General features: G+C 62.4%; 40 protein-coding genes (1 of these 40 only partly in view). 11 read left to right on the forward strand and 29 right to left on the reverse strand.

The window, feature by feature from the left end:
• The 11 genes from JWR51_RS16755 to aspS all read right to left on the reverse strand — a co-directional run.
• Positions 1-193: the 5' end (the start) of a hypothetical protein gene (locus tag JWR51_RS16755; RefSeq protein ID WP_299749993.1), read on the reverse strand. The gene continues 317 nt to the left of window position 1, outside the view; 193 of the gene's 510 nt are visible here — the first part of the coding sequence; it begins with the start codon at positions 191-193; the stop codon falls past the left edge of the window.
• Positions 194-195: 2 nt separating this feature from the next.
• Positions 196-1,575, reverse strand: coding sequence for a pyruvate dehydrogenase complex dihydrolipoamide acetyltransferase (locus JWR51_RS16760; protein WP_299749996.1), 1,380 nt, complete (start codon positions 1,573-1,575; stop codon positions 196-198).
• A 2-nt stretch (positions 1,576-1,577) separates the two neighbouring features.
• Positions 1,578-1,916, reverse strand: coding sequence for a hypothetical protein (locus JWR51_RS16765; protein ID WP_299749999.1), 339 nt, complete (start codon positions 1,914-1,916; stop codon positions 1,578-1,580).
• A 5-nt stretch (positions 1,917-1,921) separates the two neighbouring features.
• Complete coding sequence (locus JWR51_RS16770; RefSeq protein WP_299750001.1) at positions 1,922-3,310, reverse strand: pyruvate dehydrogenase complex E1 component subunit beta; 1,389 nt, start codon at positions 3,308-3,310, stop codon at positions 1,922-1,924.
• Positions 3,311-3,718 carry a hypothetical protein gene (locus JWR51_RS16775; protein WP_299750004.1) on the reverse strand — a complete coding sequence of 136 codons (408 nt, stop codon included), beginning with the start codon at positions 3,716-3,718 and terminating at the stop codon, positions 3,311-3,313. It abuts the gene before it with no gap.
• Between the two features lie 4 nt (positions 3,719-3,722).
• The gene (gene pdhA, locus JWR51_RS16780; RefSeq protein WP_299750007.1) at positions 3,723-4,742 is read right to left on the reverse strand and encodes a pyruvate dehydrogenase (acetyl-transferring) E1 component subunit alpha; all 1,020 of its coding nucleotides are present in this window, start codon (positions 4,740-4,742) and stop codon (positions 3,723-3,725) included.
• A 113-nt stretch (positions 4,743-4,855) separates the two neighbouring features.
• Positions 4,856-5,254, reverse strand: a complete 399-nt coding sequence (locus tag JWR51_RS16785; protein WP_299750009.1) for a septum formation initiator family protein — start codon at positions 5,252-5,254, stop codon at positions 4,856-4,858.
• Positions 5,255-5,518: 264 nt separating this feature from the next.
• The gene (locus JWR51_RS16790; protein WP_299750012.1) at positions 5,519-5,809 is read right to left on the reverse strand and encodes a Dabb family protein; all 291 of its coding nucleotides are present in this window, start codon (positions 5,807-5,809) and stop codon (positions 5,519-5,521) included.
• 2 nt (positions 5,810-5,811) lie between these two features.
• Positions 5,812-8,097, reverse strand: a complete 2,286-nt coding sequence (locus tag JWR51_RS16795; RefSeq protein ID WP_299750015.1) for an NADP-dependent malic enzyme — start codon at positions 8,095-8,097, stop codon at positions 5,812-5,814.
• A 131-nt stretch (positions 8,098-8,228) separates the two neighbouring features.
• Positions 8,229-9,830, reverse strand: a complete 1,602-nt coding sequence (locus JWR51_RS16800) for an EAL domain-containing protein (protein ID WP_299750018.1) — start codon at positions 9,828-9,830, stop codon at positions 8,229-8,231.
• Positions 9,831-10,004: 174 nt separating this feature from the next.
• Positions 10,005-11,897 (reverse strand): aspartate--tRNA ligase, encoded by a 1,893-nt coding sequence (aspS, locus tag JWR51_RS16805; protein ID WP_366525610.1) that lies wholly within the window; start codon positions 11,895-11,897, stop codon positions 10,005-10,007.
• Between the two features lie 200 nt (positions 11,898-12,097).
• Between aspS and rnd the strand changes: the two genes are divergently transcribed.
• Positions 12,098-13,267 (forward strand): ribonuclease D, encoded by a 1,170-nt coding sequence (rnd, locus tag JWR51_RS16810; protein WP_299730623.1) that lies wholly within the window; start codon positions 12,098-12,100, stop codon positions 13,265-13,267.
• A gap of 18 nt (positions 13,268-13,285) precedes the next feature.
• Here rnd and JWR51_RS16815 read toward each other — a convergent pair whose 3' ends face one another.
• The 4 genes from JWR51_RS16815 to JWR51_RS16830 are packed head-to-tail and all read right to left on the reverse strand — an operon-like array spanning position 13,286 to position 18,806.
• Positions 13,286-14,824, reverse strand: a complete 1,539-nt coding sequence (locus JWR51_RS16815; protein ID WP_299750020.1) for a Ppx/GppA phosphatase family protein — start codon at positions 14,822-14,824, stop codon at positions 13,286-13,288.
• The gene (locus JWR51_RS16820; RefSeq protein WP_299750023.1) at positions 14,821-16,992 is read right to left on the reverse strand and encodes an RNA degradosome polyphosphate kinase; all 2,172 of its coding nucleotides are present in this window, start codon (positions 16,990-16,992) and stop codon (positions 14,821-14,823) included. The genes JWR51_RS16815 and JWR51_RS16820 overlap by 4 nt, the downstream gene beginning before the upstream one ends.
• Complete coding sequence (locus tag JWR51_RS16825) at positions 16,985-17,740, reverse strand: hypothetical protein (RefSeq protein ID WP_299750026.1); 756 nt, start codon at positions 17,738-17,740, stop codon at positions 16,985-16,987. Before JWR51_RS16825 ends, JWR51_RS16820 begins: the two co-directional genes overlap by 8 nt.
• Positions 17,718-18,806, reverse strand: coding sequence for an AI-2E family transporter (locus JWR51_RS16830; protein WP_299750029.1), 1,089 nt, complete (start codon positions 18,804-18,806; stop codon positions 17,718-17,720). The genes JWR51_RS16825 and JWR51_RS16830 overlap by 23 nt, the downstream gene beginning before the upstream one ends.
• A gap of 133 nt (positions 18,807-18,939) precedes the next feature.
• Between JWR51_RS16830 and purM the strand changes: the two genes are divergently transcribed.
• The 3 genes from purM to JWR51_RS16845 all read left to right on the forward strand — a co-directional run bounded on the left by purM (position 18,940) and on the right by JWR51_RS16845 (position 21,730).
• Positions 18,940-20,016, forward strand: a complete 1,077-nt coding sequence (purM, locus tag JWR51_RS16835) for a phosphoribosylformylglycinamidine cyclo-ligase (RefSeq protein WP_299750032.1) — start codon at positions 18,940-18,942, stop codon at positions 20,014-20,016.
• Positions 20,013-20,600: a phosphoribosylglycinamide formyltransferase gene (gene purN, locus JWR51_RS16840; RefSeq protein ID WP_299750034.1), complete on the forward strand. Its 588-nt coding sequence runs from the start codon at positions 20,013-20,015 to the stop codon at positions 20,598-20,600. The genes purM and purN overlap by 4 nt, the downstream gene beginning before the upstream one ends.
• A 239-nt stretch (positions 20,601-20,839) precedes the next feature.
• Positions 20,840-21,730 (forward strand): DMT family transporter, encoded by an 891-nt coding sequence (locus JWR51_RS16845; RefSeq protein ID WP_299750037.1) that lies wholly within the window; start codon positions 20,840-20,842, stop codon positions 21,728-21,730.
• Positions 21,731-21,763: 33 nt separating this feature from the next.
• On the opposite strand, the gene JWR51_RS16850 is transcribed toward JWR51_RS16845, so the two are convergent.
• The 5 genes from JWR51_RS16850 to JWR51_RS16870 all read right to left on the reverse strand — a co-directional run bounded on the left by JWR51_RS16850 (position 21,764) and on the right by JWR51_RS16870 (position 25,348).
• A complete protein-coding gene (locus JWR51_RS16850; protein WP_299750040.1) occupies positions 21,764-22,432 on the reverse strand; it encodes a hypothetical protein in 669 nt (222 codons plus the stop codon).
• A gap of 63 nt (positions 22,433-22,495) precedes the next feature.
• Positions 22,496-22,702 carry a hypothetical protein gene (locus JWR51_RS16855; RefSeq protein ID WP_299750042.1) on the reverse strand — a complete coding sequence of 69 codons (207 nt, stop codon included), beginning with the start codon at positions 22,700-22,702 and terminating at the stop codon, positions 22,496-22,498.
• An 89-nt stretch (positions 22,703-22,791) separates the two neighbouring features.
• A complete protein-coding gene (gene gatB, locus JWR51_RS16860) occupies positions 22,792-24,294 on the reverse strand; it encodes an Asp-tRNA(Asn)/Glu-tRNA(Gln) amidotransferase subunit GatB (protein WP_299750045.1) in 1,503 nt (500 codons plus the stop codon).
• A gap of 213 nt (positions 24,295-24,507) precedes the next feature.
• Positions 24,508-25,020: a GNAT family N-acetyltransferase gene (locus JWR51_RS16865; RefSeq protein WP_299750049.1), complete on the reverse strand. Its 513-nt coding sequence runs from the start codon at positions 25,018-25,020 to the stop codon at positions 24,508-24,510.
• A gap of 13 nt (positions 25,021-25,033) precedes the next feature.
• Positions 25,034-25,348, reverse strand: coding sequence for a chorismate mutase (locus tag JWR51_RS16870; protein WP_299750052.1), 315 nt, complete (start codon positions 25,346-25,348; stop codon positions 25,034-25,036).
• 288 nt (positions 25,349-25,636) lie between these two features.
• Between JWR51_RS16870 and JWR51_RS16875 the strand changes: the two genes are divergently transcribed.
• Positions 25,637-25,894 (forward strand): YjhX family toxin, encoded by a 258-nt coding sequence (locus tag JWR51_RS16875; RefSeq protein ID WP_299750055.1) that lies wholly within the window; start codon positions 25,637-25,639, stop codon positions 25,892-25,894.
• A gap of 153 nt (positions 25,895-26,047) precedes the next feature.
• Here JWR51_RS16875 and JWR51_RS16880 read toward each other — a convergent pair whose 3' ends face one another.
• From JWR51_RS16880 to JWR51_RS16915, 8 genes are all read right to left on the reverse strand, one after another.
• Complete coding sequence (locus JWR51_RS16880) at positions 26,048-26,365, reverse strand: hypothetical protein (RefSeq protein WP_299750058.1); 318 nt, start codon at positions 26,363-26,365, stop codon at positions 26,048-26,050.
• Between the two features lie 98 nt (positions 26,366-26,463).
• Complete coding sequence (locus JWR51_RS16885) at positions 26,464-27,225, reverse strand: pentapeptide repeat-containing protein (protein WP_299750060.1); 762 nt, start codon at positions 27,223-27,225, stop codon at positions 26,464-26,466.
• The gene (gene gatA, locus JWR51_RS16890) at positions 27,219-28,730 is read right to left on the reverse strand and encodes an Asp-tRNA(Asn)/Glu-tRNA(Gln) amidotransferase subunit GatA (RefSeq protein WP_299750107.1); all 1,512 of its coding nucleotides are present in this window, start codon (positions 28,728-28,730) and stop codon (positions 27,219-27,221) included. Before gatA ends, JWR51_RS16885 begins: the two co-directional genes overlap by 7 nt.
• Entirely contained in the window at positions 28,700-29,158 is a 459-nt protein-coding gene (locus JWR51_RS16895) for a hypothetical protein (protein ID WP_299750063.1), read from the reverse strand. The genes gatA and JWR51_RS16895 overlap by 31 nt, the downstream gene beginning before the upstream one ends.
• Positions 29,155-29,643: a hypothetical protein gene (locus tag JWR51_RS16900; RefSeq protein WP_299750065.1), complete on the reverse strand. Its 489-nt coding sequence runs from the start codon at positions 29,641-29,643 to the stop codon at positions 29,155-29,157. Before JWR51_RS16900 ends, JWR51_RS16895 begins: the two co-directional genes overlap by 4 nt.
• Complete coding sequence (locus JWR51_RS16905; protein ID WP_299750068.1) at positions 29,640-30,122, reverse strand: GNAT family N-acetyltransferase; 483 nt, start codon at positions 30,120-30,122, stop codon at positions 29,640-29,642. Before JWR51_RS16905 ends, JWR51_RS16900 begins: the two co-directional genes overlap by 4 nt.
• 3 nt (positions 30,123-30,125) lie before the next feature.
• Positions 30,126-30,413, reverse strand: a complete 288-nt coding sequence (gene gatC / locus JWR51_RS16910) for an Asp-tRNA(Asn)/Glu-tRNA(Gln) amidotransferase subunit GatC (RefSeq protein WP_299750071.1) — start codon at positions 30,411-30,413, stop codon at positions 30,126-30,128.
• 212 nt (positions 30,414-30,625) lie between these two features.
• A complete protein-coding gene (locus tag JWR51_RS16915; protein WP_299750074.1) occupies positions 30,626-31,159 on the reverse strand; it encodes a hypothetical protein in 534 nt (177 codons plus the stop codon).
• Between the two features lie 70 nt (positions 31,160-31,229).
• On the opposite strand from JWR51_RS16915, the gene ruvX reads away from it, so the two are divergent.
• From ruvX to topA, 6 genes are all read left to right on the forward strand, one after another.
• Positions 31,230-31,691: a Holliday junction resolvase RuvX gene (ruvX, locus tag JWR51_RS16920; RefSeq protein ID WP_299750077.1), complete on the forward strand. Its 462-nt coding sequence runs from the start codon at positions 31,230-31,232 to the stop codon at positions 31,689-31,691.
• A 922-nt stretch (positions 31,692-32,613) separates the two neighbouring features.
• Positions 32,614-33,603 carry an aspartate carbamoyltransferase catalytic subunit gene (locus JWR51_RS16925; protein ID WP_299750080.1) on the forward strand — a complete coding sequence of 330 codons (990 nt, stop codon included), beginning with the start codon at positions 32,614-32,616 and terminating at the stop codon, positions 33,601-33,603.
• Positions 33,600-34,901, forward strand: a complete 1,302-nt coding sequence (gene pyrC, locus JWR51_RS16930; RefSeq protein ID WP_299750083.1) for a dihydroorotase — start codon at positions 33,600-33,602, stop codon at positions 34,899-34,901. The genes JWR51_RS16925 and pyrC overlap by 4 nt, the downstream gene beginning before the upstream one ends.
• The gene (gene plsY / locus JWR51_RS16935) at positions 34,898-35,503 is read left to right on the forward strand and encodes a glycerol-3-phosphate 1-O-acyltransferase PlsY (RefSeq protein ID WP_299750086.1); all 606 of its coding nucleotides are present in this window, start codon (positions 34,898-34,900) and stop codon (positions 35,501-35,503) included. The genes pyrC and plsY overlap by 4 nt, the downstream gene beginning before the upstream one ends.
• Positions 35,500-36,630, forward strand: coding sequence for a DNA-processing protein DprA (gene dprA, locus JWR51_RS16940; RefSeq protein ID WP_299750089.1), 1,131 nt, complete (start codon positions 35,500-35,502; stop codon positions 36,628-36,630). Before plsY ends, dprA begins: the two co-directional genes overlap by 4 nt.
• Positions 36,631-36,753: 123 nt before the next feature.
• Positions 36,754-39,384 carry a type I DNA topoisomerase gene (gene topA, locus JWR51_RS16945; protein WP_299750092.1) on the forward strand — a complete coding sequence of 877 codons (2,631 nt, stop codon included), beginning with the start codon at positions 36,754-36,756 and terminating at the stop codon, positions 39,382-39,384.
• Between the two features lie 150 nt (positions 39,385-39,534).
• Here the strand turns inward: topA and JWR51_RS16950 are convergent, their stop codons facing one another.
• Positions 39,535-40,575 carry a dipeptidase gene (locus JWR51_RS16950; RefSeq protein ID WP_299750095.1) on the reverse strand — a complete coding sequence of 347 codons (1,041 nt, stop codon included), beginning with the start codon at positions 40,573-40,575 and terminating at the stop codon, positions 39,535-39,537.
• Positions 40,576-40,888 lie beyond the last annotated feature (313 nt).

A 40,888-nucleotide genomic window follows, 5' to 3' on the forward strand; every position in this document is an offset into this window, starting at 1 on the left:
AACCAACGGCCCGTGAAGTAACGTCGATATGGATCGTTTTGTCGGCAAGCGTCGCACGTAACTCCCTCGCAGGCATACCCACCCAGTGATCGACGTCGTGATAATCCATACGAACAATATCGAGCGCCTGAGCACTGCCGACGACAAACATACTCGCCGCCAAAAGGCCGATGATCCTAAGAATTTTGCTCATGCTTATGCCAGCATCATCACGGGATTTTCGATCAATCCCTTGAATACGCCGAGCACTTCGGCGCCCAGCGCGCCATCGACCGAGCGGTGGTCGCAGGAGAGCGTGACGGTCATGAAATTGGCGATCTTGACCTGGCCGGCATCGGCATAGACGCGCTCTTCGCCGACGCCGACGGCCAGGATCGTGCCATGCGGCGGGTTGATGACGGCCGAGAAGCTCTTGATGCCGAACATGCCAAGGTTGGACACCGACGAGGCGCCGCCCTGGTATTCGTGGGGCGCCAGCTTCTTGTTGCGGGCGCGGGTGGCGAGGTCCTTGACCTCTTCGGAAATCTGGCGGAGCGACTTGGTATCGCAGGACTTGACCACGGGGGTGAAGAGCCCCCCGGGCACCGCGACCGCCACGGCCACGTCGGATCGCTTGTGGTAGAGGATCGAGTCGCCGGCCCAGGTGGCATTGGCTGTAGGGACGCGCTGCAGGGCGACGGCCCAGGCCTTCATCACGAAGTCATTGACCGAAAGCTTGAATTCCGGCTTGCCGTCCTTGCCCTTGGGGGCGGTGGCGTTGATCTGCTCGCGCGCGGCCAGCAGCGCATCGATCTTGCAATCGAGCGTCAGGTAGAAATGCGGAATGGTCTGCTTGGACTCGGTGAGGCGCGCGGCCACGATCTTGCGCATGCCATCGTTCGGCACCAGCTCGTAGCTGCCCTCGGGATAGAGCGCGAGGACCTGGGCCTTGGTCATGCCGGTCGGCGCAGCACCACCAGCGGCGGGTGCGGAGGCGGTTGCGGCAGCCTTCAGCGGGGTCTTGCCGGACTTGGCGGCTTCGACGTCGGACTTGACCACGCGGCCATGCGGGCCGGAGCCTGAAATGGCCGAAACATCGATGCCAGCTTCCTTGGCGAGACGGCGGGCGAGTGGCGAGGCGAAGACTTTGCCGTTTGGCGCATTCGAATTGGCAACTTTGCCGCGAGCTTCTTCAGTCCCTTTGGCAACGAGGGCACCGATGTCGGGCTTCGCCTGAGTCGCGGTATTTTCGCGCATCGTCGCGCCGGCGTCGGCCTGCGGGGCCGGTTCGGCCTTGGCTTCGGGCTTCGGCGCCGGCGCAGCCTTGGGCGCGCCGATTGCGTCAGCACTTTCGCCCTCTTGCAGCAGAATGGCTATCACTGCGTTAACTTTGACGTTGTCGGTGCCCTCGGCAACGAGGATCTTGCCGATTGTGCCTTCATCGACGGCTTCGACTTCCATCGTCGCCTTGTCGGTCTCGATTTCGGCGATCACGTCGCCCGAGGAAACGCTATCGCCCTCCTTGACGTGCCACTTGGCAAGCTTGCCCTCTTCCATGGTCGGGGAGAGCGCCGGCATAGTAATTTCAATCGGCATCTTTACTCCTCCCAGAGAAGGTTGAATTGCTCAAGCTTGGATGGGTCCGTCATTATCTCGCTATGCTGGTCGTCCGACAGTTCGACGTACCCTGCGACGCCTACAACCCACTCGTCATAGTCGGTGCCCAACACACCAATATCCGTAGCCAGCAGCCCTACAACTATCTCATTGTCAGCCGGCTCATACTGCCGAGTTTCGGGGTTCAGCCACTTTACTTTGGCTACCGCCCACAAAACCACACGATCTAGCTCGGGAGCATCTGGAGTACCCTTGACTCGATACCAATTTCCAACGGCAGAGGTGATCGATCCTATCGAGGCGATGTCATAGTTGGACATACCGGCTAGCTCCGATACGTCACGGCGTTGACCGCCGCGATCACTTCATCGACGTTCGGCAGCGCCAGCTTTTCGAGATTGGCAGCGTAGGGCATCGGGACGTCCTTGCCGGTGACGCGCAGGATCGGCGCATCGAGATAATCGAAGGCCTGCTCCATGACGCGGGCCGAAATATCGGCGCCGATACCGCCCTGCGGCCAGCCCTCTTCCACCGTCACCAAGCGACCGGTCTTCTTGACCGAAGCAATGACAGTATCGATGTCCAGCGGGCGCAGCGTGCGCAGGTCGATCAGTTCGACATCCAGCCCGGCGGCGACCAGCTTTTCGGTGGCCTGGGTGGCGTAGCGCATGCCCATCGAGAACGAGACGATGGTGACATCCTTGCCCGAGCGGGCGATGCGCGCCTTGCCGATCGGCAGCACGAAATCGTCGACCTTGGGGACCAGACCCGTCGAGCCGTAGAGGATTTCGTTTTCGAGGAACACGACCGGGTTGGGCGAACGGATCGCCGCTTTCAGCAGGCCCTTGGCATCGGCGGCGCTATAGGGCGCGATGACGGTGAGGCCGGGGACATGGGAGTACCATGCCGAATAATCCTGGCTGTGCTGGGCGCCGACGCGCGAGGCGACGCCATTAGGACCGCGGAACACGATGGGCGCCTTGACCTGGCCGCCCGACATATAGAGCTGCTTGGCGGCGGAGTTGATGATCTGGTCGATTGCCTGCATGGCAAAGTTCCAGGTCATGAATTCCACGATGGGGCGCAGGCCGGCAAAGGCCGCACCGACCGCCAGACCGGCAAAGCCATGCTCGGTGATCGGCGTATCGATGATGCGCTCGGGCCCGAATTCCTGCAACAGGTTCTGGGTGATCTTGTAGGCGCCCTGATATTCGGCGACTTCCTCGCCGATGATGAAGACGTCCTTGTCGCGGCGCAGCTCTTCGGCCATGGCCTCGTTCAGCGCCTGGCGGACGGTCATTTCGACCATTTCCACGCCGGCCGGCAGATCGGGATCGCCCTGCGCTTCGAACTTGGGGGCAGCGGGAGCCGCCGCAACCGTTGGCGCGGGAGCAGGCGCTTCGGCCTCGATCATGCTCGGAGCCGCTTCGGCGGCGGGCGCAGCGGCGGGAGCGGGAGCAGCCTCGGCCGTTTCGCCTTCGCCCAGAATCAGCGCGATGGGCGTATTGACCTTCACATTGTCGGTGCCCTCGGCGATCAGCAGCGCCTTGACCACGCCTTCGTCGACCGACTCGACTTCCATGGTCGCCTTGTCGGTTTCGATCTCGGCCAGCACGTCGCCGGACTTGACGGTGTCACCAACCTTGACCAGCCACTTGGCGAGCTTGCCTTCTTCCATGGTGGGCGACAGCGCGGGCATCAGAATATTGGGCATTTAGCTCTCCTGCCGCGCGAGCTGGGGCATTGCTGCCGCCCGGGACGCGGGAAACGGGATTAGATTCGCAAATTGCGCCGGAATGACGCGTGGATCGTTGATGAGGGCCGGCTGTTCGGCGACGGTAGTATTAGCGGGCGCCGTCCGGGAGCCAAGGCCACCGAGCACCACGCCGATGACCACCAGCACGACGAACACGATGACCGAGCGTTGGTAAATCGCCAGGTGCGGCTTGGCCTCGGGGCCGCTCTTGGCCGCGAGGTCCTTGAATTTCCACCAGCCGAGCAGGAAAAAACCGCCCAGCCCCTGCCCCTTGGGCGACAGCCGGACAACGGACATCGCCTCACGCACGGCAACTGCCAGCGTGAGGAGAGCCAGAACTGCGACGACGCCGGCCAGGATGGTCATGACGTTATGCGCTGACCGTGATGTCGGTCCACAGCTCGGCCGCATCCGGCTCGGGCGCGGTGGTGGCGAAATCGGCGGCCTCAGTGACGATGGCGCGAATATCGGCCTCGATCTTCTTGAGGCTCTCTTCGGTTTCGTAACCGGCCTCCAGGAGGCGCACCTTGACCTGTTCGATCGGGTCGCGCTCCTGGCGGTACTTGGTCACTTCGTCCTTGGTGCGATACTTCGCCGGATCGGACATGGAGTGACCACGATAACGGTAGGTCAGCATTTCAAGGATGTACGGGCCCTTGCCGGAGCGAGCATGCTCGATAGCGCGCTCGGCGGCATCGTGCACCAGGCGCACATCCATGCCATCGACCTGCTCGCCGGGGATATTGAACGAAGCGCCGCGCGTGGACAGATCGGTGGTCGCCGCAGCGCGCTCGATCGAGGTGCCCATGGCATATTTATTGTTTTCGATGATGAAAACGACCGGCAGGCTCCAGAGCTTGGCCATGTTGAAGCTCTCATAGACCTGGCCCTGATTGGCCGCGCCGTCGCCGAAATAAGCCAGGCTGACCGAACCGTCGCCACGATATTTGGCGGCGAAGGCCAGCCCGGTGCCTAGAGAAACCTGGGCGCCGACGATGCCGTTGCCGCCATAGAAGCGGTGCTCATTGGAGAACATATGCATGGAGCCACCCTTGCCGCGCGACAGCCCGGCTTCGCGGCCGGTCAGTTCGGCCATGACGCCCTTGGGGTCGAGCCCCATGACCAGCATGTGGCCGTGATCGCGATAGCCGGTGATCTGGGCATCAACGCCCTTTTTGGAGGCCATGGTGACGCCGGTGACGACCGCTTCCTGGCCGATATAGAGATGGCAGAACCCGCCGATGAGGCCCATGCCATACATCTGGCCAGCCTTTTCCTCAAAACGCCGGATCAGCAGCATTTCGCGATACGCCTCGGTCTCCTGCTCCCGCGAAAATTCGGGAACATTGGACTGTGCCTTGGCCTTGGTGGCCACCGCCTTACGCGCCATGACATACGCTCCGCATCGATTTGGATTTCTGTGTAGCCGAGTTGGCCATAGATCGGCACAATAGCGCAAGTCGCCCTGCCCTAGCAAGGACAGCACGGGTCACACAATCGTCGCTAATGGTCTATAACATCAGTCAAATTCGGGTTTAACTGAGTTTCAGATAATTCCGAATATGAACTGGAAGTCGGTTTACCGGTTACTGGATCGACCATGACGATGATGTCGTCGGCATTGGCCATATTGAGCAGCGCCCGCGCCCGCTCGGTCACCAGATCCGGATCGAGCCGCCGCGTATCCATCAGGCTGGCGCGGTGCTTATAGGCATCGATTTCGGCCTGCAGCGCCGATGATCGCGATTTCAGAACTTCGATATCGGCGATGATCTGCTTGCGGTTCTCGATGCCGAATTGCCCGCCAATAGCGGAAAAACCGAGATAACCCTGAAAACACAACAGCGCCGCGCTCAACGCGAGCGGACGCCAGATTGCACGTTTCTTGAGACGGGTGGGCATGGGCGAACCGAATTGGACAAGCCATTATGCCTGCCAAGGGTTTAACGAGGGGTTGCCAATACGATGGGATCGCAATCATATGCCTGCAATCTGATCCCCAATCTCACACCCCCCACCGGCCTTCCCGCGGACTTGATCCGCGGGCCTCTATCAACTCGGCACAAGCGGCGAGTGGCCCGCGGATCAAGTCCGCGGGAAGGCGGTGGCGGGGAGGGTTCGGGGACCTCTCCGGCAACCGTCAGTATCTCGAGCGCTGGTTGCGCCTCAAACCAGCACGTAATCGATCTCCAGAAACTTCGCGACTTCCGGCACCCAGCGATCGCGCACAAACGCCACGTGGTCCGGGTGCCCGTCATAGCCCGAATAGGCGGCCTGGTCGGCGAACTCCATCGAGAAGCCGAAGGCATAATCGTTCTTGGCGCTGACCTGGCGGAGTTGCTCGAACTTGGTTACGCCGGGAATGGCGGCGAGGATTTTCGCATCGCGCAGGAAGGCCGCCTCCTGGGTGGAGCCGGAAGCATGCTTGAGGGTGAAGATGACGCTATGACGGATCATGATTATCCTACTGTTCCCAAAGACTCGGTGGCGGCGATGGCCGCCATGTTGACGATGCCGCGGCTGGTGACCGACGGCGCCAGGATATGGGCGGCCGATTTCGGCCCCATCAGGATCGGGCCGACCGACAGCGCATTGTTCATTTCCTTGAGCAGCGTCATCGACAGGTTGGCCGCGTCAAGATTGGGGAAAATCAGCAGGTTGGCTTCGCCCTTGAGCACGCTGTCGGGGATATAGCGCTCGCGCAATTCCTGGCTGAGCGCCAAGTCGCCCTGCATTTCCCCTTCAACCAAAAGGTCCGGGGCGACCGCCTTGAGCTTCTGATAGGCCTCACGCATCTTGTAGGCGCTGTCGCCATCGCGCGAGCCGAAGTTGGAATAACTGAGCAATGCCGCCCGCGCCTCGATATTGAAGCGCTTGAGATGGTCGCGCGCCTGCAAGGTGATGCTGACGATCTCGTCCGGCGTCGGGTCCTGATTGACATAGGTGTCGGCCAGGAAGAACGCGCCACGCGGCATGATCAGCATGGAGAGTGCTGAAATATCGCTGACGCCATCCTGCATGCCGATGATCGAGCGAATGTCGCGCACGTGGCGGATGAAGCGTCCCTGCAGTCCGCAGATCAGTGCATCGGCATCGCCGCGCTTGACGCCGAGCGCGCCGATCACCGTGGTATTGGTGCGCACAACCTGTCGGGCGGTGTCCGGCGTGACGCCGCTGCGGCCGACCAGCGAGTGGAATAGCGAGACATAGTCGCGATAGCGCGGATCGTCCTCGGGATTGATGATCTCGAAATCCCTGCCGGGCTTGAGATTGAGCCCGAAGCGCTCGATGCGCTGCTCGATCACTGAAGGGCGGCCGATCAGGATTGGCCGGCCGATCTTCTCTTCGAGAATGACCTGCGCCGCCCGCAGCACGCGCTCGTCCTCGCCATCGGCGAAGGCGATGCGTTTTTCCTGGCCCTGGGCCCGGTCGATGATCGGCTTCATGACGAGGCCGGAGCGGAACACGAAGCGGTTGAGGCTGTCGCGATAGGCGTCGAAATCGGCGATCGGCTTCTTGGCCACGCCCGAATCCATCGCCGCACGGGCTACGGCCGGCGCGATGCGCAGGATCAGGCGCTGGTCGAACGGATTGGGAATGATGTGCTCGGGCCCGAACACCGCTGGTGCGCCGGAGGGCGACACTTCCAACCCCGGCTCGTGGGCCAGCTTGGCGATGGCTCGCACAGCGGCCAGCTTCATTTCCTCATTGATTGTGGAGGCGCTGACGTCGAGCGCGCCGCGGAAAATGAACGGGAAGCAGAGGACGTTGTTGACCTGGTTCGGATAGTCCGACCGGCCGGTGCACACCATGGCGTCGGGACGCAGCTCCTTGGCGACCTCAGGCATGATTTCCGGGTTGGGATTGGCGAGCGCTAGGATGAGCGGCTTGGGGCCCATCTTCATCACCATTTCAGGCTTCAGCGCCCCGGCGGCCGACAGGCCGAGGAAGATATCGGCGCCGTCGATGACTTCGGCGAGCGACGTAGCCTCGCTCTCGCGGCGGAATTGGCCGCGCCACTTGTCGTTGACGTCGTTGCGCTTGTGAGTGACCAGCCCGTCCTTGTCGGCCACCCAGATGTTTTCGTATTTGGCGCCCAGCGCCACCAGCACGTTGAGGCAGGCAATGGCCGCGGCCCCTGCCCCGGAGGTGCAAATCTTGACGTCTTCGATGCGCTTCCCGGCCAGCTCCAGCCCGTTCAGCACCGCCGCGCCGACGATGATCGCCGTGCCGTGCTGGTCGTCGTGGAACACCGGGATGCTCATGCGCTCGCGCAAAGCTTCCTCGATCTCAAAGCAATCCGGCGCGCGGATGTCTTCCAGGTTGATGCCACCAAACGTCGGCCAGAGTGGCGCCACGGCCTCGATGAACTTCTTGGGATCGATCTCGTCGATCTCGATATCGAACACGTCGATGCCGGCGAACTTCTTGAACAGGACCGCCTTGCCCTCCATCACCGGCTTGGATGCCAGCGCGCCGATATTGCCCAGGCCGAGCACGGCAGTGCCGTTGGAAATGACGCCAACGAGGTTCTGCCGCGAGGTATAGCGCGACACCGCTTCGGGATCGGCGGCGATTTCCTCGCAGGGAGCCGCGACGCCGGGCGAATAGGCCAGCGCCAGGTCGCGCTGGTTGCCCAGTGGCTTGGTTGGCTGGATTTCGAGTTTACCGGGCTTGGGGAATTCGTGGAAATGCAGGGCCGCCTCACGCAGGGCCTTGTGCTGTTCATTGACGTCAGTCGACACCGAATTCCTCCCAATGCACGATTCCGTGGCGGGCGTTATCCACCGTCACCCGAAGGGTTCGTGCCACCAATCCACCGGCAATGAAAGGGCATATGCTCGCAAAAGGGTTCGACTAAAGTCGGCACCGGCCATCAGGCGGCGGTGGCGATCACGTCCTGAACGCTGCGGCGCGGCTGCTTGCTGGAGTGCAAAGCAAGCGCCAGTTCCTTATAGGCGGCGGCCTTGAGCGCCGGCGCGAAGATGTAGCCCTGTGCATGCAACACGCCGCGCGCCCGCAAATAAAGCGCCTGCGCCTCGGTCTCGACGCCCTCGGCGATGATTTCGCAATTCAGGTCGCGCGACATGGCGATCAGCCCGTCGAGCACCGGCACCTGCGTGGTATCCGGCTTGATCATGTCGACGAACACCCGGTCGATCTTGATGATGTCGAGGCCCAACGTCTGCAGATAGGCTAGGTTTGAGTGGCCGGTGCCGGCGTCGTCCATGGCCAGGCGGCAACCCAGCGCGTGAAAGCCGGCGATGACGCTATTGGCCTGCATCGAATTGCCCAACGGCCGGCGCTCGGTGATTTCGAACACCAATTGGCGGAAATTGATGCTGGAGCCGCCAAAAATCGCCTGCACGTCTTCCACGATCGAACTGTCGCGGAAATGCCCTTCGAACAGATTGATCGAGATTTTCATGTCCGGCATGGTCTTGCACAGCACGCCGAGGTCGACCTTGACCTGCTCCATCAGCGACAGCGTCATGGGGATGGCAAGGCCGGTGACCTCAGCATAGTCGATGAAGGCGCCCGGCGGCACGACGTCGCCGTTCTTCTTCTCCCAGCGACACAGCACTTCGCAGCCGACCAGATCGCCGGTCTTGAGGTTGATCACCGGCTGGTAATACGGCTTGATCTCGCCATTGGCGACGGCGCGCTCGAGGTCGAAGGCCGGAACGCGCGAACGCCGCACGTATTGCAGCGACATGAGCAGGAAGCCGCCGCTCATCAGGCAGGCGATAATGGTGAAGCTGGCATCGAGGTCGGCATAGCTCGCCCGCACCATGGCGAACGGCACGGCGCTTTCGGCCAAGAGCGGCAACTCGCCGGCAAAGGCCTGGGCATAAACGAAGTCGGTGCTGGAACTGCGCCGGTCGAACGCCGTCGGATCGCCCACCGTCAGGATGGCGGTGCCATCGGTCAGCATGAACCGCAGCAATGCCGCGGGGCTCAGCCCGTTCGCCAAGGCTCCGGTGGTCTGGCCGATCAGCGGTACGAAGGCCGAAACCCGGCGCGTATCGCCGAACGCCTGGGTGATCTTGAGCACCGGCATGGCCATGTCGGCCAGCTTGACCACGGTCATGGTCTCAGTATGCCCCGGCACCGGCAGGCTCGCCGAAATCGGCGAATAGGCCACGGTGCGCCCGAAGGCATCGCAATATTGTACACCATCACGATTTTCGACCAGCACCTGCTTCATCATCAGGCTGGATTCGATCTCGTGCTGCACATTGGCCACGAACGTGGGCGTGCACAGCGACGGACTATCGATCATGATCCGGCGGAGAGCCGAAATTGCGTCATTGGTGTTGATTTCGATTTGCGAGGTGATGGCGCTGATCGACTGCTGCGTCACGTCTTTTTCGCGGACCCGCACATAGGCGTCCAGCAGATAATCGACAGCGACGATGGGGATAAACGCCAGAATGGCGCCCAGCAGCATCAGAATGTGGTTGTAGCGGGATTTCAACGCACGAATCCACCGGGCTCAATTTGTATTCAATTGAGTATCAATCAGCGTTTAACGGACCGCTAATGATGATGGAATGAAGGGGCGAAAAGTGGCCCGGGTAGGAGAGATGGATCACCGGGACAAGCCCGGTGATGACGGTGGTGGGGAATGCAGGGGGAAAGCCGGACGGGCCTACTTGTCCTGCACGTTCAGGCGGATGCTCAATTCGCGCAACTGGCTTGGCGAGGCCGGGCTCGGCGCGCCCATCAGCAGGTCTTCGGCCTGCTGGTTCATCGGGAAGGCGGTGATTTCGCGCAGGTTCTGACGGCCGCAGATCAGCATGACGATGCGGTCGATACCGAAGGCAGCGCCACCATGCGGCGGAGCGCCGAACTGGAACGCGCGGTAAAGCCCGCCGAACTGCTCCTCGACCTCGTCGCGCGACTTGCCGGTCAGTTCGAACGCCTTGACCATGGTCTCGGGCAACTGGTTGCGGATCGAGCCGGATGCGATTTCGAAGCCGTTGCAGACGGCGTCGTACTGGTACGCCTTGATGGTCAGCGGGTCTTCGTTGTTCAGCGCATCGATCCCGCCCTTGGGCATCGAGAACGGGTTGTGGGCGAAATCGATCTTGTTCTCGTCATCCAGCTCGTAGAACGGGAAGTCGACGATCCAGCACAGCGCGAACTGCTCGGTATCGACCAGATTCAACTCGGTGCCGATCCGCGTGCGGGCCTCGCCGGCAAATTTGTACATCTTCTCCGGGCGGCCCAGCACGAAGAATACCGCATCGCCGGCATTCAACCCCATCTGCTTGCGAATAGCTTCCGTACGCTCTGTGCCAATATTCTTAGCCACCGGTCCCGCGCCGACAACACTGTCGGACCAGAGACCCAACTCTCTGACGACGCGTTCGCGATACTGGTCGTCGTTCTCACCCTTATTTTTCGGGTTCGCCACCGCGTCAAAGACGTAGTTGTCCGGAACACCTTGAACTCTAAAGAAGATGTAACCCAGGCCGGGCTGGCCTTCGCCCTGCGCCCAGGCGTTCATGCGATCGCAGAAAGCGCGCGAGCCGCCGGTCGGCGCGGGAATGGCCCAAACTTCAACCTTCGAATCAGCCTCGATCTGGCCGGCGAAGACCTTGAAGCCGGAACCGGCAAAATGCTCGGTGACCTGTTGAATCTCGATCGGGTTGCGCAGGTCCGGCTTGTCCGAACCATATTTGCGGATCGCCGTGTCATAGGGAATGCGCGGCCATTCCTTGGTGACGCGCTTGCCGTCGGCAAACTCCTCGAACAGGTTCGTGATCACCGGCGCCATGGTGTCCCAGACTTCTTCCTGGGTGACAAAGCTCATTTCCAGGTCGAGTTGGTAGAACTCGCCCGGCAGGCGATCGGCACGCGGGTCTTCGTCGCGGAAGCACGGCGCGATCTGGAAATAGCGGTCGAACCCGGCCACCATCAGCAATTGCTTATACTGCTGCGGCGCCTGCGGCAGCGCAAAGAACTTGCCGGGATGAATGCGGCTCGGCACCAGGAAGTCACGCGCGCCTTCAGGCGACGACGCGGTCAGGATCGGCGTCGAATATTCGGCAAAACCAATGCCTTCCATGCGGCGGCGCATCGAAGAAATCACCTTGGTGCGCTTGACGATATTGGCGTGCAGCGTCTCGCGGCGCAGGTCGAGGAACCGATAGCGCAAGCGGATGTCTTCGGGATAATCGGGCTCGCCGAACACCGGCATCGGCAATTCCTTGGCCACCGACAGCACTTCGATTTCGCGGATGAATACTTCAATCGTGCCCGTCGGCAGGTTCACGTTCACCGCCGTTGCGTCGCGCAACTTCACTTCGCCATCGATGCGCACGACCCACTCGGAGCGAATCTGTTCGGCCGCGGCAAAAGCCGGCGAATCCGGATCGATGACGCACTGGGTCAGGCCGTAATGATCGCGCAGATCGAAAAACAGCAGCCCGCCATGATCGCGAACGCGATGAACCCAGCCGCTGAGCCGGACGGTCTGGCCCGCATCCTGCGCAGTCAGGGCGCCACAGGTGTGGGAGCGATAGCGATGCATTGTCATGTCGTAACCACCGAAAAAGGCCGGAATCTTGGCGGGAAAAGCGCATGGGACTCCGCACTTGTCAAGCAGCGCGGCGGCGCCGAAGGTACGGTTCGTACCCTTCGCGGCTAACCAATTCTCATAGCTTAACAAATCCCTTCTGGAGTGGGACTGCCGCACCTGCTAGGAAGAAATACGACTATATTGAGACGGAAGCCGGTATGGACCTTGTAATATCCACAGACGTACTCGCGGGTTTCTGCGAGCGCGCCGCACAGTTCGATTTTGTAACGGTCGATACCGAGTTCCTGCGTGAAACCACGTACTGGCCCAAGCTCTGTCTGATTCAGGCGGCAACGCCCGATGAGGCGATCCTGATCGACCCGCTTGCCCCGGGTCTCGATCTGGCGCCGTTCTTCGTGCTGCTGGCCAATCCCGCGGTCACCAAGGTGTTCCACGCCGCCCGGCAGGATATCGAGATTTTCGTCAAGCTGACCGGCAAGGTGCCGGTCAATATCTTCGACACCCAGATCGCCGCCAGTGTCTGCGGCTTTGGCGACAGCGTGTCCTACGACAACCTCGTCCGCGCCATCACCAATGTCGAACTCGACAAATCCTCGCGCTTTACCGACTGGTCGGCCCGTCCCCTCAGCGAAAAGCAGCGCCTTTACGCCGCCGCCGACGTTACCCATCTGCGCGATATCTATCTCGAGCTGCGCAAGCAGGTCGACGCCACCAAGCGATGGGACTGGGTTGAGGACGAGCTGGGCGTGCTGCGCAGCATCGACACCTACGTGGTCCAGCCCGACCAGGCCTGGGAACGCCTGAAGATGAAAATCAACCGCCCCCGCGACCTGGCGGCGCTCAAGCGCCTCGCCGGCTGGCGCGAAAAGCGCGCCCAGGACGGCGACCAGCCGCGCAGTCGCGTGCTCAAGGACGATGTGCTGTTCGAACTGGCCATGCAGCGCCCACTCACCCCCGACGCCTTCGACAAGCTGCGCGCCGTGCCGCGCGGCTTTGGCCGCAGCAGCGCCGCCGCCGAAATTATGGTCATGCTCAAGGAAGTCGAAGCGCTCGACAAATCCGAGCTGCCGCACATGCCCGACCGCTATCGCGGGCCCTCACCCAAGGGCGCCGTTGGCGACTTGATTCGCGTCCTGCTGAAATCGGTTGCAGAGCAACACGGCGTCGCCGCCCGCATCATCGCCACCTCCGACGAAATCGACGCCCTGGTGCTCGACGACGAAGCCGACGTCCCCGCCCTCAAGGGCTGGCGCCGCAAGCTGTTCGGCGACAAAGCGCTGGACATCAAACACGGCCGTGTCGGCCTGGTGGCGACCCGCAAGGGTGTGGTGGAATTTGCCGTCAAGGACACGACGCCGGCGGAGTAGCCAGCGCACTCGCCCGCTCTAGACGATCCGCACTTTCGCGTTCTTGTGGCCAGCAACCCCGGCGAATTGGTCAAGCCGGCCCTGCAGGTGTTCGCCGTCGAGGAAGGCAAAGTCCTGGGGGAGGACGAGGACCAGGGTGTTGCCTTCGACGAGGAAGCGGATGCGTGGCAGGACGCCGGGCATGGCGGCGGTCATCGGATAGGCGACGCGGAATAGCGCGCCGATCAGCTTGGCGCGGACGGAGGCGACAGGCCCCGCCAGTCCCACCAGCGGTTGCGGCACGCCCTTGAGCTTGAGCCCGTTGTAGCGCACGGCGATGACGTGGGCGAGGAAGGCGCGGCCGGGATGATCGACGCCGGTCAGCGAGCCATAGGCCACCGCATCGACGCTCTGCGCCCCGCGATAGTCGGGATGCGCGCGCCAGCCGATATCGGCCAGGAGGCACGACACCTGGCGCAACCGCGTTTCCTCCGACGTCTCGCTGACGCCAGCGGCTGTCAGATATTGGGTGCTGAACTCGATCAGGTCGTTGGCGTGTGCCGGCGAGCGCGAGCGCAGTACGGAAAGCTCCTCCGAACCCTGGATTAGGGGATCGATCGCTTGTTCGCGGCTATCGAGCAGGCCGTAGAGATAGCCTTCGCGGACGCCCAGGGCCGAGAACACCACGGTGTCAAAGCGCCCCGCCCGCAGCACTTCGGCCAATGCGACCGCGCCGAACGGCACCAGGTCGCGGCGCGACGAGCTGACGCTGCCCGAGCCCGGATAATCCTTGAGCGAACCCGAGGCGACGATCTCGTCGCAGAGCGCAATCATGTCGGCCGCGGGCACGACGTAGTGCTGCACCATCTGCAGCGGATAATGCCGGCGGACCTGATGCAGCTTGGCCAGCGACCGCCACGTACCGCCGATAGCGGCGAATGCGCCGCCGCCCGGGCCGCGTGCCAGCGACGAGTGCTGCAGCCGCTCGCGCGCGATCTCGCCGGCCTTGACCGCCGAGCCGCCGCTGTCGTCCTGCAGCCGGATCACGCCCAGCTCGAACGTCTCGCCATTGGCATCGGCGCCGCTGGTGATGGTGGACAGCTCGAGACTGCCGCCGCCAAGATCGCCAACCATCCCGCTGAAATCGGGAATGCCCGCGACCACGCCGAGCGCGGCGAAATGGGCTTCCTGCTCGCCGCTCAGCACCTGCACCTTGGAATCGATAATGGCCTCGACCGCGGCGACGAACTCGCCGCGATTGGCGGCGTCTCGCACCGCCGAAGTGGCCAGCACATGGATTTTGCCAACCCGCATCATCCGCGCCACCAGCGCGAACCGTTTGATGGCGACCAGCGCCCGCGCCACGTTGCTGTCGGCCAGCCGTCCGGTCAGGGCGATGCCCCGACCCAGCGCGCAGGCCGATTTCTCGTTATAGAGCGGCGTCAGCGCCCTGGCATGACGCTCATAGACAACCAGACGGACCGAATTGGAGCCGATATCGAGCACCGCCACCGGCTTGGCGCCCTTGATGCGCCCCTGCGCGGTCGGATCGGCGTCGACGCCCCAGAATGAATTCAATCGAAGCCCTCGTCGCCCTCGTGCAATCCGGCGCTGCCGCGTCCCGAAAGCGATGGATTGGTCATGAAGTAGTCGTGCGCGTTGAAGGCTTCTTCGCCTTCTCCTAGCCTGATCCGGTGTGAACTGCCGTCTGGAAGCACTTCCCAGCTCTGCTGATTATCCCTGAGATAGGCAACCAAAATCCGGTCGAGGATCTGCTTATGCACGGTCTTGTTGAGGATGGGAACCATCACTTCAACCCGTCCATCCAGGTTCCGCCCCATCAGGTCGGCCGAGGAAATATAGACGGTGGCGCGCGGGTTGGGCATGGCCTCGCCATTGCCGAAGCAGTAGATTCTGGAGTGTTCGAGGAAGCGGCCGACGATGGATTTGACCCGGATATTCTCGGAAAATCCGGGGATACCGGGACGCAGGCAGCAGATGCCGCGCACGATCAAATCGACCTTCACGCCAGCCTGGCTGGCATCGTAAAGCCCGTCGATGATCTGCGGGTCGACCAGCGAATTCATCTTGAGCAGAATGCTGGCCGGCTGGCCGTTCTTCGCGAATTCGATTTCGCGGTTGATGCTGTCCATCAGCGTCTCGCGCAGGTTGACCGGGGAGACCGCGATGGTCTCCAGTTCGGTCGGCCGCGCATAGCCGGTGATGAAGTTGAACACCCGCGCCACGTCCCGCGTGATCGCCGGATCGATGGTGAAATAGCTGAGGTCGGTATAAACCTTGGCGGTGATCGGGTGATAATTGCCCGTCCCGATATGGCAATAGCTCACCAGCTTGCCCTTTTCGCGCCGCACCACCTGGCTCAACTTGGCGTGGGTCTTGAGCTCGATGAAGCCGAACACCACCTGCGCGCCGGCCCGCTCCAGATCGCGCGCCCAGCGGATATTGGCCTCTTCATCGAAGCGCGCCTTCAGCTCGACCAGACACGTCACCGACTTGCCAGCCTCCGCCGCCAGCACCAGCGCCTTGATGATCGGGCTGTCGGCCGAGGTGCGGTAGAGCGTCTGCTTGATGGCTACTACGTCCGGGTCACGCGCCGCCTGGATCAGGAATTGCGCCACCACGTCGAAGCTTTCGAAGGGATGATGGACCAGGATGTCCTTGGCCCGGATGGCGGCGAAATTGTCGCCGCTATAGTCGCGGATGCGTTCGGGGAAGCGCGCGTGATAGGGCGTGAACTTAAGGTCCGGCCGGTCGATATCGCAAATCTTGGCGGCATCGGCGAGGCCGAGGAACCCGTGCACCTCGAAGATATCGCCGTCCTTGACGCGCAATTGCTCGCTGATCTGGCGCTTGAGCGCGCGCGGCATGGTGCTTTCGACTTCCAGCCGGATCACTTGCCCGCGCCGGCGCTGGCGCAAGGCCGTCTCGAACTCGATGACGAGGTCTGCCGCTTCATCATCGATTTCGATTTCGCTGTCGCGGATCAGCCGGAACGCGCCCGAGCCGACCACTTCGTGACCGGGAAACATCTTATGGAAGAACAGCTTGACCAGCGTGTCGATGGTCACAACCTCGCTGCGCCCTTCCGAAACCAATCCGCCAGGCAGGTTGATGAACCGGTCGAGATTGGACGGAATGCGCACTAGCGCCGTCAGCGGCTGGTCATGATTGGGCCGGTTGAGTTCGAACGCCAACGCCAGTCCGAGATTGGGGATGAACGGAAACGGATGCGCCGGGTCGACCGCGATCGGCGTCAGCACCGGGAAGATTTCCTCACGGAACAGCTTGCTGAGGTAATTGATCTGGTCCGGCGTCAAATCGTCGGCTTCGTGGATCACTACGTTCTGCGCGAACAATTCTTCGCGCACCGTTTGCCAGTGGTCCTGCTGCTCCAGTTGCAGATGCTGGGCCAGCGTGCCGATTTCCTCGAGTTGCTCGGTCGGCGTCAGCCCGTCGGCGCTCTGCTTGGACAGGCCGGCGCGGGTTTGGCCCTTGAGTCCCGCCACACGCACCATGAAGAATTCATCGAGATTGTTGGCCGAAATCGAGACGAACCGCAGCCGCTCCAGCAGCGGGTGGTGCACATTGGCGGCCTCTTCGAGCACCCGCATATTGAACTGCAGCCAGCTGACCTCGCGATTGACGAAGCGGGCCGGGCTTTTGCGCAGCTCCTCGATATCGGGGACGGATGCGTCGGTCTCGGTGAATTCGCTCATCTCATTCATCGTCTTGCTCGTCCCGGTCATGTTCATATTGGGCCGCCCCAAGCGCCACGCGGCGACGATCAAGCGCATCGGCGGCAATGCTGCGGGTAATGGCGCTTCCCTTGGCCAGCGCCAACCGGTCCATCAAATCCGCAAGAATCACTGCTTCCTCGGTGGAGCGCTCCATCCGCGCGACCAGATAGGCGATGATTTTCGGATCGACAGCGATCTGCCGGTCCCCGAACAATTTCACGAACATCTGTGACAATTGGATGTCATCGCTCATCGCCATGCTGAACGCCGTCGCCCGGCGCACTCGCGAGCGCACATCATCGGTCGCCAGCGGCCATTGCGCAACATCTTCTCGCGCCGTCATCAGGATCGCGCGGTTGTCCCGCATCGCCTGGTTGAGCAGGTGGAACAGCCCGGCCTCGTCATAGGCGGCCCGGTCGACGTCCTCGATCACCAATGGCTGCCGTCCGCCATCGCGCGCCAGTCGTTCCAACTCGTCCACCGCGGCGAAATGGGCCGCGCTGCGGTCGGCGAAAATCCGCGCCAGATGCGACTTGCCCGATTTGGCCGGCCCCAGGATCAGCGTCAGCGGATCGCCCCAATGCGGGAAGGCCTGGACGCGCCCATAGGCCAGCTCATTGCCCTCGCCGACCAGGAAATCGCCTTCACCATGCGCCGGCACATGCCCGAGTTCGAGCGGGAGCTGCCCAGAAACCTGGTTTTCCGCCTCTGTGTCAAACCGGCCCAGGATCGCCACCGGTACCACCAGAACCCAGGTAGAGCGTGCTTTCCTTGTACTTGCGCACGCCGTAGCGCACCAGCACCGAGGCGATGGCCGCCATAGGCACGGCCAGCAGCAGGCCGACAAAGCCAAACACCGCACCCAAAGCGAGCAGCGCGAACATCATCCAGACCGGGTTGATGTTGATCGAGGAACCGACCAGCTTGGGATACAGAATATTACCCTCGATGAACTGCCAGAACAGGAACACGCCGGCGACGATGCCCACCATCAACGGATCGCCGGAGAACTGGACGATGGCGATGCCGACCGACAGCCCGAAGCCCAGCACGAACCCGACAAAAGGAATAAAGCTCATCAGGCCGGCGATGAGCCCGACGACGAGGCCGAAGTTCAGCCCGATCAAGCTCAGGGCCGTGGCGTAGAATGCCGCATCGATCAACAGGACACCGCCCTGCCCGCGGATCACGCCGGCCATCGACTTGTCGATGTCCTTGAGAATCATGTCGATCTCGCCCTTGTGCTCCTTCGGCAGCAGCCCTTCGATACCGTGAACCATGCCTTCCCAATCGAGCAGCAGGTAGAACGCCACCACCGGCGTGAGCACGGTGAAGCCGATGACGGCGGCGCCGGTCAGGCCGATATTGACCAGCTCCCCAGGCAAGGTGGCGATGAAGCCAAGCGCCTGCCCTGCCAGATCGTTGATGCTGGCCTGCAGCTGGGTAGCGCGCTCGGGCCCGAGCCACGCGTTGATTTCAGGAGACCAGCGCGCAAACAGCGCCTGCAGATCGCTCACATATTGCGGCAGGCGCTGGATCAGCCCGATGATCTGCTGACCGATCAGCGGCACGAACATGATGAAGATGCTGACCACAATGGTAATCACGCTCAGCAGCACGATCGTGGTGGCCCAGGCGCGGTTGATGCGCCACTTCTGTAACTGGTTCACCAGCGGATTGAGCAGATAGGCCAAAGCCGCCCCAACGATAAAGGGGAGCAGAATGGCGCGGAACACCCACAACACCAGCACCAGGGCAACCAGGAGGCCAATCCAGACCAGGACTTGATTTCGCAGTGTCATGCGGCGGGCAACCCTTGCTTCGGTTCAGTGGAGAAGCTATCAGGCCTCGTAGCGGCCAGCGCTGCAAAGTTCAACCGCTTGAGCTTATATCCGCGCTGTTGCGCCCGGTTTCCCCAATTTGGCATTGAGGCCCATGTCCGACCCGCAAAACCTGCCACCAAACGGACTCTCATACAAGCAGGCGGGCGTCGATATCGATGCCGGTAACGCCCTTGTGGAAGCGATCAAACCCGCGGTTCGTTCCACGCGCCGCCCCGGTGCAGACGGCGAAATCGGTGGCTTCGGTGGCCTGTTCGACCTCAAGGCCGCCGGCTTTATCGATCCGGTTCTGGTGGCCGCCAATGACGGCGTTGGCACCAAGCTCAAGATCGCCATCGAGACCGGCAACCACGCCACTATCGGGCAGGACCTGGTGGCGATGTGCGTCAACGACATCATCGTGCAGGGCGCCGAGCCGCTGTTCTTTCTCGATTACCTCGCCACCGGCAAGCTCGACGTCGCGCAGGCCACGGCCATCGTCACCGGCATTGCCGAGGGCTGCCGCATTGCCGGTTGCGCCCTGATCGGCGGCGAAACCGCCGAAATGCCGGGCATGTATCACGGCAATGACTATGATCTGGCGGGCTTCGCGGTTGGCGCGGCCGAACGCGGCACGCTTCTGCCGCGCGCCGATATCGCCGAAGGCGATATCTTGGTCGCCATCGCCTCCTCCGGCGTGCATTCCAACGGCTATTCGCTGGTCCGCAAGATTGTCGAGCTATCGGGCCTGGCCTGGATCGCCGATGCGCCCTTCGCGCCCGGTCAGTCGCTCTCCGAAGCACTGCTGACGCCGACCCGCATCTATGTGAAGCCCCTCCTCGCCGCGCTCAAGTCCGGCATTGCGATCAAGGCCCTGGCGCACATCACCGGCGGCGGCTTCATCGACAATATTCCGCGCGTGCTGCCCGATCATCTCGCCGCCCATGTCGATCTGGCCGCGGTCACCGTGCCGCGCGTATTCGGCTGGATGTCCAAGGTTGGCGGCATGAGCGAGCGCGAAATGCTGCGCACCTTCAATTGCGGCGTCGGCATGCTGGTCGCCGTGGCGCCCGAGGATGCCGCAAAATTGGTCGATCAACTCAACGCCGCCGGCGAAACCGCCGCTGTCGTCGGCCAGCTCATCGCCCGTACGGGCGAGCCGGTGACCTTCCAGGGCGCGCTGGCGCTGTGAGCCGCAAACGCGTCGGCATCCTGATCTCGGGCCGCGGCTCCAACATGCAGGCGCTGATCGAGGCCGCCAAGGCCGCCGATTATCCGGCTGAGATCGTTGGCGTGTTCTCCAACCGCGCCGCCGCGCCTGGCCTCGCGCTGGCCGCCAGCCAAGGCCTGGCCACGGGCTCGCTAGCCCAAAGCCAGTTCCCCAGCCGCGAGGCGTTCGAGGACGTGATGACCCGCATATTGGAAAGCTGGGAGGTCGACATCGTCTGCCTCGCCGGCTTCATGCGCATCCTGACCCCCGAATTCACGCTGCACTGGGCCGGACGGATGATCAACATCCACCCCTCGCTGCTGCCGCTGTACAAAGGCCTCGACACCCACGCCCGCGCACTGGCCGATGGCGCCACCGTCCACGGCTGCACCGTGCACTTCGTCACCCCCGGCCTCGACGAAGGCGCCTCGATCCTCGCGGCAGAGGTCCCTGTCCTGCCCGGCGATACGCCCGACACCCTGGCCGCGCGGATACTGGTTGAAGAACACCGGATTTACCCCGAAGCGCTGCGCATGCTGGCTTCCGGGGAAATCTCAGCTCACTAGCCCCCTCATCCGCCCTTCGGGCACCTTCTCCCACGAGGGGAGAAGGGAAGAACCGAAAGCTCTCAGTCGTCACCCTCTCCCCTTGTGGGAGAGGGACAGCTTGCGACGCGTTCAGCGGAGCAAGCAGGGTGAGGGGTTCTGCCGCCCCCATCACCCATTTTAATCCCACCCATCGTCAAAATCGGTTCGACCTTTGTTCTCGCCCGGCCTAGGTTCCGATTTTATCGTGGGGAATCGGCATGACACTGCGCGACTGGCTGCTCATCATTCTTATTGGCGCCATTTGGGGCTGCTCGTTCCTGTTCAATGCAATCCTGATCCGCGAACTCGGGCCGATCTGGGTCTCGGCCCTGCGCGTCACGGTCGGCGCCCTCGGCTGCTGGGCCTATTTCGTCGTCACGCGCCGCACGCTGCCGCGCGAACCGGTGCTTTACCTGCAATTTTTGATCCTCGGCGTGCTCAACTACGCCATCCCATTCGCGCTGTTCCCCCTTGCCGAACAGGACCTTCCCAGCGGCCTCGTCGGCGTCATCAACGCCCTGACGCCGCTGATGACCGTGGTCGTCTCCCATTTCTGGCGGGGCGGTGAAAGGGCCACCATCAACAAGTCGCTGGGCGTGCTGGTCGGCTTTGTCGGCGCAGCGATCTTGGCCTCGCCCTCGCTGAGCGGCGGCTCGTCCAATCAGCTCTGGGCCATCGGCGCGTGCCTGCTGGCGACGCTGTGCTACGCCTTCACGCTGAACTATGCCCGGCGCCTGCGCAGTGTCGATCCCACCACCATCGCTGCCTGTTCGCTGACTGCGGCCGCCATCGTCTCGCTGCCGTTTGGCTTCATTTTCGAGGGCATCCCCACCATTACCCGCGTCGAAACCTGGGGCGCCTTGCTGGGCATCGGCCTGCTGTCGAGCAGCTTCGCGTTCCTGTTGATGTATCGCATGCTGCCGCGCGTCGGAGCGACCAATTTCTCGATCAATACCTTCATCACCCCGATCTCGGCGATCCTGCTCGGCGTGCTGGTGCTGCACGAGCGCTTCGCGACGGTCCACATGATCGGTATGGCGGTGATCTTTTTGGGCCTGTTGCTGCTGGACGGCCGCATCCTCAAGCTCGGCCGCCGCGCTGCGGCCTGACCTGTCGAGTTCAATACGTGTTTTCGAAGAGCGTTACGGAGCCGCTGACGGACGGCACCATTGGATGGGCACCGTATAAAATGATGGGTCAGCTGCAAAATCGGCGGGGACCAGCATGCGAATTTTTGGAATAATCGAATTAACGCCGCACCGCCAATACACGCGCTCGACAAATGTCGAGCAAATCGCTGTCTCGGTATTCGAATTGACGACCGTATTGGCATCTTCCATGCCAAGCACGCGCGCAAGCAGCAATAATCCCAGCGACGGCATGTCGTAAGTCGTCTTGCTCAGCGATATCAGGGCGTCATCCAGCGCGGCAGCTGAAAGCGCCATTTGTCTGAACCGGACCAATTTCACCACGGGTTTCTTCAGCAGGTAGTCCGTTACCGATCGGGACTGAATATTGGCATCGGGATTGGCGTCCCAAATCAGCCCCCGGCCGTCATAGACCCCCACATGGGTCCACCGATGCACATCCCAGCCCGGATAAATAAATCTCTGATACGTGGTGATGGGATTGAAGATATTCGGGCTTGGTTCCGACGATAGAACGAGATCGCCCGCCGTCCAGTCGCCAAGATTTGCGACCAATGGCCCATGAGGACTGTTTACCCGGCCAAGCCGCAAAATTTCGGCCGGCAGGCTGTGTTCACTCAGGCCATTATAGGCATCCGCCTCGCCGACAAATTTACTTAGCATCCGGCTGTTTCATGCCCGCCCCACCCCGTTCAGGTTAGGCGAAATACATGAAAGGTTCATCAGCTAATGTTCGATGCCGATCGCGTTTGTCGTAATTATTCGGCAAGCGGCCGCGCGGTCCAGTTTGCGCTCGAACGCGACGAAATCGCCTTCGCGGGGAACGTCTCCATCGACTGCAAGAGCGTATTTCTCCGCCGCGTCGAAGTCCCAGACCGCCATCCATTCCTGGCCGTCCCGATCGAACCGATCAAGTACCTGTGCAATCGTCATAGCTGCCTCCTTGCCGGAGCAATGAGACGACAATGCGATAGTTAGGTTAATTCGCCGCAAACAAGCCGAACCCGCCTGTGGCGATGGTCCTATTCCAGCCCCAGCTTCTTCTTCATCAGCTCGTTGAGCGCCTGCGGATTGGCTTTGCCGCCGGAGGCTTTCATCGCCTGGCCGACGAACCAGCCGATCATGGTCGGCTTGGCCAGGACCTTGGCCACCTGATCGGGATTGGCGGCGATGATCTCGTCGATGATCGCCTCGATGGCGCCCAGATCGGTCACCTGCTTGAGGCCGCGGCGCTCGATCAGCTCGGCCGGATCGGCCGCCTTTTCCTCGGTCAGGATCAGCGCCAGCACGTCCTTGGCAATCTTGGTCGAGATGGTGCCATCAGCGACCAGGTCGGCGATGCCGGCGATCTGGCTCGGCGTCACGTGGGTTTCGGCGAAAGATACCTGCTGGGTGTTTGCATAGGCTGAGAGGTCACCCATGATCAGGTTGACCACCTGCTTGCCGTCGCGCGCCTTGCCGCCGAACTTGACGGTGGTCTCGTAGAAATCGGCGGCTTCGCGGTCCAGCGTCAGCACCATCGCGTCATAGGCTGAAACGCCGTAATCGCTGATGAAACGCGCCTGCTTCTCATCCGGCAGTTCCGGCAGCTTGGCCGCCAGCGCGTCGATGAACGCCTGGTCGAACTCCAGCGGCAACAGGTCGGGATCGGGGAAATAGCGATAGTCGTGCGCCTCTTCCTTGGAGCGCATCGAGCGCGTCTCGCCCAGCTTGGGATCGAACAGGCGGGTTTCCTGGTCGATGCTGCCACCATCTTCGAGAATATCGATCTGCCGGCGTGCCTCGTACTCGATCGCCTGCCCGGCAAACCGTACCGAGTTCACATTCTTGATTTCACAACGCGTGCCGAATTCGCCACCTGGACGGCGCACCGACACGTTGACGTCGGCGCGCATGGAGCCCTGCTCCATATTGCCGTCGCAGGTGCCCAGATAGCGCAGGATCGTGCGCAGCTTGGACAGGTACACCTTGGCCTCTTCCGAAGAACGCAGATCGGGCTTGCTGACGATTTCCATCAGCGCGACACCGGAACGGTTGAGGTCGACGAAGCTCATGTTCGGATGCTGGTCGTGGATCGACTTGCCGGCGTCCTGCTCCAGATGCAGCCGCTCGATGCCGATCTCGATTTCGCCATCCTCGCCCATGTCGAGGAAAACCTTGCCCTCGCCGACGATGGGGTCCTTGAACTGGCTGATCTGATAGCCCTGCGGCAGATCTGGATAGAAGTAGTTCTTGCGATCGAACACGCTGCGCTTGTTGATCTGCGCCTTGAGCCCCAGGCCGGTGCGCACAGCCTGGCGCACGCATTCCTCGTTGATGACCGGCAGCATGCCGGGCATCGCCGCGTCGACGAACGACACGTTAGCGTTGGGCGGATTGCCGAACAGCGTCGAGGACCCCGAGAACAGCTTGCTCTCGCTGGTCACCTGCGCATGCACTTCCATGCCGATGACGATTTCCCAGTCACCGGTCGAACCGGCGATGAAGCTTTTCGGATTGGGCGTGCGCGTATCGATAAGGGTCAATTGGTCGTCCTGGCGGGAAGGCAAAATGTACGTAAGTGCTTACTTATTGGCGGCGTTAGATGCAACGGAAACTCGGAACAGGGACATAATCTCTCCCACCCACCGTCCTTCCCGCGGACTTGATCCGCGGGCCACCATCAGCATTCACCAGGTTGGTAGAGACCCGCGGATCAAGTCCGCGGGAAGGCAGGACGAGGTGGCGCTGGCCTGCCCTCAGTCCTCGTCGTCGATGACCCCGACAAACGGGCTCAGCACCTTTTCCAGCCGCACGCTCATGAACGGCTCGTGCGCCGCGCGCCCGTCGGGCCGCATCGCGAGAATTCGATAACCCTGCTTTTCGTAGAACCGCACTGCCAGCACATTGTCGGCGGGCGTTTCGAGCTGCACCCGATCAGCGCCTTCCAGCTCGAGGATGGTCTCGACGCGTCGCAGCAACATGCTGCCCAGACCATTGCCCTGCAATTCGGGCATCACGAACAGGAACGGAATATAGGCCCGCTTGGCCGCGCGCGAGCACCAGGCGACGACGACGCCATCGACTTCGGCCACGGAAATCCGACCAAGCGTTTCCGAAACCACTTGTGCCAGCCGGCGCTGCTCGGCCTCGCGCATGCCGGGCCGCTCGGTCAAAAGGGGCAAAATACTGCTTTCCCAGGCGCGATAGGCAATATCGGCCAGCCGGCGGGCATCTTCGCTCTCGGCTTTGCGGATGAGGATGCCGGACATGGCCGTTTCTCCACTATTCGGCGCGGCGGCGCGCCGCGATGATGCCCTTCTCGTAATTGATATTCCAATCGATCAGGGTCCGCCAGATAAGTTCGGCCTGATCCTCGTCGAGATCAAGAGCCAAACTGCGGGTCCGTAATTTCTCGATGATCGCCTCGATCCGCACCGGGTCGCGCGCCTCGTGCGGATCGGTCTTAATCTCGGCCATCCGCGTCACATACTGGTGCCGCTCGGCGAACAGCGCCAACAGCGCCTGGTCCACCCGGTCGATCTCGAGGCGGACATCCTCTTTGGTTTCACATTGGGCGGGTTGCTTCTGAGCGGTCACGGCGGCATCCAGTTCGCAGAATTCGGTTGTTGCTGGTTTGCACCGGCTTGGCGTCGATTTCAACCGCCACTATCTGCCAATCTGGAAACCGGCCCCAGCCGGCGCTATAGAGGGCGGGCAAACAAGGTTATGCCTTCATGTCTACCAAGTCTGAGACCCGCTAGAGCCCCGTCCCACTGCGCGACGGGGCATGAATGAACCAGTCGCCGCCGAGCGTGATGCCGGCGAGCGCCTCTGTTTGTTCGCGGGCTTGGTTTTCAGCCGCCCGCTTTCGGGCCGACACTCACCATGGATATCTCTCGAAACGAACAGCGCGTGCTGCACGCGCTGGCGCAGGGCGGCCGCATCGCGCTGCTCAAGAACGAAGCTGGCAAGATAACTGGACTGGAATTCTTCAATCGCGAAGGCTGGCTCTTGAGCGATTGCAGCCTGGTGCTGTTCAAGAAGCTCAAGGCCAAAAAGGCAATCAAGTCGTCGGGTGGCCAGCCCTACCGCATCACCCGGCGAGGGCTGGAGCTGGTGCGAAGTGAATATGACAACCGGTGAGGAAGGCACCGCAGGATGTGCTGAGCTTCAGGTCAGGCCGAGTCGAAAATGGTGGGTTGGGAGCACCGGAGCGGAGCGTACATTGGTACGCGAGCACCGGAGCGCAGCAAGCCGACATTTGCAGACCGGCATCACCTGAAGATCAGTGCATCCTCAATGCCGCGTCACGTCGCTCAGGGCCGCCGCGATATGCTCCCACTCGGCACTAACGCTGGCCGTTGCCCGCTTTTTCCCCGCGCGGCGATACCAATAATCGGCATTGCCCATGTCGGCTTCGATCCAGTGCATCAGCGCATGCACCCAGTCGAACGCTTGCACGCCCTCCATCGCCTGCACGATATTATGCGCCTGCTCCCATTCGGGACCAACGCGCAAACTACCCTTCTTGAGCCACCACAGCGCCTGCAACGGCTTGCTCATATCCTTGGGCGGCTCGGACCAATCGAGCGAAGTAAAGATATCCACGGCCATCCCAATCACCCAAACATCGGCGCGCCTTAGCCCGCCGGAATTCCATATTGACTGCGCACATAGCGCTCATGGGCCCGCCAATCAAGGCGCGCGCCCGTTCAGTCGGGAAAGACGCGCAGGCCGAAGGGGCCAACAAGAGCGCTGAGTTGCGACTCGCTGACCTTGATGCCGGCATGATTGCGCGCCCGCGTTAGGTCGAGCCCACTGACCACCGCGTCGCGCAGGTCGGCCCCGTCCATGTCCGCTTCATCGACGATCGCCGCCGACAGATCGGCCTTGCGAAACCCAGTCTTGCTGAGACTGGTGCGCGAAAAATCCACCTGCCGCAGACTGCTGCCGGCGAAATCGCAATCCTCCAGCACCACGCCGCGGAAATTGGCAAAGTCCAGCGCGCTATCGATGAACCGCCCTGCCGCCACGCTATTGCGCCCACTCTTGCGCACGAAACTGGCATCCTCGAAATCGGCGCCCGAGGCCTTGCAGCGTTCCAGGGTCAGGCCATGCAGATTAGCCCCGGCAAACCGCGCCAGCGACAGGTTGCACTCGATAAAATGCGCACCACGCAATTGCGCATCGGCGAAATCGCAGCCCTTGCGCGCATCGCTGTCGAACAGCACGCAACGGGTGAATTTGACATTGACCAGGTCGGCCTTGATGAACTTGCAGTTGAGGAAGGTTACATCCTCGAATACCGACTCGTTGAGTTCGGCCCCGGCCAGCGCGCCATCGCGCAGCTGGCAATTGCGCAGGCGCAACTGCCCGCTCGGCAGGTCGCGCCAGTCTATCTCGAACAGGTCCTCGCCCTCGATGACCTCGCCAGCGCGAACCGCGTCGTCGAACGCCGCCTGGCGAATCACCACCAGGGCTTCGGTGAAAAATCCATGTTCGCGCTGCGCTCGATCACCCGGGCGGCGGCGAACAGGGTTTCCTCGTCGAACGGCTTGCCGATCAACTGCAGGCCCAGGGGGAGCCCCTGCCCGTCCTTGCCGGCAGGCACCGCAATGCCCGGCAGCCCGGCCATGTTGACGGTCACGGTGAACACGTCATTGAGGTACATCTTGACCGGATCGCTGGCCATGTCCTCGTCGCCAATGCCAAAGGCCGCGGAGGGCGTCGCTGGCGTCAGGATCGCATCGACCCCAGCGTTGAACGCGTCCTCGAAGTCCTTCTTGATCAGCGTGCGCACCTTCTGTGCCTGCACATAATAGGCATCAAAATAACCTGCAGACAGCACGTATGTACCGATCATGATGCGGCGCTTGACCTCGCGACCAAAGCCGGCAGCCCGCGTCAGCTCATACATATCGGTGATATCGCGGCCAGATACACGCAGCCCGTATTTAACACCGTCATAGCGCGCGAGGTTTGACGACGCCTCGGCCGGTGCCACGATGTAATAGGCGGGCAGCGCATATTTGGTGTGCGGTAGCGAGATATCGCGCACTGTCGCGCCTTCGGCACGCAACCAATCGAGACCCTGCTGCCAGAGCTTTTCGATCTCGGCGGGCATGCCGTCCATGCGATATTCGCGCGGAACGCCAATGGTCAGCCCCTTGACCCCGCGTTCGACGGCAGCGGCAAAGTCTGGCACCGCCAACTGAGCGCTGGTCGAATCCTTGGGATCGAAGCCCGACATCGATGTCATCATCACGGCCGCATCTTCGACGGTGCGCGCGATCGGTCCCGCCTGGTCCAGGGAGGAGGCAAACGCCACCACGCCCCAACGCGAGCAGCGCCCGTAGGTCGGCTTGATCCCGACAGTGCCGGTGAAGGCCGCCGGCTGCCGGATCGAGCCGCCGGTATCGGTCGCCGTCGCGGCGGCACAGAGCCAGGCCGAAACCGCCGCTGCCGAGCCACCCGACGAGCCACCCGGCACCAGATTGGCATTGCTGCCTTCGGCCCGGAACGGACTGATCACCGGCCCATAATACGACGTCTCGTTGGAAGAGCCCATGGCGAACTCGTCCATGTTGAGCTTGCCCAGCATGACCGCGCCGTCGCGCCACAGATTGCTCGTGACGGTAGATTCATATTCCGGCTTGAAGCCATCGAGAATGTGGCTGGCCGCCTGCGTATGCACGCCCTTGGTGCCAAACAGGTCCTTGATGCCCAGCGGAATGCCTTCCAGCGCCCCGCCCTCGCCCTTGCCGAGCTTTTCATCGCTGGCCTTGGCCATGTTCAACGCTTGCTCGCCCGTCACCGCCACATAGGCGTTGAGCGCCGGATTGGCGGCCTCGATGGCAGACAGATAGGCGCCCGTCAGCTCGGTGGAGGTGAAGGATTTTGCGGCCAGGCCCTTGCGGGCTTCGACGAGGCTCAGTTTGGTCAGATCGGTCAACGGGGTAACTCGCTCAGATTGTCGCAGCGGTGATACAGGGTAACGCCGGGATTGGTGGTTGGCCCGGGTGGTTCAAGATTGCCCGACGAGACCATCATCGCGTCGTAGCTGGACACCACCTGCACCGTGGTTTCGTCATAAGGACTGATCGACAGCGTATCGGGATAGACTTCGCCGGGCGCTTCGCAAACCGCGGAGACAAACAGGAAGCTGCTGCCCTTTTGCCCCTTCACATCCATGAAGTTGCAGTGAAATTCCATGCCCTGGATGCCGTCGGTCAACGACATTGCCAGAAAATCCGTGTCGTTGAAGGCGTCGACGCCAACATCCTGCAGCTTCTGGCAAGCCGCCGGATCGGTGACGTAGAGCTTGGACTTGTCCACGCTCAGCTCCTGCGCGCCCACCGACACGGTCAGCAGGCCCAACAGCACCATGCTCGCTATCGCTTTGATCATTTGATGAAATCCGCCGGGGTCAGCGCCTCGCACTGCGTATAGACGCCGGCATAGCTCTCCGGGTCGCGCTCGGCATCGGTGCTGTCGCCATGCTTCATTGACAGGATTTCCACCATAGCGGGCGGCGTGCCTTCGCGGTCGCCCCAGGCCAGGTTGATATTGCTCGAATCCGAGGTCACCACGACATTGTCGATGAACGCCAGATAGGGCCCGTCGCAGCGCGCCGTGGCATAGACCTCGTCCGTGCCCCAGTTCGAAGCATTCATGTGGGTATCGACCAGCTTGCAGCCGAGTTCGCCCATCCAGATGCCGACGCGCGGCGACACCGCCGCGGCCTTCAGGTCGAACAGGACTTGGCCCATATCCGCCTCGCCAGCACGCTCGCACACCGCGGGATCCGAGACATAAACCGCGTCATACTGGTCGGCCATCGCCGTCCCAACACTCACCAGCATCAACGCCGTCGCAATTCCAAATTTTTTCACGCCGGCTGTTCCATGTTGAGGGGCATCTCGAAGAATGCCGACCATTCGCTATCGGGATAGTCATAAAATGCCCCGCGCGGGGTAAATCCGCTGCGGGTGTAGAGCCGGTGAGCGCCGTCGAAGCCCGGGCCGGTGCCCGTTTCCAGCATCAGGCGCGAAACGCCCTTGTCGCGCGCTTGCGCCACGATCGCCGCCAGCAACGCCGAGCCCACCCGCTGCCCGCGCACTGCCGGATCGGTGAACATGCGCTTGACTTCGGCAGTCCCGTCGTCGGCCAGCTTGAGCGCCCCGCAACCGATTGCCGCGCCGGCCGCGTCGCGCGCCACGAACACCGTCGTCGCCGCATCGGCCATCTGCTCCACCGTCATCTTGAACTGGAATTCCAGCGGCGACAGAGGCAACAAATGCTCGTTCAACTGCGCGACCAGACGGCGCACATCGTCCTGCAACGGCGTCTCGATGGCGACCGTCACGGCCATGATCTACTCGATCACCTTGGGCACCATGAAGAAATTGTCTTCGCTCAGCGGCGCATTGGCGACGATGCGCTCCGGGTAACCGCCATCGCTCACCACGTCATCACGTCGGCGCAGCACCATCGGCGTCACCGAGGTCATCGGCTCGACGCCGGTCACATCCACCTCGCTGAGCTGCTCGACGAAGCCCAGGATCGTATTGAGCTCGTCCTGATAAGTCGCCACTTCGTTCTCTTCGATACGAATGCGCGCCAGGCGCCCAATGCGCTTTACGGTTGCGGCGTCGACCGACATGGCTTGTCTCCAGGCTTGGGAAGTGATGCGCTTTTAACAACGGCGCGCGTGAAGTTGCAACATGTGCGACCAATCTTCGACGATTGCCACCATACCGCCACCCCCACCGCCCTTCCCGCGGACTTGATCCGCGGGCCACTATCGGCATGTGCCAAACTGAAAAAGACCCGCGGATCAAGTCCGCGGGTAGGCAAGGTTGGTCGAGAGCCGCGCTATACCTCCAGCGCCAGTCCCGGCTCCAGCGCCATCAGCCCGGTGCCGTCCAGCAGGTCCTTCACCCGCAGAATCACCGCGTCTACCGCCGCTTCCGGCCCGGCTACCGCGATCAACTTCGGCGCCAAGGCTTCCAGCACATTGGCCGCCAGCTCCGGCAACGCCTCGGGCGCCCCTGCGACGACGACCACCGCATTCCCCGCCCAACGTCCCATGCGCTCGACTGCGCCGGTCACGATCAGCAGCGGTTGCTCACCCACCGCATCCAGTAGGATAGCCTTGTCACCCGCCCGATACACCGCTACCGCCGGCACGTCGCTCTCATCAATCAGCGCTGACACCTTGCGCGGCACCCACCGCGCCGGATCGATGGCTTCCAGCCCAACCAGGTCCGCAAACGACACCTGCCGATCCGCACCCGACACCAACTCCGCCCGATCGATTCCCGCGGGCGCCCCCTCCGCGTCGATCACCAGCATCGCCCCGCCGATATGCACTCGCATCGTCGTGCCGCCGAACCAGGTCAGTTTCATCAATCGAATCCAGTCGCCAAATTTGCCCACAAACTATAGGACGGTCTCGATCACACAAAGCCGAGACCTCATGTCCGACGACGAATTCGCCAATCCGCTGGCCAATATCCCCGCGACCGGCCGCATCATGGGGCTCGATCTGGGCACCAAGACCATCGGCGTCGCCATCTCCGACGGCATGCGCTATTCGGCGACCCCGCTCGAAACCATCAAGCGCACCAAATTCACCGCCGACGCCATCCGGCTGGACGAAATCATCGCGCAAAACGCCATCGTCGCCGTCATTCTGGGCCTGCCGCTCAACATGGACGGCTCCGAGGGCCCGCGCGTGCAGTCCACCCGCGCCTTCGCCCGGAGCCTCGCGCAACGCATCACCCTGCCCATCGCCTTCTGGGACGAACGGCTATCCACCAGCGCGGTGACCCGCATGATGATCCAGGCGGACATGCGTCGCGACCGACGCGCCGAGGTCGTGGATAAGCTGGCCGCGAGCTACATCCTGCAGGGCGCATTGGATCGTCTAAGAAACTGATAATCAACTAGAAAGCCGCCACCACGCCTCCTACCGGCCTGGTAGACCTGACTACATGCGTGCCAGATCGGCTAAATATCGCACAGCCAACACTACAGTCTTCGGTATATCTCCCCCGCCGCGATAGTCGGTTATAGATCGGCGAGAAAGTCCAAGCAGCGCCGCCAGTCCATCCGAGCTCAGATGAAGCTCCGCCATCACAGCCCTGAACTCTTCTGTGTCCATGCTCATTCGAGGCAACCTTGCGATCGCTACCGCAGTCAACGAAAGCTTGCCATCCCAGATGATCCTGTCTCCTTCAGGGGAAACTCGCAAAGCCGAAAATAGGCTATCGTTAGATCGGAGCCTAACAAGGGACCTATCATTTGCCAGAAGTGGGAACAGGTCTTTTGTTTCTACGACATTGTCAGTCCACGTTACGCGTACAAGTCGCCCGCTCTCCGGCTTGGCTCGCCGGATGCGCGGAGTTTTTTCTCTTACGAGGACCACGTTCTGCATGGCCTAGCGGCCGGCCAGCGCTAAGATAAACGAGGAACCGGACAGACAATCGTACGCCAAGGTCTTTCACTTTCAATCTTCGGCAAGACCCGAGGACACTTCCAACATTGCGAAGAACTAAAACTACCGAAATCTGCGCACTGCCAGACCACGTATTGCCTCTAATCTGCTCTCGGCCCCGTTTCAGCGGCATGTTCGCTTCCAACCTCCAATTTCAGGGCAAAGGCTGCCCAAATTAGAGATATGGCTGCCGCAAACTTTAGAACATCAGATACAGTACTTATGTCTGCGTCCGTTCTTCTAATGTTCTATATTTGTTCAATGTAGTCAAGCGACGTAGGCTATGGCATGAGGATAAAATTATTCCCCTTGCCCCCCGCGCCCCCCTCCCGTAAACCCCACCAAACAATACGGATGGGAGCGCATGGCCCAAGCTTCGCCAGGCAAAGCCTCGACTACCTCGACCGCCTCCTCCGGCGATTTCCCCCCATTCCAGCAGCGCCACCTGCTCTCGATTGCCGATCTGAAGCAGCACGAGATCATCGACCTGCTCGACCGCGCCGAGCGCATGGTCCCGGTCTCCCGGCAGGAGCGCAAGACGCTCCCCACGCTGGCGGGCAAGACCCAGATCAACCTGTTCTTCGAAGCCTCGACCCGCACCCAGGGCTCGTTCGAAATCGCCGGCAAGCGCCTCGGCGCGCTGGTGATGAACATGTCGGTCAAGACCTCGTCGGTCTCCAAGGGCGAAACCCTGATCGACACAGCCTCCACCCTCAACGCCATGCGGCCCGACGTCATCGTTGTCCGCCACTCAGCCGCCGGCGCCGTCGAACTCCTGAGCCAAAAAGTCGGCTGCGCCGTCATCAATGCCGGCGACGGCGCCCATGAGCATCCCACCCAGGCCCTGCTCGACGCCCTCACCATCCGCCGCCACAAAGGCCGCATTTCGGGTCTCACCGTGGCCATCTGCGGCGATATCGCCAATTCCCGCGTCGTCCGCTCCAACCTGCTCCTGCTCGGCGCACTGAACGTGCGAACCCGCGTCATCGCCCCACGCAACCTGCTGCCAGCCGGCATCGAATCGCTGGCCACAGAGGTCTTCACCGACATGCGCGAGGGCCTGGCCGGCGCTGATGTGGTGATGATGCTGCGCCTGCAGCATGAGCGCGCCAATGGCCGCATGATCCCCTCGGTCCGCGAATATTATCGCTTCTACGGCCTCGACGCCGAAAAGCTCGGCTTCGCCAAGCCCGACGCCATCGTCATGCATCCCGGCCCGATGAATCGCGGCGTCGAGATCGATCCCGCCATTGCCGACGGTGTGCAATCGGTCATCAACGAACAGGTCGAAATGGGCGTCGCCGTGCGCATGGCCGTGCTCGATGCGCTGCTGCCTGCCGGAGACCAGTCATGAGCCGGCCCGTCCTCATCGAAAATGCCCGCATCGTCGATCCGGGCTCCATGACCGATCATCAAGGTGCGGTGCTGATCGAAAACGGCGTCATAGCCGATATCGTTCAGGGCGGCCCCGTCGGCGTGCCCGAGGATGCAGAAGTCATCAATGCCAAGGGGCTGATTCTCGCCCCAGGCCTGATCGACATGCGCGTTTTCACCGGCGAGCCCGGCAAGGAATATCGCGAAACCCTGCAGTCGGCCGGCGAAGCCGCCGCTGCCGGTGGCATTACCAGCTTCGTCATGATGCCGGACACAACCCCCGTGGTGGACGATGGCGCGCTAATCGATTTCTTGATCCGCCGGGCCAGTGCCACCAGCAAGGTCAATATCCTGCCTGCCGGTGCCATCACCAAGGGCCTCAACGGCTCCGAGATCACCGAATTCGGCCTGCTCAAGGAGGCCGGCGCCGTCTGCCTCACCGATGGCCGCCGCTCGATCCAGTCCAATTCGCTGCTGCGCACCGCCTTCAGCTACGCCGCCAACTATGACATGCAGATCATCCACCACGTCGCCGACCGCGAACTGACCGGCGACGGAGTGATGAACGAGGGCCTCTTCGCCACCATTCTGGGCTTGCGCGGTATTCCGCTCGAAGCCGAAACCATCCCCCTGGCCCGCGACCTGCAACTGGCCGTGCTGACCGGCACCCGCTACCACGCCGCGCAAATCTCGACCGCCTATTCGGCCTCGCTGGTCCGCGAAGCCAAGCGCCGGTCCAAAAAGATCACCTGCGGCATCTCGATCAATAACCTGTCGCTCAACGAAAACGACATCGGCCGCTACCGCACATTCTTCAAGCTGGCGACGCCGCTCCGCACTGAGGACGACCGCCAGGCCATGATCGAGGGCCTTCGCTCCGGCGTCATCGACACCATCCATTCGGACCATGATCCGCAGGATAGCGAGGTCAAGCGCATGCCCTTCGCCGAAGCCTCTGACGGGGCCATTGGCCTCGAAACCCTGCTCGCCGCCGCCCTGCGGCTCGTCCATTCGCGCGATGTCGACCTGATGACCGTGCTGCGCGCCATGACCTTCCGCCCGGCGCAAATCCTCGGCCTCCCCTCCGGCCGCATTGCAAAAGGCGCACCGGCCGACCTCATCCTCTTTGATCTCGACTATCCCTGGCAGGTGGCCGAACGCGATTTCCACTCGCGCTCGCGAAATACCGCCTTTGAAGGCGCGCGACTTGCTGGCAAGGTGATGCGAACCATCGTGGGCGGCCAAACCGTCCACACCTTCGCCGAGGAGACCTCGTGACCATCACTTTTCTTTACGCTGCCGTCCTCGGCTATCTTTGCGGCTCGGTGCCGTTCGGCCTGTTGCTCACCCGCGCCGCCGGCCTGGGTGACGTCCGCGCTATCGGCTCCGGCAGTATCGGCGCCACCAATGTACTGCGCACCGGCAATCGCTGGCTCGCCGCCGCCACGCTCATTCTCGACGCCGGCAAGGCTGCGCTACCAGTGTTGTTTGCCCTCTATTTCTGGGGCGAGCAAGCGGGCATGGTCTGCGCCATCTTCGCCTTCCTCGGCCATTGCTTTCCGGTCTGGCTCAATTTCAAGGGCGGCAAGGGCGTCGCCGTGATGATCGGCTCGCTGCTGGCCCTGTCGTGGCCCGTGGGCCTGATTTTCTGCGCCGTTTGGCTGGTCATCGCCTTCGCCCGTAAGATGAGCTCTCTGGCCGCCCTGACCGCCGCCGCGACGGCCCCGATTTTTGCCTATGTGGTGGTCGATGAATGGCTGGCCGCCACCGTAGCCTTGATGGCGATTTTGCTGTTCTACCAGCACCGGGCCAATATCGCGCGCCTGCTCAACAATACCGAGCCCAAGATCGGCTCGGAGAAGAAAGCCCCCACGGCGTGAGCCTCGTCGCGCCAGGCCTGGTCCTGACGCGCTCGCAACGCACGGCCTGGCTTCGGCTGATCCGCACCGAAAATGTCGGCCCCGTTACCTTTCGCCAATTGCTGAACCGCTTCGGCTCGGCCGACGCTGCCATCGAGGCCCTGCCCGGCCTGCTCAAGCGCACCGGCACGGCTCCCCGCATTACCACCCAGATGCAGGCTGAGGACGAACTGGCCGGCCTCGAACGGTTCGGCGCGAGACTCGTCGCGACTGGCGAAGCCGATTATCCCAATCTGCTCAACTATATCCCCGCCTCGCCACCGCTGGTCACCATGGCCGGTGGCGAAAATCTCGATTGGGCCCGTACCGTCGGCATGGTCGGCGCTCGCAACGCATCCTCCGCCGGGATCAAGATGACGCGCATGCTGGCGCTCGATCTCGGCGAGCGCGGCTACACCATCGTCTCGGGTCTCGCCCGCGGCATCGACACCGCCGCCCATCGCGCCAGCCTGACCACCGGCACTATCGCCGTCCTCGCGGGCGGCTTCGACAAGATCTATCCCGACGAGAACATTCCCCTCGCCCATGACATTCTCGACAATGGCGGCGCCCTCCTCACCGAAATGCCGCTCGGCTGGGAGCCCCGCGCCCGCGATTTCCCCCGCCGCAACCGGCTGGTGTCCGGCCTCTCCCTCGGCATCGTCGTCGTCGAAGCCGCCAAGCGCAGCGGCTCCCTGATCACCGCCCGCCTCGCCCTCGAACAAAACCGCGACGTCTTCGCCGTCCCCGGCTCTCCGCTCGATCCGCGCGCCGAAGGCGGCAACGCCCTGATCCAGCAGGGCGCCAAGCTGATCACAAATGCCGCTGACATCATCGAATCGCTCGGCGGCGCCGATCCGGCCCGCAACGCGCTGTTCGATCCCGATTGGGAGCCCGATTTTTCCGAGGCACAATCCGCCGAAGCACCGAGCGACAGTGACAAGTCGCGCCTGCTCTCCGCGCTCAGCACCACGCCGGTGGAGGTTGACGAGATCATCAGGCAGACGGGGCTGTCGGTCGGCGTCATCCAGATGCTGCTGCTCGAACTGGATCTGGCCGGCGAGATCGAATGGTCCAGCGGGCAATTGGTGGCACTGCGGTACAAGTAGGGCCCCAAATTTTCCTCTCTCTAAGAGAGAGCATCCCACACCCTCATTTCATCCCGTTGACACGCCCGCTCGGCTTCACCATGTTGCGCCACTTCCAGAAGACGTGTGCGGATTGGGTAATTCATGAAGGTCGTGGTCGTTGAGAGTCCGGCTAAAGCCAAGACAATCAACAAATATTTGGGTTCAGGATACGAAGTCCTGGCCTCGTTCGGCCATGTCCGCGATCTGCCGGCCAAGGACGGCTCGGTGCGTCCCGACGAAGATTTTGCCATGTCCTGGGAGGTCGATACCGCCTCCAAGAAGCGCATTGCCGACATTGCCAACGCCCTCAAGGGCGCCGATGAACTGATCCTCGCAACCGATCCGGATCGCGAAGGCGAAGCCATTTCCTGGCACGTGCTCGATGTGCTGCGCCAGAAAAAGGCGCTCAAGAAGGACACACCCGTCCGCCGCGTGCTGTTCAACGCCATCACCAAGGATGCCGTCACCGCCGCGATGCTGATTCCGCGCGATATCGACCAGCCCCTGGTCGATGCCTATCTGGCGCGCCGCGCGCTCGACTACCTCGTCGGCTTCACCCTCTCGCCGATTCTGTGGCGCAAGCTGCCGGGCTCTCGTTCGGCCGGCCGCGTGCAGTCGGTTGCCCTGCGCATCGTCTGCGATCGCGAATCCGAAATCGAAAAGTTCAAGGCCGATGAATATTGGTCGGTCGAAGCCAAGCTGGCCCAGGCCGGCAAGAGCTTCCTCGCCCGCCTCTATTCCGTCGATGGCAAGAAGACCGACAAGCTCGGCATCAAGACCGGCGAGAACGCCGCCGAACTGAAGGCGCTGATCGAAGCCGGCCAGTTCAACGTCTCCTCCGTCGACAAGAAGCCGACCAAGCGCAATCCGTATGCACCCTTCACCACGTCGAGCCTGCAGCAAGACGCTTCCTCGCGCCTTGGCCTCAGCCCGTCGCGCACCATGCAGATCGCCCAGCGCCTCTACGAGGACGGGTTGATCACCTATATGCGAACCGACGCCGTGCAGATGGCCCCCGAGGGTATCGCCATGGCCCGCAGCGCCATCGGCAAGTTCTATGGCGACGACTACCTGCCGGAAAAGGCGCGCATCTATCAGACCAAGGCCAAGAACGCCCAGGAGGCGCACGAGGCCATCCGCCCGACCGATATGTTTAAGAAGCCCGAGGCACTGCATCTCGATGCTGACCAGTCCAAGCTCTACGGCCTGATCTGGCGCCGCACTCTGGCGTCGCAGATGAAGTCCGCCGAAATCGACCGCACCACCGTCGATATCGCCGTCAACGTCCCCGGCCGCGCCGTCGAACTGCGCGCCATCGGCTCGGTCGTCACCTTCCCCGGCTTCCTCGCGCTCTACGGCGTCGAGGCCAAGTCGGATGAGGACGAGGTCGACGAGGACAGCCGCGAACTCCCCGCCCTCGCGGTCGGTGACAAGCCCAAACTGCAGGCCGTCGAGATCGAGCAGCATTTCACCCAGCCGCCGCCGCGCTATTCCGAAGCCAGCCTGATCAAGAAGATGGAAGAGCTCGGCATCGGCCGGCCGTCCACCTATGCGGCGACCCTGACCACCCTCAAGGACCGCGACTACGTCAAGCTCGAAGGCAAGGCGCTGCATCCCGAGGATCGCGGCCGCATCGTCACGGCGTTCCTTGAGAGCTTCTTCAACCGCTATGTCGAATACGGCTTCACCGCCAATCTCGAAGAGCAACTCGACCAAGTCTCGGCCGGCGAGATCGACTACAAGACCGTGCTGCGCGATTTCTGGACCGAGTTCTCGCGCCACACCGCGGAAATCAAGGACCTTCGCGTCACCGAGGTGCTCGACGCACTCAACGACCTGCTGCAGGACCACATCTTCCCGCCCAAGCCCGATGGCGGCGACCGCCGGCTGTGCCCCACCTGCGGCACTGGCCAGCTCTCGCTGAAACTGGGCAAATACGGCGCCTTCATCGGCTGCTCGAACTATCCCGAATGCAAGCACACCATGCAGCTTTCGGACGCCGCCACTGGCCAGTCCTCGGAAGCCGCCGCCGGCGATGGCATCCTGGGCACCGATCCCGCTTCGGGCGAGGAAGTCCACCTCAAGACCGGCCGTTTTGGCCCCTATGTCCAGCTCGGCGATGGCAAGGAGCCCAAGCGCTCATCCCTGCCCAAGGGCTGGGAGCCCACGGCGCTGACACTCGATAAGGCCCTGCAACTGCTCTCGCTGCCGCGCGATGTCGGCCTGCACCCCGATGGCGGCCTGCCTATCGTGGCTGGCCTCGGCCGTTACGGCCCGTTCATCCTGCATGACGGCAAATATGCCAACCTGCCGGACGTCGAAGAGATCTTCACCGTCGGCCTCAACCGCGCCGTCGACCTGCTCGCCCAAAAGGCCGCTGGCGGCTTCAAGCGCGGTGGCTCGGCCGTAGCCGCCATCGCGACCTTCGAGCACGATAACGGCCCCATCACCGTCCGCGGCGGCAAATACGGTCCCTATGTCAACCAGGGCAAGATCAACGCCACCATCCCCAAGGACGTGGCCCCAGAAGCCGTGACACTGGAGCAGGCTCTCGGCTGGATCGCCGCCCGCGCCGAAGCCACCGGCGCAAAGGTCAAGAAGGCCCCGGCGAAAAAGGCTGCCGCCAAGAAGCCGGCGGCAAAGAAGGCCACGACGACGGCGGCTAAAAAGCCTGCTGCCAAGAAGCCCGCAGCCAAAAAAACGACCGTCGCCGACGAAGACGTGCCGTTCTAGGTCCGAGGAGCACCCCTCATCCGCCCTTCGGGCACCTTCTCCCGCAAGGGGAGAAGGGGACAGCACTGAACCCTCAGTCGTCACCCCTCTCCCCTTGCGGGAGAGGGACAGACTATTCTGCGTTCAGCAGAATAGTCAGGGTGAGGGGTTCTACCCGATCGTCCGCTCCAGCACCGACATCCAGTTCCCCAGCGCGATCTTGCCGACCAGCTCCTCGCCATAGCCCTTGTCCAGCAGCGCCTGCAGCAGCTTCTGCACGCCGGTGATGTCCCCGATCGCCGCAGGCATCATCGCCCCGTCGAAATCCGATCCCAGCGCCACGCCATCCTCGCCCAGCGCCTCCACCAGCGCATCGACATGGCGCACCATCACTTCGATCTCGGTATCGGCGATGAACTTCCCATCCGGCCGCAAAAACCCGACGGCATAGTTCAGCCCCACCACGCCCTTGCTTTCCGCAATCGCGGCGAGCTGCCAATCCACCAGATTGCGCGCATGCGGGCAGATCGCGTGCACATTGGAATGCGTCGCCACGATTGGCCTGTCGCTGATCGCCGCCACATCGCGGAACCCTGCCGCATTGAGATGCGACATATCGAGCATCACGCCCATGCGGTTGCACGCCCGCACCAGTTCCTTGCCGGCCTCGGTCAGCCCTGGCCCAATATCGGGATCGACATTGTGCCGGAACGGCACCCCGGTCGCGAACGCATTGGCGCGGCTCCACACCAACCCGACCGACCGCAGCCCGGCGGCATAGAGCACATCCAGCGACCGGAAATTTGTATCGATCGCCTCGGCGCCCTCGATGTGGAACACCGATGCCAGCGTCCCCGCCTCGATCGCGGCGCGCAGTTCGCCAGCACTGCGGCAAACCGCCAGCGCCCCCGCCCGCTCCAGCCGCAGCAGAATCGACGCCATGCCGGTGGTCGACACCTGCGCATCCGCCCAGGCCAGTTGCGGCGGCAGCTTGTCGCTCAGCACTCCAGCCACCGGCGGGGGGCCCTCCCTCAGCGGCGGCGGGAACATCGCGAAAAATCCACCGACCATCCCCCCGACCTTGGCTCGCGGCAGGTCGATATGCGCCCCCGCCATGCCCTCGATAAACGGTTTTTCCTTATCCGCCCCCTCCGCCATCCACAGCTTGAGCAGCGTATCGTTGTGACCGTCGAAGAAAGGAATATTGGGCATGGGGGGACCTGAATTTGCGCTGTGCTACAGATAGGGCCAACCCGCCGCCCGGCCAACCCTCTTGATTGGCGCGTCGCTATTGCTGACGAGCCGCAAGCTTGAGCCTTGCACGGCGCAAAGACACAACAAACTCGGTGTCACCCGGCGCAGGTCGGGCCACCCCTGCCGCAAGGTCATCGCGAAACACCATTCTGCCACGTCCTCGTGGTTCGAGGGTCGCTGCGCTCCCACCTCACCATGAGGACTACTGGGGCAGTGAAATCTATTGAGACAGCGATACCCGATGAAACGCCGCAATTCTCTCAGTAGCCCT

This window comes from Devosia sp. (genome assembly GCF_028290625.1).
Taxonomy (GTDB): domain Bacteria; phylum Pseudomonadota; class Alphaproteobacteria; order Rhizobiales; family Devosiaceae; genus Devosia.

Coding starts and splice junctions, on each gene's coding strand:
- JWR51_RS16760 (WP_299749996.1), bottom strand. CDS start 1,575: ATGCCGATTGAAATTACTATGCCGGCGCTCTCCCCGACCATGGAAGAG.
- JWR51_RS16765 (WP_299749999.1), bottom strand. CDS start 1,916: ATGTCCAACTATGACATCGCCTCGATAGGATCGATCACCTCTGCCGTT.
- JWR51_RS16770 (WP_299750001.1), bottom strand. CDS start 3,310: ATGCCCAATATTCTGATGCCCGCGCTGTCGCCCACCATGGAAGAAGGC.
- JWR51_RS16775 (WP_299750004.1), bottom strand. CDS start 3,718: ATGACCATCCTGGCCGGCGTCGTCGCAGTTCTGGCTCTCCTCACGCTG.
- pdhA (WP_299750007.1), bottom strand. CDS start 4,742: ATGGCGCGTAAGGCGGTGGCCACCAAGGCCAAGGCACAGTCCAATGTT.
- JWR51_RS16785 (WP_299750009.1), bottom strand. CDS start 5,254: ATGCCCACCCGTCTCAAGAAACGTGCAATCTGGCGTCCGCTCGCGTTG.
- JWR51_RS16790 (WP_299750012.1), bottom strand. CDS start 5,809: ATGATCCGTCATAGCGTCATCTTCACCCTCAAGCATGCTTCCGGCTCC.
- aspS (WP_366525610.1), bottom strand. CDS start 11,897: ATGACAATGCATCGCTATCGCTCCCACACCTGTGGCGCCCTGACTGCG.
- rnd (WP_299730623.1), top strand. CDS start 12,098: ATGGACCTTGTAATATCCACAGACGTACTCGCGGGTTTCTGCGAGCGC.
- JWR51_RS16820 (WP_299750023.1), bottom strand. CDS start 16,992: ATGAATGAGATGAGCGAATTCACCGAGACCGACGCATCCGTCCCCGAT.
- JWR51_RS16830 (WP_299750029.1), bottom strand. CDS start 18,806: ATGACACTGCGAAATCAAGTCCTGGTCTGGATTGGCCTCCTGGTTGCC.
- purM (WP_299750032.1), top strand. CDS start 18,940: ATGTCCGACCCGCAAAACCTGCCACCAAACGGACTCTCATACAAGCAG.
- JWR51_RS16845 (WP_299750037.1), top strand. CDS start 20,840: ATGACACTGCGCGACTGGCTGCTCATCATTCTTATTGGCGCCATTTGG.
- JWR51_RS16850 (WP_299750040.1), bottom strand. CDS start 22,432: ATGCTAAGTAAATTTGTCGGCGAGGCGGATGCCTATAATGGCCTGAGT.
- JWR51_RS16855 (WP_299750042.1), bottom strand. CDS start 22,702: ATGACGATTGCACAGGTACTTGATCGGTTCGATCGGGACGGCCAGGAA.
- JWR51_RS16865 (WP_299750049.1), bottom strand. CDS start 25,020: ATGTCCGGCATCCTCATCCGCAAAGCCGAGAGCGAAGATGCCCGCCGG.
- JWR51_RS16875 (WP_299750055.1), top strand. CDS start 25,637: ATGGATATCTCTCGAAACGAACAGCGCGTGCTGCACGCGCTGGCGCAG.
- JWR51_RS16880 (WP_299750058.1), bottom strand. CDS start 26,365: ATGGCCGTGGATATCTTTACTTCGCTCGATTGGTCCGAGCCGCCCAAG.
- JWR51_RS16895 (WP_299750063.1), bottom strand. CDS start 29,158: ATGATCAAAGCGATAGCGAGCATGGTGCTGTTGGGCCTGCTGACCGTG.
- JWR51_RS16905 (WP_299750068.1), bottom strand. CDS start 30,122: ATGGCCGTGACGGTCGCCATCGAGACGCCGTTGCAGGACGATGTGCGC.
- gatC (WP_299750071.1), bottom strand. CDS start 30,413: ATGTCGGTCGACGCCGCAACCGTAAAGCGCATTGGGCGCCTGGCGCGC.
- JWR51_RS16915 (WP_299750074.1), bottom strand. CDS start 31,159: ATGAAACTGACCTGGTTCGGCGGCACGACGATGCGAGTGCATATCGGC.
- ruvX (WP_299750077.1), top strand. CDS start 31,230: ATGTCCGACGACGAATTCGCCAATCCGCTGGCCAATATCCCCGCGACC.
- JWR51_RS16925 (WP_299750080.1), top strand. CDS start 32,614: ATGGCCCAAGCTTCGCCAGGCAAAGCCTCGACTACCTCGACCGCCTCC.
- pyrC (WP_299750083.1), top strand. CDS start 33,600: ATGAGCCGGCCCGTCCTCATCGAAAATGCCCGCATCGTCGATCCGGGC.
- topA (WP_299750092.1), top strand. CDS start 36,754: ATGAAGGTCGTGGTCGTTGAGAGTCCGGCTAAAGCCAAGACAATCAAC.
- JWR51_RS16950 (WP_299750095.1), bottom strand. CDS start 40,575: ATGCCCAATATTCCTTTCTTCGACGGTCACAACGATACGCTGCTCAAG.